Here is a 41195-nt window from a genome sequence, read left to right on the forward strand (position 1 = left end):
CTCGGCCTGGGTCTCGGCCTGGGTCTCGGCCTGGGCTTCGGCCTGGGCTTCGGCCTGGGCTTCGGCCTGGGCTTCGGCCTGGGCTTCGGCCTGCTGCTCCGCCGGAGGGGGCGGATCGGGAGGATCAGGGGGAGGGGGAGGAGGGGGAGGAGGCGGGGCGTCCACGGCGGTGCCAGCCGGCATAGGTCAGCCCTCCGGGGCTGTCGGCAGGCGCCGACTTACTTCAACAGCGACGGGCACCGTGGCGTTCTCGGCACAGATTCCGCTGATTGCGGCCCGGACGCCTGCCTTACTTGCGCTGCCGCTGGTCGCCTCGATAGCGGTCAGAAGTCCGGAGGCCTTTGGATCGCCGAGGACTACATCGGCGGGCTCTCGCGCCTGGCGGTCTTCGACCCGCTTCAGGGCAGTGGAGGTTGTAAGCCCTGCAAGGTCCAAGCCGCGCTGCGCCCACTGCTGAAGCAGTTGGGCCTCGACTGGCTGGGATGCCTGTGCTCGCAGCCTCAGCTTGCGCGCGACGTCGCGGTAGAGGTGTGGGCCTGCCTGCCAACGGGTGGCAGCCGGAACGGGGCTGGCGGCCCCAAACTTTAGTTGATGGCGTAATTGTGCGTGCACCTCGAGCTCGAGGCTGGCTGGGTCCATGTAGCGGTGCAGGGGAGCGCGGCGAGCCGAGATGCTGCGTTCAGCGAGGTAGCTGAGTGTGCAGTCTAGTTCCCGGTTGGGCATGTCGGTCAGGATGGCTCGCACGTGTGGGCGTGCGACCGGCGGTACGAAGCCCATGAGGTACGCCACCAGGACGGCCTCCACCCAGAGCACGAGTTCTGGCTGGCCGGCGTTGTGCAGGGCCTGGTTCATCTGTCGGAGGGTGCAGGCGCTGTCGCGGCAGTCTGGCGCGCATGTGGTGCTGCGAGTGCCGGTGAACGGGGCCTGGTTGTGCGCGGGACCGGCGTCGTCTCGCGCTGCGCCGCTAGAAACTTTAATCAAGACGGGGCGGTCCATGCCGTCCACCGCCACGGCCGCAGTCCCCGGGGGGAGTGCGACGACGGCCCGGGATTGCTCCTCGAGCAGGTTCATGGTGCCGCCGACCGACTCCCGGTCGTCCTGGGACGGCAGCCGGTGCACGACCTTCAGCGCGGTATTCTTGATGACGTCCACGACGATTTTCGACGGGATCTGCTCAACAACGACGAGACCCTCCCCGTAGGCGCGGATCTCGGCCAGGAGGCTGGCGAACAGTTCGACCGCGGCAGCGGCCGGGCCGGAATCGACGCGCTTGAGCAGGCGGTGCGCCTCCTCGATGACCGTGACGTGCTCGAGGGTGTCGCAGCCGGTCAAGCCGTAGCGCACACGCAGGTGTTCAACGAGCCGGATCATCAGGGCACCCATCAGGAATGCCTTGTCCTGATCGTCGGTGATCCCCTCGAGCTCGAACACCACGTTGCGTCGCAGGAAATCTTCGACGTCCAGGGGATGCCCGCCTTGGAAGAAGCGTCCAGGTGTGCCGGTGCACAGGCTGCCGATCCGGACCTCGATGAAGCCCTTCACGTTCGCTGTGACTTCTTTGCCGTAGCCGATGTCGTCGACGACGCGGCGGGCCATGACCTGTAGTTCGTCGAGCCGCGGATACCTCGGACTGGCGGTGTCCTGCTCGCCGGCGACACGTCCTCGCCTGGCGGTGGTCCTCATCTCACCGGTGACCAGGTCCCAGCCGGCGGAGCGGTAGGTCTGGGTCAGTGCCTGGGCCAAAACCTGCGGAAAGGGCTCAGCCGCCTCGAACGCGGCGAGGAAGAGCGCCCGTACGAGGTCGAGGTGGCTTTGCAGCGGGAAGTCCTTGGCGGGCTCCAGGGGGTTGAGGGACGCCGGCGGCACGTCCGGGTCACCGGGGCGGATGCGCAGCACGCTTGTCGTACCTCGGAGGCGCCCCGCCATGCGGGCGTACTCCGCCTTGGCCGGCTCCACGACCAGCCACGGCACCGGCGGATCGGCCCGCGACAGCTCCTCCAACAGCCCGCGCGTGGTCTGCGACTTCCCGGATCCAGTGGCCCCGCTGATGAACGTGTGGCGGTTCAGGGTCGCCCTGCTCACGGCCAGGAAGCCAGCGGGTTCGTGCCTGCGGTCCAGAACCGTCCCGAGTGTCATCCCGTCTTGCGCCGGATCTTCGGGAGTGACGTCGAACGGGTTCGGTTGCAAGAGCCGGATGCCTGGCAGTTCCCTCGTCGGCGGTGCCGTCAGCGCCGCCACCAGGTCGCTGCTGGCGGGAAACGGGGAGACAGCCCGACCGCGGTTGCCCTGTTGAGCCCACGCCCCGTCGAGCGCGCCCGGGGCGACGCCCGGGACGAGGGCGTAGGGCAGCCGGTCAATGTCGCTGGCGCTACACAGCACGGCCGCCGCCGCCCGCGCCTGTCCAGCCGTGAGCGCCCCGACGAGCACGTGGACATTCCACAGGCCGCTCAGCTGCGCCCTGGTCAGCTCACGAAAGCGAGCTTCGCCTCGTTGCAGCGACACGCGGTCGGCCTCGGAATTCACTCGCAGCCGCAGGCCGGGGAGGTCGTTGGCCAGGAGGAGCAGTTCCCGGTCGACGTCGCTGTCGGGTAAAGGCTGCGCGACGACAACCCAGGCGAAGGGGTAGTTCAAATGCGAGGCGTACTCGGCGAACGAGCCGGTGCGGCTGCGCGCACGCTCGGCGTCGTTCTCGCTCCACAGAACGTCTGGTTCACCTGGGCACCGCAGCCAGCACGGGAACTGCTCCAGGAGGTCAGCCAGGGCGCCGGGGAGTAGGGGCAGGCCGAGGCATCCGGGCGGGTAGGGCACTGCGTCGCGGCCGGGCTGAAGGGAGGACGCGCGGACACCGGGCAGCCCCGGTCGGGCTCCGATCAGAAAGCGGAAGTCCTCCCGTCCGGGTTCCCTCACCCAGGCGCTCATCAGGGCTGCCTCTGGGCTCTGGTCCTGCAACTGGCTGTGGGCGGCCACCAGCGCCGCCGACAGTTGCCCGGACGCCTCAAACTCGCCCTCCGCCGACTCGTCCCGCGGCCGAGGCGCTGAGACGACCTGGTGCATCACCATGCCCTCGACAAGTGGCGTCACGGCGCACGCTTCCTGCTGCCCACGTCGGAGGACTTAGGCGGCAACGGATTGCCGGTCGGAGGCCACCCGGCTCAGTAGGGCGATGGCCGGGTTGCAGTCGCCGATCACGGTGCGGCGTCCGCCGCTGCCGCCCTCGATCAGGATGAACGCGGTGGCAGGGAGCGACTGGATCGTTGTGGGTTCCACCGAGAACTCGTACGAGCGGGCGTGCACTGTCCCGTCGGTGGTGGAGTCCGCCTTCGACCAGTTGGTCATCTCTTGCGTCGACCTCGAGATGGACTCGGAGTAGGAGTTCGAGAAGCTGCTGCCTCCGCTGCCTCCGCCCCTCGTGTTGCCCTCGGTGATGGTCGTCGAGAATCCGGTGCTTGTTCCGCCTCCGTAGGTGCTGGTGATGCCGACCTGCTTGGTAACCTGCGACAGCTTCATGGAGTACCCCCGCCCAATGAACTCGGCTGCCGCCGCTGCCTCCTCCGCATTCCCCAGTCGCATAATCAGGGTCGCGCTCTGCGACGAGCCAATGAGGCGCCGCGTCTCGTCGCGGAGGTGTTCGAACAGGTACACCAGCCGCACTCCGCGGCGCAACGCCTGCCGAGCCATGCTCTCGAGGCTGGTTGAGCCCAGGTGGTCGGCACCGGCGACGACCAGGACCTGGCCGGCTACTGTCGACGCGCCGGAACCCAGGCGCTGCAGCACGGCGTGGAACAGCACGCGGTCCACGAAGTCCTTGCGGCGGTGATTCCCATCGGAGGTGGCGACGACGGTCAGGCCCGGCTTGGCGGTAAGCAGCGGGAGTCGGATGTTGGCGCCGGAGTCGACCCGCGAACGCAGAAGATCCAGCGCTGTCCGGAGGAAACGCAACTCGTCCTGAGCCCGCTCGGTGCCTCCCGCCAGGTCGACGTGCCGCGTGAGCCTGGTGACCTCCTCAAGGCTGAGGCATCCGTCGTCTTCGTAGGCGCGTTGCAGAACCCTGACGCCTGCGGCAAGCCGTCGCGGGGACAGCCCGCCGTCGAGGCACTGGCCGACCGCGAGTAAGACGTCGGCGTCGAGCGCCCGCAGGTTCGGGTCGGTGGCTGGCCTGAGCGTCTCCAGCGCATCGGCCAGCACCTCGGCTGCTTCCTCCGCGTCCAGGCCGTCCAGCAGGTCGAGTCGGTCGCTGTCGCGGGGCAGTTGCATCCCCGTGACGGACGTGACGCCCCGGGCCAGCTCCATCAGCCCCGCGGCGACGTCGTGCTCGGTGAAGTCGAGCACGAGGACGGAGCCGTGTTCGGCAAGGACTGTGCTGGCGAACGTGGCCAGCAGGTGCGGCCAGCCGTGCGGGACGCCCCCGAAGACGTCGATCCGGTCGACCTTCTGCTCCAGCCGCAGGGGGAACCACAGGTCGCAGGTGTTGACGCGCTGGCACTCAGGACCCTCCTCCGCGCTGATCGCGTCCTTCCACCTCTGCTCCTCGGCCCGGTGGTCACGCTGGCGCCTCTCGCGCTCCTCCTGGTACGCCTGCAGCGCGGCACTGATGTTCCGCTTGGCGAGCAGCATGGGACCGAAGGCGGCGGCGGCGACGGCCAGCCACAAGACGAAGCCGAAGCCTTTCCCGAAGGGCGCCAGGACGAAGAACAAGACCACCGTCCAGATGACCCGCTTGGTCATGGACCGCTGCGCCTTATCGACCGTGGCCTGCCAACGCCGCGTGTCCGGGGGAGACGGCTCGACGTACACCGGCGGACGCTCTCTGAGCTTGGACAAGGCCGGCGGGCCAGGGTCCACGTACTGCCAGCCCCACCGCTCCGCGGGAACGAAGAGGGCACGCTCGACACTGCTGGGCGGCACACCCCGGACCGAGTCATCAACGATCATGTTGTCGCTCATATGGGACACCCCTTTATGGCGTAGCAATTGCTCGGTCCGGCGACGCTCCCGCTGAGTGGTGGATGTGGTTCTCAGCGTGTTGGTCAGCGGGGGATGAGTCAGTGGGGGGTTGACTATGACCTCACCCGGGTTGGCTGCGCCACCTTCTCGCGCGAGTCGGGACGGTCGAGCGGGCCACGGAGCCTTCGGGAGAGGTAGCGGCGGTCGGAGGACCCGGCATCCGTCGTGAGCCTCGACGACACCAGGGCCTGTCCTGCAAGGTCCGGCCAGGCACGGGCAACTGGGGGACCTCGGCGGGAGGATCGCCACTTTCCCGGCGAACAGCCGAAGGGTTCCGCTCGGGCGGGTCGTCGATACGGCCAGTCGCGTCGTCAGGTAAAACCTTCCCCGGGCACCGGCCGCAGCGGGGGTCGGAGCAAGGGAAGCGTTGCGATCGCGACGCGCGAAGGCGGGGACGTGTGAACACCACAGATCTTGCTCAGGTTCGACGGACGCTGTGGAGGGCCGCGGACGAGTTGAGAGCGAACTCAACCCTCTCCCCGAGCGAGGCACGCGGCCCGATTCTGGGGCTGATCTTCCTGGCCTACGCCGAGCACCGCTTCGAAAGTGTGCGGCCGGAGTTGGAGCCCAAAGCGACGGCCCGCCGGCCGATCACCCCTGACGATTATCGGGCCCGTTCGGTGCTTTTCGTCTCCGAGGAGGCGCGGCTTTCCTACCTGGTGCGCCTACCCGAGGAAGAGGACCTCGGCGAGGCTCTCGACACGGCCATGCGCCTGATGGAGACCCACAACCCCGAGCTCAAGGGTGTGTTGCCTCGGGGCTACCAGCGGCTGCAGAAGTCAACCCTGACGGAGATGCTCCGGCTCTTCGCGCCGCTTCCCAGGACCCTGTCTGGCGACGCGTTCGGGCTCATCTACGAGGACTTCTTGTCTAACTTCGCCATGTCCGAAGGACGGCTTGGCGGCGAGTTCTTCACCCCCTACTCCATCGTCCGGCTCATCGTGGAGATCATCGAGCCGTTTCACGGCAAGGTCTACGACCCTGCGTGCGGCTCGGGGGGCATGTTCGTTCAGTGCGCGAAGTTCGTCGAGCGTCACGCGGGCTCAGCGATCCGGGAGCTGTCGGTCTACGGCCAGGAACAGAAGGAGGTCACCGTCCCCCTGGCCAAGATGAACCTCGCCCTTCACGGCCTTTCCGGCGACATCCGTCTCGGCAACAGCTACTACGAAGATCTCCAACACGCCGTCGGAAACTTCGACTTCGTGCCCGCGACTCCCTGTTTGCGGTAGGCCGCGAGGTGGCGCCTGAGGTTGCGCTCGCCGATAGGCGTGCCAGCACATCTCAGCTCCGCAACCTTGGCAAAGACCCGATCCCCTAGGGCGTTCGACGGGTCGTACTCCGGCCTTGGGTCAGCTTCCCTGTTACCGTCGTCCGGAGGCGTCCCCGTCAGCACCTCAATCACGTGGCGGTGCAGGAACTCGGTCCGCGCCCGCGTCTCGTCGTCCAGTGTCTCCAGGACGGCGACATCGGCGAGGCTTGGAAGCGGCGCGGGGGAGTCGGGCAAAAAGGAGTCGTCACCGAGCAGGTCCGCGACGAGAACCCTCCTGATTCTGCCTGTTGACAGATGCTTCAGAGCCAGCGTCGGCCCGTCCTGAGCGATGACCTGCCAACTGGAACCATCGAACTGAATGAAGTCAAACAGACGGACAGACCTCACGCTGATATCTCCGTCTCCATCGACAGCGGGCTGTCGATGTCCACTCGAAGGGCGCCCGTAAATAGCAGGTTCAACACGTTCGCCTGTACGACTTCGGACGAAACCCCACTGGTTCTGGCCGCGTGTAGGACGCCTGCACGGAGGGAAGTGCCGGCCGAGAAGGCATCGAGGATGTGAGGGCCACATGCGTCCGACGGCCTGTAGCGGTCCTGTCGGTACCCGCTCAGCCAGCGCAAATTCTCCAGGCGAGGCGTAGGGAGGCCAGTGAACACCTTGTACTGCCAGCCGACCCGCTCACACAGACGGCGTGTCAAGTCGGACTGCTTCGCGCTCCCGTCGAGTCTGTCGGGACGTCGCACGTCGACGAGCCGCCCGTCCCCGTCGCTGAGGCGACAGAAGAAGTCGGGCACGTGGGACTTGTGACCCTCGGTTCCGCGCGGCCACAGCACCGCCAGTGGCTGGGAGGCGATTGCGACCACCCTGCCGTCGAAGTCCGCCGACAGCAAAAACTCGCGCTCCAAGAGACTTTCGAAGCGGACGTGGTGGCGCGTCGTGCTGGACCACCAGACGCCCTCGTAGTTGCGTTTGCCACGCCAGGAGAAAAACTCTCTGATGGGGAGCGCGTTCTCCAGTGGAACGGAAGCCAGGGCCTCGCAGGCAGCGGTATCCAGCAGTGTGTCTCGTCCACACGAGCCAGCACTCGGGTCTCGTCGGTGAGGTTCGCAGGCAACGATCGAAGTGCCGTCCCCGACATGTCGCCTCCAGAGAAGCGTGCCGCGACCTGCGGCCACTTCTAATGCGACTCAACCTGTAATCCCGAGCGAGGTCAAGTAGATCGCGACTCATGCCGGAAAGACTGAGACAAAACATCGACCAGGTGGCGACCCCTCTCGTGCTCCTGCACGTTCCGCCGATAATCGACATTATGTCAAGTAGATGGGGCAGTATTGCAGCAGATGCATGACCTTGGGCCTCCTGAGCGGCGGACCCCTGCCGTGGATGAGGAACTTCCTTTAGGCGTTGACCTGCCAAGACGTTGTACCGCTGGCCCTGGTCCGCCGCTGCTTACCGCCTCGAGAACACTTGACCGACAGCCGGCTGACGGTACGCGCGTCCCGCTGACCTGCGGTGTTGCCGTACGTTTGCATCTGATGCACGATTCGGGCATCCAGTGCAAGCCCGCGGAGGTGCGCATGACAGTCGACAAGGCCGGTCGGGTCTTCGAGTTCACCTCGGTCCGTTATCTGCACCCCGAGGACCAAGCCTTCGCCGAGATGCTGTCTGGTTGGCGCAACCAGCAGCTGAGCAGGAACCTCAAGCACGAGACGATCGAGCAGCGTGAGCGCGTCGTACAGCGGTTCCACGAGCACACCAACGAGTACCCGTGGCGGTGGCACCCCGCTCACGTCGACGAGTTCTTCGGTGATCTCCGGTCCGAGAAGCACGCGAAGGTGGCCACTGTCCGCAGCTATCAGGCGGCCCTACGGGCTTTCTGCGCCTACATCAGCAGTCCGGACTACGGCTGGAATCCGCTGTGCGAACGGCTCTTCGGCACCCACCCCGCACAGATCTGCTTCGACTGGAATACAGCGGCACACGTCCAGGAGGCCGATTCCCAGCCGGCGAAGCGGGCCTTCACTCGACGAGAGCTCCAGGACTTCTTCGACCGTGCCGACGACGAGGTCGCTCGCATCACCTCGGCCCGCCGGAAGGGCTGGCTACCCGCATACCGTGACGCCGTCCTGTTCAAGGTGGCCTACGTCTGGGGACTGCGGCGCAACGAGGTCCGCCATGTCCAGACGGTCGACTTCTCGCGCAACCCGCACGCGCGGGAGTTCGGCAGGTACGGAGTTCTCGCGGTCCGCTACGGGAAGGCCATGCGCGGCTCTCCCCCGAAGCGCCGCAGTGTCCTCACGGTCTTCGACTGGTCGGCCGAGGTAGTCGAAGACTGGCTCGACCGCGGACATCGCCACATGACCCAAGGACTGGACCTCTTCACGACGGAGCGAGGGACTCTGGTGTCGGGAGCGACTCTGCTGCGTCGCTTCCGCAGCTACTGCGACGACCTCAACCTCTCCCCCGGCCTGGACTTCCACTCTCTCCGGCGCTCCTACGTCACCCACCTGATCGAAGCCGGCATGGACGCACTCTTCGTGCAGCACCAGGTCGGACACGAGCACGCGTCGACTACGGCGCTTTACGCGAGCGTCTCGAGCGACTATCGGACCAGGACGCTGCGCCATGCGCTTGACTCCACGCTCAGCACAGCCTTGAACGGGAACGAGCGGGAGTCTTCATGAAGCGCGACGTCGACTATGCCTGGCGGCTTCCAGAGCTGATGGCTAGCCATGGGATGCACAACAGCACCGACCTGATCGTTCATCTACGCGAGCGGGACATCGACCTATCCGCGTCGCAGGTCTATCGACTGGTCACCCAGCGCCCCGAACGAATCTCCCTGAAGATCTTCGCTGCCGTATGCGACATCTTCGCGTGCGGCCCCGAGGATCTGCTGACAGTCACAGCGGCCGATGCCCGGCCAAAGAAGGCCGCGACTGGATCCAACGTGGTGGACCTCAACAAGTCGGCCAGGCCTAGGAGGGCGCGAGTGGTGCGCGATGACGATTGAGGTCCACCGTCGCTCAAGCATCCGCGGCCGCCCGCGCGTCACCGGAACGTTCACGTGCGACCGCTGCGGCCGCCAAGCCGGCAAGGCGCGCACGAGGTGGCCAGACGGCAGGATTTGCGGAACCTGCTTTCACCGCGCGATGCGGACACACGGTCGCTGCGCCGACTGCGGTCAGGAGCGCATGCTCCCGGGCCGTCGGGCGAACGACCAACTCCCTCTCTGCGTCAACTGTGCAGGTATCCCCGACGTCTTTCGCTGCTCAGTGTGTGACATCGAGGCGGAGCCGTACCGGCGCGGCACCTGCGCCCGCTGTGCCCTACACGGCGACCTCACCGCAATGCTGGTGAAACCGGCCACCGACCGGGCGACCATGCTGCGGCTCGTCGAGGCCCTGTGCGCCTCGGACCGCCCGGAGAGCATCTTCGCGTGGCTACGACCGGAGCCTGCTCGAGAGCTCTTGACCCGCCTCGCCACCGGAGCGATCCCGATGACGCATGAGGGGCTGGACGCGGAGGGAGAGAGCAGGCGCGTCGAGCACCTGCGGAGCCTGCTGGAGCACCATGGCCTCCTCCCTAAGCGGGATCACCACTTGGCCCTCTTCGACCGCTGGCTGGCAGCCAAGCTAAGTACCGTCCAAGAGCCGGAGATCCGCCAGCCCGTCGAGCGCTTCGCCACCTGGCACCACCTGCGCAGGATCCGTGCGATCGCGCGGGCAAGTCGGCCCACGCGCGGCCCCGTGCACTGGTCCAAGCAGGAGATCTCCGAAACGATCAAGTTCCTGAGCTGGCTGAAGGACACGCATGGCCGGCACCTCCCGGAGTGCGTCCAGGCCGACGTGGATGAGTGGCTGGCCGCCGGGCCGACCACCAGGCACGCCATCCGAACCTTCTTCGTGTGGGCGAAGAAGGCACGGCTGTGCAGCGGCATCAGCATCGACTTCCGGCAGCCGATGTCCGAGCGACAGCTGACCCAGGCGGACCGGCTGTCCTGGCTGCGAGAGTGCCTGGTCAACGAGTCCGAGACACTCCCCTACCGCGTGGCCGGGGCACTCCTCCTCCTCTACGCCCAGCCGGTCGTGAGGATTGCCGGTCTTAGAACGTCTGACGTCGTCGTCACACCTGACGGACTGCGCCTCACTCTCGGGATCGAGCCCGTCGACGTGCCCGAGCCCTTCGCCACACTCCTCCGCCAGCACCTCACGAACCGTCCCAATCTGCGGACCGGCAACCACGGCGACAGCCCGTGGCTGTTCCCCAGCACTCGGGCCGGCCGACATCTCCATCCCAACAGCCTGATGGACCGACTCCGCGACCTGGGCATCAGCCTCCTCGGCGCCCGGAACGCCGCCCTCCGCGGACTCGTCGCCGAGGTGCCTGCCCCCCTCGTGGCCGAGATGCTCGGCTACAGCTACCAGGTCATGGACAAGCACGCAGCAGCGACCGCAACGCCGTACGCCAGGTACGTCGCACTTCCTTCTCGGCGAAGCGCTCCGAGACAGATCGAGAAGACTCGACGCCAGGTCGGCTCCGAGGGATGACCCGGTTCCGTAGGTCCGTACCCAGGAGCTGCAACAAACGCCGACGGTCGACCGCTCGGATCACGGCCTTGCGCACCGAGCCCCGCTAGCATGAAGCCACAAGCTCACGGCGGGGACGTCAGCGCCCGCCTCAGGCAACGGAGGAATCAGTGCCGCCCATAGGTGACGCGGACGCATTGCTTTCTCGCCTTCTTTACACACTGAAGGAAGCGCGTCGGGAGATAAGTTTCGTAGTGGGATCCGGTCTCACTCGTGGCACTGTACCTGGCGTAGACCGCCTCGTTAGTGCGATGCGCGCGAGCCTTGAAGACAATCACGATCAAGAGCGCTTCGACTCCAAGGTTGGTGCCGCCACGACTTGGGCGGAGAAGTACCAGGAGGCGGCAGAGTTCGTATACCTGAATCGAGATCAAGATCTACTGAACTCCATAATTCGCCGGGCCACTCTGACCGCCTGCCGTACCGTCACGCCCGCTGAGGCGCGTCAGCTGCTATTTGACGAGCCGGAGCTGAAGCGGCTTGAAACACAGGGGCAGTGGAACCTAGATCCAGGCGTTTCGGCGCTCGGCCAGCTGTTGGCAGCTATTCCAAGCGACATTCGTGGACCGCTGATCACTACGAACTTCGATCCGCTGATCGAGGTCTCTGTGCGAGAGGCTGGGGGACAACCCGCCGCTCATTGGCTGGACGACGATGGCAAGATCGCAGCGTCGGATCAAGTAGGCGCCATCGATGTGGTTCATGTGCATGGTCTGTGGCGTCGCGGTGACACACTGCACACCCAAAGCCAGTTACGAACGCCGAGGCCGCAACTCGCTGGATCGTTGCGGGAGGCGCTCCGAGGCAAGTTGGTAGTGGTCCTCGGGTATGGCGGCTGGATGGATAGTTTCACGCGATCCCTACTTGAAAGAGTAGAGCAGCGTGATGTCCTAGGGATGGATATAACATGGGCTTCGTACTCCACGCTCACGGCCGACGACTTCCAGTCAGGAATCCTCAAAGAGCTCGCGGCTCTCAATCGTGCCAACTTCTACGGCGGAGTCGACGTCAATAAGCTTCTGCCCCAGGTTGTGGATCGCTACACGCCCAAGGGAGCCCCGAGCCCGACCGCCGGAAGCCTGCCACGCTGGACGGAAGTTAACGCGGGATTTTTGCAGCTCGCCACAGCAACCGCAAATGAGCAGACGCGGTGCGCATTCTTTGATGGCCGCCCACCCGATTGGACTATCGCAGCGGATCGAGGCGTACCCCGACTCTCAGCGGTGGGGCGGACGCGGGCCCATCTGAAGAGTCTCCAGAAATCATCGCAGAAGCGCATTGTCCTGCTGGCCGGCCCGCTCGGAGAGGGGAAGTCAATAGCTCTGCGCCAGGTTGTCGTCGACCTGATCCAGGAGTCGCCGGATGCCACGATCCTTTGGCGAGAGCCCGGGGGGACGTTGACCCGTAGCCACCTCGAGCAACTTCCAACGGACAAGCGCGTCATCCTATGTTCCGACGAGGCTGATCTATTGGTTGAATCCTTGGCTGCTTTGCGGGCCGACCTGGAGCAGCGAAAAAACATCACGCTTCTGTTGGCGGCCCATGAACGAGATTGGCGTAACCGAGGCGGTTTCAGCCGTTTACATCAGCTACTTGACGTGGTGCCGGTCAACGGTTTGGCGTCAGAAGACGCCGCGGCGCTTGTTGCGGCCTGGGAGGCGGCGGGAACAATCGGCTTAGGCAAGCTCGCGACGTCACCCAGCCACGAACGTGAAGGACTGCTCCTCGCAGCCGCCAACAGTCCGATTGCGTCGAGCGGGTCCCTCATGGGCGCCTCACTTCAGCTTCGATACGGCGACGCTCTTTCCGCCCGCGTCGCCGACATGATGAGCAGGATGGACAACTACAAGGAGGTCGGCTCCGGGCTCCTGAGCGACGCCTTTTTGATGATTTGCCTTCTGCACGCGACCCAGCAGCATAGCGGTCAGGTGACCGAGCCGTTATCGGCGCGGATTTTATGCGAGGCCCTGAGTCTCGAGAGTGGAGCTCTCGACTATTTGGTGCTCGGCCCACTTGGGCAGGAAGCGGCAGCAGTTGCTCATGGCGGCTACCTGTACTGCCGAACAAGCGCCTTGGCTGAAACTGCCTTGGACGTCGCCCGTGATCATAGATCAGACCAGTTACACTCGATAATTGCAAAGGTGGTTGCGGCCGCTGTAATCAACAGTGACACACTGGGCACCTTCGAGGCGGACCACGGGGCTGTTGCCTACGTGTCGCGCAGATTGGGGCGCAGTGACGAGTCGATTCTCGCCGCTCAATCCGCCTTCGACTCGGGGCCCCGACTTAGTTTCGCCACGAGCCTGCTTGCGACTTACCGCAGGTATGAAAGATTTGATGAAGCGGATGAGGTGGGGCGCACTGTCCTCTCTCAACTCGACAACTTTACGGATCGAACTAATCTGCCTGGTTTTTTCACCGACTGGGCCACCCTTTCCGGGCAGCGCGGCGATGCGGCTAGGAACGTGCTGCTGGATGCATTCGCGCTCGATGCTCTCCGCGAGTCAGCCTGGACGAACAACGCCGACAAGGCGCGAGGGGAGGCCATAAAGGCACTACTTGGCCTCGGTGTGGGATTGAGCAAGCTTGCCGAAAGCTCCGGCGATGTGCGCTACGTGCTGGGCCTGCAGGCCGTCGTAGATTGGGTGGGGCGGCTGGCGCCGACGTCAAATAAGGATCAACGCTTCCTAGCCACCCACGCCGCCTTTGTGCGCCAGAAGTTGGGAGCGACGGACCGCCTGACTCTGGAGGCGTGCCGGGACCGCTTGCAAGAACTCCTCGACGACCTGGCGCCTGCCACCTGGAAATCTGTCCATGCTTCTGTGGATTTGAAACGGCCTAGGCTCAAGGCCGCATACGACCTGACGCGATCGACCACCTAGCCCTGTCGCCTAATAGGCGAAGTCGTTGTGACGGTGGTGACTTATCGCGTTGCGACGAGCGGTTAAGAGGCGCACTCCCCCCACTCCAGGGATCCACCGAGTGCTGCGAACCTTTTCGCGTATCCGAGTGTAGTAGTTGAGCGGTCGAGCAGAAGCTTAGTTCCAAACGGAATATGCGCCCCTACCAGTAGTACGCCGAGTGGCCGAGTGGGGGTCGCGGGCACCTTCGCCCTCCCTGCCCGAGCCACGACCCTGCGAGAGTTGATCTTGACTGTCGTGCTGGGTGGACTGATCACCCTGCGCCGGCAGTTCCACTTCACGGCGGCACGACGACGGTGGACCAGGGTGTCGGATCGCGTCGTCGACTCGAGATAGCTCCGGATCCGGGACGACGGCACCGAGATGCACGCGATCCGCGTCAGCCATCCCACGCCTGACGACCGGCGGGTGTCGGTGCACGGGCGTGAACCCTGACCGCGCGTGCCACTCCCCTGGACGACCGACCCTGCCGCATCGTCGTTCCGTCACTGTGACGGATGTGTGGCGTGTGGAGAGGGCCCAGCCTCTCTGCCACCTCAACGTATAGCTCACCCCGGGGCTTGCGGCAAGACCCGGTCGGTGCCGCAGAATCGCCCGGCCGACGCCGGACCCGGGTCGACGTCAGGCGGAGGAACCTGCCCGTTCTGGCCATCCGGTCCGTTCCGCCGGCCCCGGCGCCCACGCCGCGCCCCACGGTCGCGAGCGACCTCGACTCGGAGCTGATGCCGTGAACCCCCTGACCACCACCGCGTTCGACCTCCCCGAGCACCTCTCCCCCAAGTCCGACCCGGCACTGATCACCGGCGACGACCAGCACTTCGCGGCCATCGCGGAGAGCCTCGCGCAGTCGATCGCCGACCTGTCCGACCGCCTCGACGCCGAGCGCAGGGCGCCCGGCGGCCAGGGCCAGGCAGCGCTGGACCGGGACCTGGAGGTCCACCGGCTGACCGCCCGCCTGCGCACCCTGCGCCGCTTCGGGCTGGACCTGTGCCTCGGGCGCATCGTCAGCGCGGAGGACCCCGCGCCGGTGTACGTCGGGCGGCTCGGCCTCACCGACGGCACGGGTCGCCGGCTGCTGGTCGACTGGCGCTCCCCCGCGGCCGAGCCGTTCTTCGGCGCGACCCACGCCAACCCGATGGGTCTGGTGAGCCGCCGCAGGTACCGCTGGACCCGGGGCCGGATCACCGACTACTGGGACGAGGTCTTCACCGCCGAAGGGTTGGTGGGGAACGCCGCGCTCGACGACCAGTCCGCCTTTATCGCCAGCCTGGGCAGCATCCGGTCGGCGCGGATGCGCGACGTGCTCGGCACCATCCAGGCCGACCAGGACGCCATCATCCGCGCAGGGTCCGCCGGCGCCCTCGTCGTCGACGGTGGCCCGGGCACGGGGAAGACCGTCGTCGCCCTGCACCGGACCGCCTACCTGCTCTACGCCGACCCGCGTCTCGGGCACCATCGGGGCGGTGTGCTCTTCGTGGGTCCGCACCAGCCCTACCTGGCCTACGTCGCCGACGTCCTGCCCAGCCTCGGCGAGGAGGGCGTGCAGACCTGCACCCTGCGGGACCTCGTCGCCGAGGGGGCCACCGCCGGCGTGGAGGCCGACCCGCACGTGGCGGAGCTCAAGTCCTCCGCCGAACTGGTGTCGGCGGTGGAGGCGGCCGTCCGCTTCTACGAGGAGCCGCCCCGCCGCGGCACGACGGTCACCACCCCGTGGGCCGACGTCCGGCTCAGCGCGGACGACTGGGCCGAGGCCTTCGACGCCCGGGAGCCCGGCACACCGCACAACGAGGCGCGCGAGCAGGTCTGGCAGGCGCTGCTGGAGATCGTGCGCGACGGGCACGACGACGACGTCCCGGCCGACGAGCTCCGGGCGTCGCTGGACGAGGACGGGGACCTGCGCGCGACCCTGGACCGCGCGTGGCCGCTGCTGGAGGCGACCGACGTCGTCGGCGACCTGTGGTCGGTGCCCGCCTACCTGCGCACGTGCGCGCCCTGGCTCAGCCCGGCGGACGTCCGCGCGCTGCAGCGGCGCGACCCCCGGGCCTGGACGGTGTCCGACCTGCCGCTGCTCGACGCCGCCCGGCAGCGGCTCGGCGACCCGGAGGCGTCCCGCCGGGAGCGGCGCAACGCCAAGGCCGTCGCCGCCCAGCGCGAGCGGATGGCCACCGTCATCGACGACCTGATCGCGGCCGACGACTCCGAGCTGTTGCTGATGACGACCCTGCGCCATCAGGACCTGCGGGACGCCCTGGTCGACGAGAGCGCACTGTCCACCGCCGACCCCGACCTGCTCGCCGGCCCGTTCGCGCACGTCGTCGTGGACGAGGCGCAGGAGCTGACCGACGCGGAGTGGCAGATGCTGCTGCTCCGCTGCCCGTCCCGGAGCTTCACCATCGTCGGGGACCGGGCCCAGGCCAGGCACGGGTTTGCCGAGTCCTGGCAGGAACGGCTCGAGCGGATCGGGCTCGACCGGGTCACCCTGGCCTCCCTGACCATCAACTACCGGACGCCGGAGGAGGTCATGGCCGAGGCCGAGCCGGTCATCCGGGCCGCGCTGCCGGACGCCAACGTGCCGACCTCCATCCGCAGCACCGGCCTCCCCGTCGTGCACGGGTCGGTCGCGGAGCTGGACGCCGTGCTCGAGACCTGGCTCGCCACCCACGCCGAGGGGATCGCCTGCGTCATCGGCGACCCCACGTTCCGGGGCACCTCGCGGGTCCGGTCGCTGACCCCGGAGCTGGCGAAGGGTCTCGAGTTCGACCTGGTCGTCCTCGTCGACCCGCAGTCGTTCGGCGGGGGCATCGAAGGCGCGGTCGACCGCTACGTCGCGATGACCCGGGCGACCCAGCAGCTCGTCGTCCTCACGAGCTGCTGACGTCGTGTCGATCCGGTCCCCGGTGCGGCGGCGGCGTGGGACCGCTTACCGAGAAGGCGGGAGATGGACTTGAGGGAGCCCGTTTCCTGGGCGCCGGGGATGTGGGTGCTGGCCGACGTCCGCCCGGCGGCGTGGGTGGAGACGGCGCTGGCACGCACCGCCCGGAGCGGGACGGTCGCGGCGATGGTGCCGCCCGTCGTCCCGGCCTACGCCCGGGTGCTGCCCCCCACCTACGGACCCGAGGAGGCGGAGACGCGACACCGGTGGCCGGAGATCGCTGCCCACACCGGGGTCGCGCTGACCGCGGGGACCCGGTTCGACGACCTCGTGGCCGGGTCGGACCGCTGGGGCCGGCCCTCCGACGGTGGGCTGGACGCGCAGGGGACCGCGGTCCTCGCCGGTGTCCTCGCGGGCTTCACCGGGACGCCGGAGGAGGCCTACTTCTGTCTCTGGGAGGGGTTCGGCCTCGAGGAAACCCAGGCCTGGCAGGACCGGCCGATGCGTGTCCGGACCCCCGACCGGGCGTACCACCTGCTCACCGGGCCCGTCAGCGCCGCGCCTGTGCTGCCGACGCCGGTGGAGTGGTGGTGCGCGAGCCTGTGGTGGCCGGCGGACCGGGCCTGGCTGGTCGCGACTGAGATCGACGGCTACCTGACCTACGTCGGTGGCAGCCGCGCGGCGGTCGACGCCGTCCTCGCAGCCCCGGAGATCGACGCCGTTGCGGTGGCCCCGTCGAGTCCGCTGGACCCCAGCTACGGCTGACCCCGCGCACTGCCCGCGCGCGAGGTCCAGGCGCCGGGTCGCTGCCGCGGGCGCGCGGCGGGTGGTACAGGTGAGGGCATGCATCTGCGCCACCTCGGGCTGCCGGTGCGGGACCGTGACCGGAGCCTCCGCTTCTACGCGACGTACTTCGGGTTCGACCCGGCGGCCGCCAGGTCCTATCCGGACGGCACGACCATCGTGCGGGACCGCGACGGGTTCGACCTGGCGCTGCACCCCGTGGTCGAACCCGTCGCCGTGCCCGCGTTCCTGCACGTCGGTTTCCGCATGGCCGACGGCGACGCCGTTCGCCGGCTGCGGGAGCGACTGGAGTCCGACGGGGTACCGGTCGTCGAGTACGACGAGGAGCCGGCGCTGGTCTCGTTCAAGTGCCTGGACCCGGACGGCTGGCGGGTCGAGGTCTACTGGGAACTCGGCTGACTCCTCGGCGCCCGGCTCAGTCGCCGAACGAGACGTCCTTGGTCTCGGCGACCCCCGCGGTCCGGCCCGGGGCCGCCTGGAACCCGCCAGTACAGGTTGGTGTGCGCGATGACCTGGTCCGGCGGCGGCGCGCCCCACGCGGTCTGGTCCTCCGTCGTGTGGGCGTCCCCGACCAGCGTCACGTCGTAGCCACGCGCGAAGGCGCCGTGGATCGTGCAGCGGATGCAGGCGTCGGTCTGCGCGCCGGTCACCACCAGCCGCCCGACGCCGGCCCCGGCCAGCACGTCCTCCAGGTCGGTGGCCTCGAAGGAGTCGCCGAACGTCTTGTGCACCAGCGGCTCGGACTCCGCGCGCGTGAGCTCGGGGACGTACTCCCAGGCCTCGCTCCCCCGCAGCATCTCCTCGTCGGAGTGCTGGACCCAGACGACGGGCACGCCGGCGTCCCGCGCCCGGTCGACCAGCGTGCTGATGTTGGCGACCACGTCGCCGCGGCGGTGGGCCTGACCGACGACGCCCTTCTGCACGTCGATGACCATCAGGGCGGTGTGCGGGCGGCCGGGCAGCGTGGTCACGGGGATCTCCTCGGGCTCGTCGGGCGGGATCCGTGTCAGGTGGGTCACGGTAAGCCCGGGTACCGACAGTCCTCGCCGTCCGTACGTCTCGACCGATGACTCCGCCGGGTCCCGCCGGTCCTGTCCTCGACTCCCCTACCACCTCTGGAGGCCCCGTGCCCAGCACCGTCCAGCCGATGGTCCTCACCCGCGACCTGCCGCGGCTGCTCGAGTTCTACCGCGCCGTGCTGGGCGCCACGGAGACCGAGCGGGTGCCGGCGGACGGCCCGGTGTTCTACGTCGGCCTGCGGATCGGCGACAGCGACCTCGGCCTGGTCGCCGAGGCCGAGGCGCCCGAGCAGCCGCCGCGGGTGCTGCTCAGCGTGACGGTGGACGACGTCGATGTGCTGCTCCCCCGGGTCACCGCATGTGGCGGCACCGCGAACCCGGCCAACGACATGCCCTGGGGCCAGCGGGTGGCGCACGTGCAGGACCCGGACGGCAACCCGCTGAACCTGGTGCAGCCGCTCTGACCCGTGCGGGCCGGAGCGGCTGCAGCGACAGCAGGTTCAGCTGATCTCGGCGCGCTCGATCCGCACCCACCCGACCACGATCGGCAGCACGACCCACAGCGCGGTCGACGTCGCGAGCCGGAGCCAGCCCTGACCGTCGAGCTCCCCGAGGAACATCGGCAGCGTCGTGGTGGACAGGTCCAGCCAGTCCCGCACCCAGTGCAGGGCACCGACGGTGGTGACCAGCAGGTTGAAGACCGTCGGCAGGGCGAGGTAGAGCACGATCGCCAGCGGCGAGCTGAGGAACAGCATGCCGAAGGCCACCCCGCCCAGCAGGAACACCACCTCGACGAGCAGCACCTGACCGACCTGGGCACCGGTCAGCGACCAGTCGGCCGCCGCGTCCCCGAGCGCGGGGGTGAGCGCCGTCCCGACTGCGGAGACCACTACGGCGGCGATCATCCCGAGGACGGCGAGCAGCGTGGACGCCAGCAGCTTGGCCGTGAGCACCCGGGACCGCCGGGGCACCAGCGCGAAGGTGGTCAGCGCGGTGCGCTGCGACCACTCGCTGGTGACCAGCAGGACGCCGAGCACCGGGAGCAGCACGCCGATCGGCAGCTGCGTCGCGGCGAGGTACCCGGCGAACCGCCGGTCGCCCTCGTCGCCGGCGAACAGCAGCAGCGCGACGACCGCCAGCAGCACGAGCCCGATCGTGACCAGCAGCCAGCGGCCGGCCCGGGTGTCCCAGCTCTTGCGCAGCTCGACGCGGACCAGCGTGGCGAGGCCGGGCGCGGCCGGTTCGTCGACCACCGGCGGTCGCTGGCCGACGGTCGCGGCCAGGGCGGTCATGCCGCCACCTCCGCCGTGCCGGCCGAGGTGAGGGTGCGGAACAGCTCCTCCAGCCCCTCTCCCCCACCGGGCCGCAGCTCGGTCACGACGGCGCCGGCCGCGGCGACGGCCCGGCCGACGGCGTCCACCGGCGCGTCGGCGACCAGCCCGTCGCCGGCGCCCGGGCGCACCGTGATCCTGGCGGTGGCCAGTGCGCGTTCCAGCGCCGACCGGTCCGGGCCGCGCACCAGGGTCCCCCGGCCGGCCAGCAGCTCCTGCTGGCCGCCCTGGGCCACGATCCGGCCGCCGGCGATGACGACGAGCTGGTCGGCGACCGCCTCGACCTCGCGCAACAGGTGCGAGGAGAGCAGCACCGTGCCACCGCGGTCGGCGAAGCCCCGCAGTAGGCCGCGCATCCAGAAGATGCCGTCGGGGTCCAGGCCGTTCGCCGGCTCGTCAAGCACCAGCACCTGCGGGTCGCCGAGAAGCGCGGCGGCCAGGCCCAGCCGCTGCCGCATGCCCAGGGAGTACTGCCCGACCCGCTTGCCGGCCGGGCGACCGGCAAGCCCGACCGTGCTGAGCAGCTCGTCCACCCGCTCCTCGGGCACGCCCAGGATCGACGAGGCCAGGGCCAGCACCTCACGGCCGGTGCGGCCGCTGTGCTGGGCGCCGGCGTCCAGCAGCACGCCGACCCGGCGGCCAGCGTTCGGCAGGTCCCGGTAGCGCCGGCCGGCCACGGTGGCCATGCCACTGGTGGGTGTGGTGAAACCGCACAGCGCGCGCAGCGTCGTGGACTTCCCGGCGCCGTTCGGGCCGAGGAAGCCTGTCACGGTGCCGGGCTGGCAGGTGAAGGAGACGTCGTCGACGGCGGTGTGGGTGCCGTAGCGCTTGGTCAGGTGCTCGATGGAGATCATGACGACGAGGCTGTCCCCGCCACCCGGCCCGTCACATCGGCCGCGTGGCTGTTCCTGGTCGCCGGTCGGCCGGGCCGGGACACCGACCGAGGACGCACCGGATGTAGACATCGGTAGGTACCGGGCCGGGCAGCGCCCGCTCTAGCCTCCAGCTGTGAGTGCACCCGCCCGCCCCGCGCCGCACGGCGTCGACCACCCGTCGCTGGTGCCCGCCCAGTTGCTCGCTGCCGCCGACCTGGCACCGGTCGCCGGCGAGACGGCGGGGCGCGTGCGGCGGTCGGTGCGCGACTGGGTGGTGGACGTCGTCGCGTTCGTCCTCGCCGTCTGCACGGGGCTGGTCGCCGTCGGGCTGGGTGCGGAGTCCTCGACGCCGCCGGACGGACTGCTGGCCGCCGACCTGTCGCTGGGCCTGCTCGGCTGTGTCGCGCTGTGGTGGCGCCGCCGCTGGCCGGTTGCCATCGCGCTGGGCCTGGCCGTGCTCGGCACGTTCTCCGACATGGCCGGCGGCGCCGTCCTGTTCGCCCTGTTCACCGTCGCCGTCCACCGCCGCTGGCCGACGGTGGTGGTGGTCTCCGCGGCCAACGTGGTGTCGTTCGCGCTCTACATCACGGTGCGCCCGGTGGAGGGGATCCCCACCTGGCTGTTCGCCGTCATCGGCCTGGTGCTGACCGCCGCCGTGGTCGCCTGGGGGATGTTCGTGCGGGCCCGCCGGCAGCTGGTGCAGTCGCTGCGCGACCGCGCGGAGCGCGCCGAGGCCGAGCAGCGGCTGCGCGTGGCCCAGGCCCAGCACCTGGAGCGGACCCGGATCGCCCGGGAGATGCACGACGTCCTGGCCCACCGGCTGTCGCTGCTGAGCATGCACGCCGGGGCCCTGGAGTTCCGGCCTGACGCCCCGCCGGCCGAGGTGGCCCGCGCCGCCGGGATCGTGCGGGCCAGCGCCCGGCAGGCACTCGAGGACCTGCGCGAGGTGATCGGCGTGCTGCGCGACGACCCCGAAGGACCCAGCAGCACCCGGCCGCAGCCCACGCTGGCCGACCTGCCCGGCCTGTTCGACGAGTGCCGCGCCGCCGGGCTGCGGATCCGCGACGAGCAGGAGATCCCCGACCCGGCCACCGTGCCTGCCGGGCTCGGGCGCAACGCCTACCGCGTCGTCCAGGAGGCGCTGACCAACGTGCGCAAGCACGCGCCCGGGACGGTCGCCACCGTGCGCATCGCCGGCGCGCCCGGCGACGGGCTGACGATCGTGGTGGGCAACCCGCCGCCCGCCGGGGAGGAGCACGCCGCTCCGCTGCCCAGCGCGGGCACCGGCCTGATCGGCCTGGGTGAACGGGTCGGCCTGGCCGGCGGTCGGCTGGAGCACGGCTGGACCGGCGACGGCGACTTCCGGTTGACCGCCTGGCTGCCCTGGCCGGCCGCCCCGGCCGGCGCCGGGGAGGTGCGGTGAGGGAGCCGGTGCGGGTGCTCGTCGTCGACGACGACCCCCTGGTGCGGTCCGCGCTGGCGATGGTGCTCGGCGGCGCGGAGGACATCGAGCTGGTCGGGGAGGCCGCCGACGGCGACGAGGTGCCCGGCGCCGTCCAGCGGTGCGAGCCGGACGTCGTCCTCATGGACATCCGCATGCCCCGTGTCGACGGGCTGACCGCCACCGAGCGGCTGCAGACCGATCCCGACTCCCCCGACGTCATCGTGCTGACCACCTTCGACGCCGACGAGCAGGTGCTGCGGGCGCTGCGCGCCGGCGCGAGCGGCTTCCTGGTCAAGGACACCCCGCCCGCGGCGATCGTGGAGGCGGTCCGCCGGGTCGCCGCCGGCGAGCCGATGCTCTCCCCCAGCGTCACCCGGCAGCTGATCGCGCACGTGGCGGCCGTCGACGTCCCGGCCGGTGGCGCCGACGAGCGGCGGGCCCGAGCAGAGGCGCGCCTGGGAACGCTCAGCGAGCGGGAGCTGGAGGTGGCCCTGGCCGTCGGCCGCGGGCTGAGCAACGCCCAGATCGGTGCGGAGCTGTACCTCAGCGTGGCCACGGTGAAGGCGCACGTCTCCCGCCTGCTCACCAAGCTGGAGCTGACCAACCGGGTGCAGATCGCGCTCCTCACCCACGACGCCGAGCTGGTCTGACGTGGCCCGCCTGCAGGGGCCCGCCGCGAGCTCGCGAGCGGTGGGGCAGGCGGGTCCTTCTTCAGCCACCACCCCAGCCGCCGGTCCAGGGCAGCAGGTAGGTCATCACCGGGGGGGCGAGCGTGGTGAGCGCGACCCGCAGCGCGACGTGCAGGTCGGCCAGCAGCGCGCCGAGCGTCACCGTGGCCAGCAGGTTGAGCGGGAAGAAGGCGAGCCAGATGGTGGTCGCCTGCTTCCAGCGCGGCGGGGCCGCGGCGCGCACCTCGGTGGCGGCGTGCACGGGCGCGCCGAACCAGCCCTCGATGCCGGTCCGGCGTTCGGTGCGGGTGACCTCCGCCAGGCCCTGGGCCGATCACAGCCACCACTGCCGCTCGGCGCTGGCCTCCCAGGCGGCGAGGGTGGCCGATGAGTCGAACCGGCAGAGCATGTGCCGTTCGTCGGCTCCGTGCCTCGGCCGCACCCATCCCCCACCCAGGAAGCCGGGGAATCCCTCGGCCATGGTCAGCCCCGCCCGGATCCAGGCGGTCATCTGCACCGCGTGCGCCGGGTCGGGTCGGCGGGTGAAGCAGACGGTGACCGGGAGCCGCGCCGTCGGGTCCTCGATCGGCGCGTGCGTCGTCGTCGGGCCCCCAGCATCACCGCACGTCATGACGGGCGTGTGACGAGGGTCCGGGCGCGCCGTGCGGCCCGCGCACAGCTGCGCTCGTGATGATGGGCGGGTGACGGCGGTCGGGCGGTTCTGGGACCAGGTGTCCGCCACCACTCCCCCGCTCCCCGGCTGGCTGCTGGCGCTGAGCGCGCTGGCCGCCGTCCTGCTGGTCGGCTCCCCCGCGCTGTGGCGGCACGCCCGGCACGCGGTGACCATCGCGCACGAGGGAGCGCACGGCCTGGCGGCGCTGGTCACCGGGCGCCGCCTCGCCGGCATCCGGCTGCACTCGGACACCTCCGGGCTGACCGTCTCCGCCGGCCGGCCCACCGGGGCCGGCATGGTGCTCACCGCCGCGGCGGGCTACACCGGCCCCGGCGTGTTCGGGCTGGGGGCCGCCGCGCTGCTCGCCGCCGGGTACGCCGTCGGGCTGCTGTGGGCGCTGCTCGGGCTGCTCGCCCTGCTGCTGGTGCAGATCCGCAACTGGTACGGGCTGTGGTCGGTCCTGGCCACCGGCACGCTGGTGTTCGCCGCGACCTGGTGGCTGCCGGCCGAGGGGCAGGCCGCCTTCGCGCACGGCGCGACCTGGTTCCTGCTGCTGGCCGCGCCGAAGACGGTGCTCGAGCTGCAGGCCAAGCGCCGCCGCGGCTCGGCCCCGGACTCCGACGCCGACCAGCTCGCCCGGCTCACCCGGCTGCCGGGGCTGATCTGGGTGGGCGTCTTCCTGCTGGTCGACCTTGGCGCCCTCGCCCTGGGCAGCTGGTGGCTGCTCGCGGACACCCCGCTCCCCGGATGAGGGCAGGGGTGCTTCAGTCGCTGGTCGGGCGGCTGCGGCGCCGGGGCGCGGAGTGCGGCGGCTGGTGCACCGGCTCCACCTCCGGTGGCGGCGGGATGCGCCGCTCGACGGGGTCCGCGGAGACGAGCAGCGTCTCCCCGTGGTGGGCGATCTCCACCGGCTCCTCGCCGTACACCAGCCGGTAGGCGGCCGTCTCCGCGGTCACCGTCACCGCCAGGCACCGGCCCTGGACCACGACCCGGAAGGCGAGCCGCTGGATCCGGGGCGGCAGGCGCGGGGCGAAGGTCAGCCGCCCGTCGTGGTCCCGCATCCCGCCGAACCCGGCGACGGCGACCGTCCAACCGCCGGCCAGCGAGGCGATGTGCAGCCCGTGCCCGCTGTTGCCGTGCAGGTTCTGCAGGTCGGTGAGCGCCGCCTCACCCCAGTAGTCGTGGGCCAGCTGCAGGTGCCCGGTCTCGGCGGCCACCACCGCCTGCTGGGCCGCCGACAGCGAGGAGTCCCGCACCGTGCGGGCCTCGTAGTAGGCGAAGTCGGCGATCTTCTGCTCGAGGGTGAACGCATCCCCGCGCAGGTGCAGCGCCATCACCAGGTCTGCCTGCTTGATCACCTGCTTGCGGTAGATGTCGAAGTAGGGGAAGTGCAGCAGCAGCGGGTACTGGGAGGGGTCGGTGCCCTCGAAGTCCCACTGCTCGTGGTGGGTGAAGCCCTCCGACTGCTCGTGCACGCCGAGCGCCTCGTTGAACGGGATCCGCATGTGCTCGGCCCCGCGGGCCCAGAACTCCACCTCGTCGTCGTCGACCTGGAGCCGGACGGCGGTCTCCGGGTTGCGCTTCACCGCCGCGACCGCCTCGCGCAGGTTCCGCTGCGCCATCAGGTTCGTGTAGACGTTGTTGTCCACCACGGCGGTGTACTCGTCGGGCCCGGTCACCCCGTCGATCCGGAACCCGTGCTCGTCGTCGAAGTGTCCGAGCGACGCCCACAGCCGGGCGGTCTCCACGAGCAGCTCGGTGCCGTACTCCCGGTCGAACTCCTCGTCGAGGGTCGCCCACCAGTAGCGGGCCACGGCGTCGGCGATGTCGGCGTTGATGTGGAAGGCTGCCGTCCCGGCCGGCCAGTAACCGGAGGTCTCCTCGCCGTGGATGGTGCGCCACGCGAACGCCGCACCGTCCTGCCCCAGCAGGTGGGCCCGCTCGCGGGCCATGTCCAGGGTGGAGTGCCGCCACAGGAGGGCGTCGCGGACGGCGGCCGGCGCGGTGTAGGTGAGCACCGGCAGGACGTACGTCTCGGTGTCCCAGAAGGTGTGCCCGTCGTACCCGTCACCGGTCAGGCCCTTGGCCGCGATGGGCTGGCGCTCGGCCCGCAGGCCGGCCTGCAGGACGTGGAACATGCCGACCCGCACGGCCTGCTGGAGCTCGTCGTCGCCGTCGATCTCGACGTCGGCCTCGTCCCAGTGCCGGTCCAGCAGCTCGCGCTGCTCGCGCAGCAGCCGGTCCCAGCCGGCCAGCTTGGCCGTCGCGAGCGCTCCCTCGACCTGGTCCCGGACCGCCGGGGCCGACCGCCGGCTGGACCATCCGTAGGCGAGGTACTTGACCAGCCGCAGCCGGGAGCCGGCCGGCAGCCGGGCGGCGAGGGTGTACCGGGCCAGGTCCGGGGAGGTCTCCAGGTCCTCGGTGGCGGAGTCGGGGATGTCGACCTCGTGGTCCATGCCGGCGGCCAGCCGCAGCCGGCTGCGCCGGGTCTGGTGCACCAGGACGGCGTGCCGGCCGCGGCCCACGTGCAGTTCGGCCCGCAGCGGGCGGTCCATCGCCGCACCCGCCCGCGGGTCGAGGGACTGCGTGGTCGAGACGTCCTCGTTGGCCAGCAGGTCCGACTGCAGCGCGACGTAGAGGTCGCCCTGGTCGTCGGTGCACTCGACCTCGTACTCGATCGCCGCGATCGACCGGCGGGTGAGCGACACCAGCCGCGTGCTGGTGACCTTGACCTGGCGGCCGGCGGGCGAGCGCCACTCGGTGCAGCGGCGCAGCACCCCGGCCCGCAGGTCGAGGGTGCGGTGGTGGTAGACCACGTCGCCGTACTGCAGGTCCAGCGGTGAGTCACCGACCAGCAGCCGGATCAGCTTGCCGTCGGTGACGTTGACGATCGTCTGGCCCTGCTCCGGGAAGCCGTAGCCGGCCTCCGCATAGGGCAGCGGCCGCTCCTCGTAGTAGCCGTTGAGGTAGGTGCCCGGGACGACGATCGGCTCCCCCTCGTCGAACGTCCCGCGCATGCCGATGTGCCCGTTGGCCAGGGCGAACACCGACTCGTTCACCGCCAGGGAGGCCATGTCCACGCCCACCTCGGTCAGCGACCAGGGTTCGATCGCGAAGTGGGCCCGCCCCTCCGTCATGCCCGCTCCCCCATCAACTCGGCCAGGTCGGCGACGACGACGTCCGCCCCGCGTTCCCGCAGGGCCTCGGCCTGCCCGGCCCGGTCCACGCCGACCACGAACCCGAAGTCGCCGGCCCGGCCGGCGGCCACCCCGGCCAGCGCGTCCTCGAAGACGACGGCCTGTGCCGGGGGGACGCCGAGCAGCCGGGCGCCGGCCAGGAACCCGTCGGGCGCGGGCTTCCCGCGCAGCCCCTCCCGCTTGGCCACCACCCCGTCGACCCGGACGTCGATGAGGTCCGCGAACCCGCCGGCGGCGATGACCTGCTCACCGTTCGCCGAGGCGGTCACCACGGCGGTGGCCAGCCCCGCCTCCTTCACCGCGCGCAGATAGCGCATCGACCCCTCGTAGACCACGACGCCGTGTTCCTCCAGCTCACGCAGCAGCAGCTCGTTCTTCCGGGTGGCGACCCCGGAGACGGTCGCCGCGTCGGCGGGGTCGGCGCCGCCGCCCTCGGGGAGGATGATTCCCCGGCTGGCGAGGAAGTCGCGGACGCCGTCCTCACGGGGCTTCCCGTCGACGTAGAGGTTGTAGTCCGCGGCGGTGAACTCCGGTGCGGCCGGGTCCCGGCTGCGCAGGAACTCGTCGAAGGTGCGCTTCCAGGCGGCCTGGTGGACCTTCGCGGTCTGGGTCAGCACACCGTCGAGGTCGAACAGGCAGGCCCGGATGTCGTCGGGGAGTCCCAGCACGCCGCAAACGCTACGGCGGGTAGCCGCAGCTGACCTCTTGAAGGTTCCTCTTCTTCATCGATCCTGCGGCGAGGTTGTTAGGGATAACGGTTATTGGGGAACCGTCGGGCGAGGCGCGGCCGAGGTGCCTAGGGTCGGTGCCGGCAGCATCCGCCGTCGTCCCGGCCGGACCGGGGCGACCCCACCGCAGGAGGCCCTGGCATGACCGACCGCCCGACCCCGCCCGACCCGTACGACTTCCTGCCGCAGGTCCCGGCCTTCGAGGTCACCAGCACCGACGTCGCCGACGGGCAGCCACTGGGCACGGCGCAGGTGAGCGGGGTGATGGGCGCCGGCGGGGAGGACGTGTCGCCGCAGTTGTCGTGGTCGGGGTTCCCCCCGGGAACCAAGGGCTTCGCCGTCACCGTCTTCGACCCCGACGCGCCGACCGGCAGCGGGTTCTGGCACTGGGCCGTCGCCGGCATCCCGGCGTCGGTGACCGAACTGCCCCGGGATGCGGGGAACCGGTCGGGCAGCGGCCTGCCGGACGGCGCCGTCCAGCTGCGCAACGACGCCGGGTTCGCCGGGTACGTCGGCGCCGCCCCACCCCCCGGGCACGGGCCGCACCGCTACTACGTGGTCGTGCACGCGGTGGACACCGAGGACCTCGGCGTCCCGGCCGGCGGCAGCTGCGCGTCCCTCGGCTTCGCCCTGTTCGGCCACACCCTGGCGCGCGCCGTCCTCACCCCGGTCTACGAGGAGGCGTGACCCGCCGGGCCGCCGGGCCGGGCCGGCCGTCGGCTCAGCGGACCGGGAGCTCCGCCACGCAGCTGGTGCCCACCCGGGCGAAGCCGGCCCGCTCGTAGACCCGGGCCACGTCGTCGTCCCCAGCGGAGAGGAACACCAGGTCCGCGGTCTGCCGGGCGTGCTCGGCCAGCGCCGAGGTCAGCGCCGCGCCCAGGCCGCGGCCGCGGTACCGGGGCAGCGTGGCCACCCCGACGACCTCGCTGACCTCCCGGCCGTCGACCAGGAGCGGCTGGTGCGACCCGATCGCGACCGGGTCCCCGTCGTCGACGGCGACCATCATGACCGTCTGGCCGCCGGCCACCCGCTCCCGCAGGACCTCCGTGGGCGGCACCTCCGCGGGGCCCGGGGTGCCGAGCGCCACCTCCGGCGTCCCTCCCCCGGCTCCGGCCGGTGCCACGGCCACGTGCGGCGCGGCGAAGGCCAGCTCGGCCAGCCGCTGGTACAGCCCGAGCCGCGGGTCGTCGGCGCCCACGAGGTACAGCCGCACCTCCGGCGGCAGCAGCACCTCCACCGGGTCGACGGCCACCAGCAACGGCAGCTCCTCGACCTGCAGGCCGGCCTCGCGGGCCACCCCGGCCAGCCCGCGGCAGCGGTCGCCGAGCCACTCCACCGACACCGGCAGCCCGGAGCGCTCCTGCAGCTCCACCGCGGCGCGCACGTGGGCGACGGTCACCTCGCCCTCCCGGCCCGAGCGCGGCCGGGCCGGGTAGGGCCACTCGGGCGGGCCGACCGGCACGTCGAGCGCGCCGACGGTCCGCACCTGCACGAGGGCGTCGGCGCGCGGCGCGAGGGTGGAGTAACGCTCGATCCGGTCGAGCAGCCCGGGCGACGACACGGCCAGACCCTAGACGCACCGGGCGACGATCGGACCACGTGCACGCCACGATGGGGTGAGGCGGGGGTGGCGCCCTCCCCCACGACCACCCGGTCGGGGGCCGCCGGACGGCCAGGGGCCAGGATGTCCCGGTGACGGCCGGAATGCGACCGCAGGTCTCCCCCTTCACCGCCTTCGACCGGGAGTCCTGGCGGGCGCTAGCCGCCGGCAGCGAGCTGCCGCTCGACAGCGCCGACCTCCGCTCGCTGGCCAGCCTCGGCGACCGGATCGACCTCGACGAGGTGGCCACGGTCTACCTGCCGCTGGCCCGCCTGCTGCAGCTGCACGTGACCGCCAGCCGGCGGCTGTGGGCCGCGCAGACGGAGTTCCTGCACGCCCGGACGGCCAAGGTGCCCTTCGTCATCGCGGTGGCCGGCAGCGTCGCCGTCGGCAAGAGCACCACCGCCCGGCTGCTGCGCGCCCTGCTCGCGGCCGCGCCGGACACGCCGCGGGTCGACCTGGTCACCACGGACGGCTTCCTGCTGCCGAACGCCGAGCTGGAGCGACGCGGCCTGCTCGGCCGCAAGGGGTTCCCGGAGAGCTACGACCGGCGGGCGCTGCTGCGCTTCCTCGCCGACGTGAAGTCCGGCCGGCCCGAGGTCAGCGCCCCGGTGTACTCGCACCTGTCCTACGACGTGCTGCCCGACCGCCGGCAGGTCGTCGACTCCCCCGACGTCCTGGTGCTGGAGGGGCTCAACGTGCTGCAGGCCGGTGGGGGCATCGACGGCCGGGTGCCGGAGGTGTTCCTGTCGGACTTCATCGACTTCTCCGTCTACGTCGACGCGACCGAACAAGACATCGCGCAGTGGTACGTCGAGCGCTTCCTCGCGCTGCGCCGCACCGCCTTCCAGGACAGCAGCGCCTACTTCCACCGGTTCGCCGGCCTCACCGACGCGGAGGCGACGGCGACGGCGCGCGGCATCTGGACGGCGGTCAACGAGCCCAACCTGCGGCTGAACATCGCGCCCACCCGGTCGCGCGCCCGGCTGGTACTGCAGAAGTCCGCCGACCACTCGGTGCGCCGGGTGCTGCTACGCAAGCTCTGAGCGGGCGGCGCACGGGCGTTAGTTGACGAGACGGGGGTCACGACGTCGTTGTCTCTGGACGCTCCGGGACGCCGGTGTCCAGGCGCAGACTCGCTCCGGTCGCACCCCGCGACCGCCGTCCAACCGCGACTCCCCTCGACTCCCCTGGAGTGGACCCGATGTGCTCCCATCTCACCGCCTGCCCGGACGCCTCCTCCGACGAGCGGGTGCTCGCCGTGCCGGTGAGCCGGCACCCCGAGCAGGGCTGGACCCTGCTGTGCAACGGCGTGGTCGTCTTCGACGACGACGGTGAGCTGCTGCCCGACGGCCGGGTCGTACTCACCCGCCCGTGGGCCCAGCCCCGCGTCCCCGCCTGAGCGAGGTCGAAGGACCCCGACGGACCGATCCGGCCCCGGCGATCACGGTGCCGGGGCGGAGGGGCCCCTTCCGCTACTGGGCGCCGACCACGTCGAGCGTCGTCCCCATGTCGTCGGGGGCGCTGTCGGCGCGGTCCGGGGTGTTGCCGGCCTTGGGCAGCGGCTCCTCGAACGCCTCCGGCGCCGGGCACGCGCAGACCAGGTTGCGGTCGCCGTACGCGCCGTCGATCCGGCGCACCGGGGCCAGGTAGCCCCGGCCGACCAGGCTCGGCACCGGGTACACCGCGACCTCCCGCGGATACGGCCGCTCCCACTCCCCCGCGACCATGGCCAGGGTGTGCGGGGCGTTCCGCAGCGGGTTGTCCTCGCGGTCGTACTCGCCGCTGGCGACCTTCTCGACCTCCTCGCGGATGTGCACCATCGCCGCGACGAACCGGTCGAGCTCGGCCTTGTCCTCGCTCTCGGTGGGCTCGACCATCAGCGTGCCGGCGACCGGGAAGCTCATCGTGGGCGCGTGGAAGCCGAAGTCGATGAGCCGCTTGGCGATGTCGTCGTTGGTGACGCCGGTGGCCTTGGTCAGCGGGCGGATGTCGAGGATGCACTCGTGCGCGACCAGCCCGTCGGCGCCGGTGTAGAGCACGGGGTAGTGCGGGCGCAGCCGCTCGGCCACGTAGTTGGCCGCCAGGATCGCGTGCTCGGTGGCCCGCAGCAGCCCGTCGGGGCCCATCAGCCGCAGGTAGGCCCAGGAGATCGGTAGGATGCCGGCCGATCCGAACGGGGCCGCGGAGACGGCCGGGCCGGTGCCGCCGGTGTCGACCAGCGGGTGCCCGGGCAGGAAGGGCACCAGGTGCTCGCGGACGCCGATCGGGCCGACCCCGGGACCGCCACCGCCGTGCGGGATGCAGAAGGTCTTGTGCAGGTTCAGGTGGCTGACGTCGGAGCCGAATCGACCCGGCTTGGCCAGCCCGACCAGGGCGTTGAGGTTGGCACCGTCGACGTACACCTGACCGCCGGCGTCGTGCACGGCCGCGCAGATCTCCTGCACCTCGGTCTCGAAGACGCCGTGCGTCGACGGGTAGGTGATCATGATCGCGGCCAGCCGCTCGGCGTGCTGCTCGACCTTGGCGCGCAGGTCGGCCAGGTCGACGTTGCCCGCGTCGTCGCACGCGACGACGACCACCCGCATCCCGGCCATGACCGCGCTGGCGGCGTTGGTGCCGTGCGCGGAGGACGGGATCAGGCACACGTCGCGCTGCGTCTCGCCGCGGCTGCGGTGGTAGCCGCGGATGGCCAGCAGGCCCGCGAACTCGCCCTGCGAGCCGGCGTTGGGCTGCACGCTCACCGCCGCGTACCCGGTGACCTCCGCGAGCCCGGCGCACAGCTCGTCGATCAGCTGCCGGTAGCCGCGCGCCTGCTCGACCGGGGCGAAGGGGTGCAGCTCGGCGAACTCCGGCCAGGTGATGGCGGCCATCTCGGTGGCGGCGTTGAGCTTCATCGTGCACGAGCCGAGCGGGATCATCGTGCGGTCCAGCGCCAGGTCCTTGTCCGACAGCTTCCGCAGGTAGCGCATCATCGCGGTCTCCGAGCGGTGCTCGGCGAAGACCGGGTGGGTGAGGAACGGGGTGCGCCGGCGCAGCTCGGCGGGCAGCGCGTCGTCCCCGGCGTCGTCCAGCGCGGCGTCGTCGGCGGCGACGCCGAACGCCTCGGCGACCAGCCGCAGCAGCGCCGGCGTCGTGGTCTCGTCGACGGCGACGGCGACGGTGTCGGAGTCGACCAGCCGCAGGTTGATCCGGTGCCGGGCGGCGGCGGCCACCACGTCGGCCGCGCGGCCGGGCACCGCGACGGTCAGCGTGTCGAAGAAGTGCTCGTGCACCAGCTGCAGGCCGCCGGCCCGCAGCCACCCGGCCAGCGCCAGCGCGGTGCGGTGCACCCGGGCCGCGATCGCGGTGAGCCCCTCGGCCCCGTGGTAGACGGCGTAGGTGCCGGCCATGACCGCGAGCAGCACCTGGGCGGTGCAGATGTTGCTGGTGGCCTTCTCCCGGCGGATGTGCTGCTCACGGGTCTGCAGCGCCAGCCGGTAGGCGACGTCGCCGTCGGCGTCGACGGAGACCCCGACGAGCCGGCCGGGCAGCTGGCGGGCCAGGCCCTCGCGGACCGAGAGGTACCCGGCGTGCGGGCCGCCGTAGCCCATCGGGACGCCGAAGCGCTGGGTGGTGCCGCAGGCGACGTCCGCGCCCCACTCCCCCGGCGCCTCGAGCAGGGTGAGCGCCAGCAGGTCGGCGGCGACGACGACCGACGCGCCGGCCTCGTGCGCGGCGGCGGCCAGGGCCCGGTGGTCCCGGACGGCGCCGCTGGCGCCCGGGTAGCTGAGCAGCACGCCGAACGCGCCGCCCTCGGGCAGGTCGGTGGGCCAGCCGGCGGACAGGTCGGTGACGTGCAGCGGGATGCCCAGCGGTTCGGCGCGGGTCTGCAGCACGGCCAGCGTCTGGGGCAGCGTGTCGGCGTCGACGACGAAGACCGCGCCGGTCTTCGCCCGCCCCGCGCGGCGCACCAGGGTCATCGCCTCCGCGGCCGCGGTCGCCTCGTCGAGCATCGAGGCACCGGCCACCGCCAGCCCGGTCAGGTCGGCCACCACCGTCTGGAAGTTGATCAGTGCCTCGAGCCGGCCCTGGCTGATCTCCGGCTGGTAGGGCGTGTAGGCGGTGTACCAGGCCGGGTTCTCCAGGACGTTGCGCTGGATGACCGCGGGCGTGATCGTGCCGCTGTACCCCAGGCCGATCATCGAGGTGAAGACCTCGTTGGCCGCGGCGCGCTCGCGCAGCTCGGCGAGGACGGTCGCCTCGTCCGCGGCCGCCGGCAGGTCCAGCGGGGTGCGGTCGCGCACGCTCTCGGGAACGCAGGCGTCGGCCAGCGAGGCCAGCGAGGCGTGGCCGACGACCTCGAGCATCGCCTCGGTCTCACCGGGGCGGGGGCCGATGTGGCGGGCGGCGAAGGAGCGGCTCGGTGAGAGCTCCCGCAGCGTGGGCAGGGTGCCGCTCAGCGGCGGCAGCGCGGTTCCGGCAGGTGCAGGCGTCTGGTCCACCACTGCAACGACGCTACCAGCGCCCTCGCGCCGGCCGATCGGCCCGAGCGGGACGGGCCTGGCCGGTGGTTATGCGGAGGCGGCGCGCCGGCGACGGCGGGCGGTCAGCTCGTCGTCGAGGTGCTGCCCGCTGCCGTCCAGCCGCTCGGCCGGCAGTTCGGCCAGCTCGCCGGACAGCTCGCGCAGCGCACCGGAGACGGCGATCCCGAACACGCCCTGTCCCCCGGCGAGCAGGTCGACGACCTCTTCGGCGGAGGTGCACTCGTAGACGGTGGCGCCGTCGGACAGCAGGGTGACGTTCGCCAGCTCGCGCACCCCGCGCTGGCGGAGGTGGTCGACGGCCTTTCGGATGTTCTGCAACGAGACGCCGGTGTCCAGGAGCCGCTTGACGACCTTGAGCACCAGGATGTCGCGGAAGGAGTACAGCCGCTGGGTGCCCGAACCGGTGGCGCTGCGCACCGACGGGGCGACCAGCCCGGTGCGGGCCCAGTAGTCCAGCTGGCGGTAGGTGATGCCGGCGGCCGCGCAGGCGGTGGGGCCGCGGTAGCCGACCAGGTCGTTGTCGACGTCGTCGTACGTGGGGACGCCGACGGCGGCGTCGCTGAACAGCTGACCCTGCGAGCCCTCGCCGAACGCCCGGGAACCGTTGTCCGCGTCGCTCACGTCAGGGCCTCCTCGAGTCCACACACCCAGCAGCTGGGCCGTGCCCTGCTGCCGCCGGGCCGGTCACATCGCGTGCACCGAGCTTCCACGGACGTGATTCGCTGACGGTAGGCCGGGCCCGTAGGCCGGTCAACCGAAGAGGGCGGCGTGTCGCCGACCCCACTCGAAGGGGGTGTGCATCGTCCTTCTCGGCAGTGCACCGCTCAGGTGGGACCCCCGCCGGAGCCGGACCCGGCGCCGAAGTCCTCCGGACTGATGTTGTCCAGGAACTCGCGGAACTTCTCGACCTCGTCCTCCTGCTCGTCGGGGATCTCGATCCCCACCTCGTCGAGCAAGGCCTCGGCGCCGTAGATGGGCGCTCCGGTGCGGACGGCGAGGGCCACCGCGTCCGAGGGCCTGGCGCTGACCGTGCGCTCGTCACCGAAGACCAGCTCGGCGATGTAGATGCCGTCGCGCATCTCGGTGATGTGCACCGCCCGGAGGGTGGCCCCGAGGGCGTGCACGACGTCCTTGAGCAGGTCGTGGGTCATCGGCCGCGCGGGCCGTACCCCCTGCTGCTCGAAGGCGATCGCCGCCGCCTCGACCGCGCCGATCCAGATCGGCAGGTAGCGCTCACCCTGCGCCTCCTTGAGCAGCAGGATGGGCTGGTTGCCGGGCAGCTCCACCCGGACGCCGACGACTCTGAGTTCCTGCACGTCTGGCTCCCCCTCCGCTGTCTGGCCCCGGCCGGGCCCTGCCCGGGACCGGCCGGCGGACGGCGCACCCGTGGGTGCCCGGTTCCCGCAACGGTACGCCAGCAGGCCCCCCGCCTCAGCTGTCCAGGACCTCGCGGAGCCGGGCCTCGAGCAGGGCGCTGTGCAGCTGCGCGGACAGGCCGGCGAGCTCCTGCACCTGCTCCGACGCGCGGCTGCGCGCCTCCTCCGAGCGGGCCCGCAGGACCGGCACGACGAGCTGCTCGAGCAGCGCCGCCTCCCGCTCGGCGCCGTTGCGCCACACCCTCAGGTGGCGCGGCTCGATCCCGTGCCGCGCCAGCCCGGCGGCGGCCCGGGCGACCGGCAGGTCACCGGCCCGGAACCGCCCCTGGGCGTCCGGGGTCACCAGCCCGTACTGCACGCAGTCGGCGAGCTGGGCCTCGTCCAGGCCCGCGGCGCGGGCGAGCACCTCGGCCGGGACCGGGCCGGGGCCGAGCCCGCCGTCGCTCCCGTCGGCGGACTCCTGGCCGGGCAGCGGCTCGCCGCGGTCGAGCGCGTCCAGGTGCTCTTTGATCACCCGCAGCGGCAGGTACTGGTCCCGCTGGGCGGCCAGCACGTACCGCAGCCGGGCGACGTCGGCGCCGGAGAACTTCCGGTACCCCGACGGCGTCCGCTGCGGGTGCACCAGCTCCTCCGCCTCGAGGTAGCGGATCTTGCTGATGGTCACGTCCGGGAACTCGCCGCGCAGCGCGGCCAGCACCTCGCCGATGGTGAGGCGCGGGGCTGCGTCGTCGTTCTCCCGCCGCTGGGCGGCTGCGCTCATCGGCCCGTGCTCATCGTCCGGCGCCCGTCCGTTCCGTTCCGGGGGTGGCCGACCGGATCACTGCCCGACGGGCTCGCCGGTGCGCGGGCCGGTCAGGTACACCAGACGGAACTTGCCGATCTGGACCTCGTCGCCGCCGGCCAGCGAGGCGACGTCCACCGGCTCCCGGTTGACGTAGGTGCCGTTGAGGCTGCCCACGTCGTGCACGGTGAAGCCGCCACCCTCGCGGTGGAACTCCACGTGCCGGCGGCTGACGGTGACGTCGTCGAGGAAGATGTCGCTGTCGGGGTGCCGGCCCGCGGTGGTGACCTCCTGGTCGAGCAGGAAGCGGCTGCCGGCGTTGGGCCCGCGCTTGACGACGAGCAGCGCCGACCCGGCAGGCAGGGACTCGACCGCGCCGGCGTGGGCGTCGGCGCTGGTGTCGACGACCTCGGCCTGCTCACCGGAGTCCTCCCCGCCGACCTTGGGGATGATGCTGGTCGACTCACCCACGCTCTGCGGGCTCAGAGCCGCCCCGCACTGGGCGCAGAAGCGGCTGCCCTCGGGGTTCTGGTGGCCACAGCGAGTGCAGAGCACGTGGGTCTCCTCCGGTGCAGGTGGCACCGCCGCGGGCGTGGACGTCCGCGGCGGCCGGCGGTCGACGGACCGGTCGGTCCGTCGAGGTCGGCCGCCGCGGGCTCGCGGTCGGGCCGGGGGTCATGGAAGCAGCGGCTGACCCAGGGGTCAACCGGACGTACAGGGTGAGGGTCGGGCGCCGCGGGGCGCGGCTCCGGCCATCGACGTGATGATAGTGATCGAGACCAGCCGTGCCGAGTCGCCGGGTCGGCCGCACCGCCGGCACCGCCCGGGACGGGGTGCTCAGGACGCGTCGACGAGGGCCTGGTAGGCGGCGGCGTCGAGCAGGTCCGCGGTCGGGTCCCCGTCGGCGCCGGGCACGGCGACCTCGACCAGCCAGCCCTCGCCGTACGGGTCGCTGTTGACCGTCTCGGGGCTGGTCTCCAGGGCGCTGTTCACCGCGGTCACCACCCCGGTCACCGGCGAGTAGAAGTCGGAGACGGACTTGGTCGACTCGACCTCCCCGATCGCGCTGCCCGGGGCCACCTCCTCCCCCACCTCGGGGAGCTGGACGAAGACGATGTCGCCGAGGGCGTCCTGCGCGTGGTCGGTGATGCCCACCCGGACCACCGTCGAGGCACCGTCCGTGCCCTGGACCAGCGCCCACTCGTGCTGGTCGGTGTAACGACGGTCGTCGGGCGTGGCCATGCGGCATCTCCTGGGCTCTCGGTGGTGCAGGCTCGTGTGGCTGGGTTCGTGCGGTCGGCCTCGGTGCAGGGGCCGGGGCGCTCCGAGATCCGGTTTCAGTCCTCGTCCTCGGGCTCAGCGTATTGAGGGGCCTCCAGCACCCGCAACGCGTCCACGACGACCCGGTCGGACTGCACGACGTCCACGCTGCCCGAGCGCCGGGTGACCTTGTCGACGACGCCGTTGGGGATGTTCATCGCCGTCTCCATGTCCCGGGGCGAGCCGATGACGAGGACGTCGTACGGCGCGTCGACGGGCTGCCCGTCGACGGACAGCGCCCCCGGGTCGCCGGTGACCGCGCTGTCCACGCCGATCCGGACCCCGTCGACCTGCATGGTCTCCGCCCCGGCGCCGCGCAGCTCCTGCACCGCGTAGAGCAGGATCGCCGCGCTGATCCGGTCGGCCGGGTCCCGGACGGTGATCTGCAGTCCCGGCCCCTCGGCGGCCACCCGGCCGGTCAGGATGCCGAGGGCCTGCGCCCGGTCCGCGGCCTCCTCCAGCGCCGCCGGGGACGTGCTGCCCTCGGTGCCCAGCTGCTCGAGGGCGGCCCGCTGCTCGGCGATCTGCTGCCGCAGCCGGTCCTCCCGGGCCGTCACGTCGTCGAGGATGCGGACGAGGTCGTCCTGGCGCAGCCCGGCGAGCGCGGCGTCGGTGTCGGTGCTGCGCACCTGCACCGCGATGGCGAAGCCGAGCACGAGCGTGAGGACGCCGATGAGGACGGCGGCCAGGGGGTCCCGCCGCCGCCGGCGCCACCCCCGCCAGGACGCCCGCGGGCCACCGGGCGGGGGTGGCGCCGGCCCAGCGGGGCCCGGCTCGTCCGCGGTCATGCCCGGAACAGGTGCCGGCGGATCGCCGCGGCGTTGCCGAAGATGCGGATGCCGAGCACGACGACGACGGCGGTGGACAGCTGGGCGCCGACGCCGAGCTGGTCACCGAGGAAGACGATGAGCGCGGCGACCACCACGTTGGACACGAAGGAGACGACGAAGACCTTCGCGTCGAAGATGCCGTCGAAGCGCGCGCGGATGCCGCCGAAGACCGCGTCGAGCGCGGCGACCACCGCGATCGGCAGGTAGGGCTGCAGCCACAGCGGGACGCTGGGGTCCAGGACGAGGCCGAGGACCACGCCGACCGCGAGTCCGAGGATCGGGATCACGGGTCAGCCTCCGTCGGTGGTGGGGCCGGGGGTCTCCGCGGCCGGCGGGTCGGCGGCGGCGTCCAGCGGCTGGGCGTTGCGCAGCTCCGGGCTGGCCGCGCCGGGCAGCTGGAGTTCGTCGGCCCGGGCGAAGTCGAACACCACACCGTAGAGACGGGTGAGGTCGGCGACGAAGGAGGCCTCCGGCGTGCTCAGGAAGCGGTTGGCCAGCGTGTCCGGGTCGCCGATCGCGCGGATCTCGTAGGGGCTGCTCACCGGCTGGAAGTCCACGAGGATCGCGCCGCCGGCCTGCCGGACCGCCGTCGTCGGCCCGAGCCGCTGCCCGTTGATGCTGACCGCCTCGGCGCCGGAGCTCCACAGCGCGTTGACGACCTGCTGCACGTCGCTGTCCTGCACCACGCCGGCCTGGGCGACCTCCTCCGACCCGCCGATCGGGTCGCTGTCGGCCGCCGCCGGCGCGTTGCCCAGGGTCACCTCCATCCCCGGCCCGGAGACCGGGACGAGCGCCGCCTGCCGCTCGGCGGTCGCCAGCTGCTCCAGCGCCCGCTGCCCGATCGCGCTGGCCGCCAGGGCCTCGTCGCGGGTGCGGTTGACCTCCGCGGTGAGCTGCTCGAGCTGCGCGCTCAGGTCGTCGACGCGGTCGGTCCCCTCGCGGATGTCCTGGCGCAGCGCGTCGCGGACCTCCTGGCGGCCCTCCGCGCCGGAGGCGGCCTCCTCGTAGGTGACCGAGGCGAGCAGACCGGCGAGGGCCAGGGTGAGCGCGACCAGCCCCTGGCCGCGGCGGCGCCGGATCCAGGAGGGCCGGCCGGGTGGCGGTGCTCCGGGCTCGGGTGCACTCACGGCGGCCCGGGCCGCCCGGGCGGCGGCGGCCTGCGCGTAGGCCGGGTCGACCGTCTCGGCGAGGACCTGGTCGAGCAGGGAGGCGCCCAGCGAGCGTGGCCGCCCGGGCGCGGCCCGGGTCACGGCCGGGCCTCGGCCAGGCTCCTCCGGACCAGCCCGGCCGCCTGGACGACGTAGAAGACGCCGGCCAGCAGGTAGAGCGCGGCGCCCCAGATCGTGAGGGCATAGGCGACGGGCCGGACCAGCGAGGCCACCGGGCCGTCGCCGTCGGCGAGCAGCAGCAGCGGGAAGGCGTAGAGGAGCAGGAAGGTGGCCGCCTTGCCGAGGTAGTGCACCTGCAGCGGCGGCCAGCCGGCGAGGCGGAGCACCAGCAGGGTCAGCCCGAGGACCAGCTCGCGGCCGACCAGGACGGCGACCAGCCAGAACGGGACGACGTCGCGCAGCACGAACGCGATGAGCGTGGCGACGATGTACAGCCGGTCCGCGGCCGGGTCGAGGAGGGCCCCGAGCTTGCTGGACTGGCCCAGCGCCCGGGCCAGCTTGCCGTCGGCCCAGTCGGTGAACCCGGAGACGGCGAGCACCACGATCGCCCACCCGTCGGCGTGCGGGCCGAGCAGCAGCCACAGGAACAGCGGGACGCCGAGCAGCCGCAGCACCGACAGCGCGTTGGGCAGGGTGAACACCCGGTCGCCGAGCTCGTCCCGCCCGAGCGCCCGGGCCGTGCCGCGGGCCGCCGTCGGCTCCCCCGCCGGGGTCCCCGCCGTGCGGTCGTCCGCCGTCGTCATCGCTGCTCCACCTCGCCGTCCACCAGCCCTCAGGCTAGTGCCCGCCGGCCGGGGACCCGGCCATCACGGCCGGGCCCTGTGGCGTGGCGGCCGCGGTCGGCGGCCGGTCACCGGTCCGGGCCCCCCAGTCGGAGCCGCATCTGCTCGCCCACCTGTCGCCGCGGATGTCCCCGAGGACGCTCACGGCCCCGGCGGTCGGGGGTCCATCGGTCCGGGTGCACCATCGGGCGGGCGACCGAGGCGGTCACCCACCGCATCCTGGGATCCACCGTCCGCGCTCTGCCCTCCGGAGGACACCGCCCCGTGACATCGGCCCGCCCGTTCTTCGACGCCCACTTCCACGTCATCGACAGCCGGTTTCCGCTGGAGGCCAACGAGGGCTTCGTGCCCGAGGAGTTCACCGTGGCGCAGTACCGGGAACGGACCGCCGGGCTGGGCGTCGTCGGCGGCGCCGTGGTGTCCGGTTCGTTCCAGCGCTTCGACCAGGGCTACCTGCTCGACGCGCTGGACCAGCTCGGGCCCGGCTTCGTCGGGGTCACCCAGATCCCGCACGACCTGCCGGACGCCGACGTAGCGGCCCTCGGCGAGCGCGGGGTGCGCGCCGTCCGGTTCAACCTGCGCCGCGGCGGGTCGGCCGCCGTGGAGCACCTCGACCGGCTGGCCCGCCGGGTGCACGACCTGGCCGGCATGCACGTCGAGCTCTACGTCGACGCCCGGGACCTGCCCGACCTGGCCGCCGTCCTGGCCGCGCTGCCGGCGGTGAGCATCGACCACCTCGGGCTGCACGCCGACGGGCTGCCCGCCCTGCTGGCGCTGGTCGAGCGCGGGGTGCGGGTGAAGGCCACCGGCTTCGGGCGGGTGGAGCTCGACGTCGCCGCCACGATCCGGGCGGTGCTGGCGGTGGACCCGACCGCGCTGATGGTCGGCTCCGACCTGCCCTCCACCCGCGCCCGGCGGCCCTTCGCCGACAGCGACCTGGACCTCGTGGCGACGGTGGCCGGCGAGCACCTCGACGCGGTGCTGCACGGCAACGCGGCGGCCTTCTACCGGGTGTGACCGACGGGGTGGCGCCCTCCGGGACGGTGCGCGGGTCGGCCGCCTGCGTGATCGGTCGGGGCGGCGGTCCCGATGTGCCGCGGGGTTGTTGGGGATAACGGACGAGTGCACGGCGCGTGTGACCCGCGGTCGGGCCACCCACGCTCGTCGTCCTCGGCGTCGGGCACGGCCTGGCGTTCGCCGGTTCCTCGCCGTCACCTACGTCGGCGGGACCGCGCACCCGGCCTGCGCTCCCCTGCCGGCACCGGGAACCCGCGGAGGACTCCTGCCCCCCCCCCCCCCCCCCCCCCCCCCCCCCCCCCCCCCCCCCCCCCCCCCCCCCCCGCCCCCCCCCCCCCCCCCCCCCCCCCCCCCCCCCCCCCCCCCCCCCCCCCCCCCCCCCCCCCCCCCCCCCCC

At 71.5% G+C, this 41195-nt stretch carries 39 protein-coding genes; 16 read left to right on the forward strand and 23 right to left on the reverse strand.

Annotated features, from left to right (window positions below; genetic code table 11):
- The 3 genes from HK417_RS12630 to HK417_RS12640 form a co-directional block, all read right to left on the reverse strand.
- A partial coding sequence (locus tag HK417_RS12630) for a hypothetical protein (RefSeq protein ID WP_222266936.1) occupies nucleotides 1-183 on the reverse strand: 183 nt, incomplete at its 3' end.
- Nucleotides 184-186: 3 nt separating this feature from the next.
- Complete coding sequence (locus tag HK417_RS12635) at nucleotides 187-3054, reverse strand: ATP-binding protein (RefSeq protein WP_222266937.1); 2868 nt, start codon at nucleotides 3052-3054, stop codon at nucleotides 187-189.
- Between the two features lie 60 nt (nucleotides 3055-3114).
- Nucleotides 3115-4944 carry a hypothetical protein gene (locus HK417_RS12640; RefSeq protein WP_222266938.1) on the reverse strand — a complete coding sequence of 610 codons (1830 nt, stop codon included), beginning with the start codon at nucleotides 4942-4944 and terminating at the stop codon, nucleotides 3115-3117.
- A gap of 458 nt (nucleotides 4945-5402) precedes the next feature.
- Between HK417_RS12640 and HK417_RS12645 the strand changes: the two genes are divergently transcribed.
- Entirely contained in the window at nucleotides 5403-6233 is an 831-nt protein-coding gene (locus HK417_RS12645; protein WP_222266939.1) for a type I restriction-modification system subunit M, read from the forward strand.
- Here the strand turns inward: HK417_RS12645 and HK417_RS12650 are convergent.
- The gene (locus HK417_RS12650; protein ID WP_222266940.1) at nucleotides 6167-6661 is read right to left on the reverse strand and encodes a hypothetical protein; all 495 of its coding nucleotides are present in this window, start codon (nucleotides 6659-6661) and stop codon (nucleotides 6167-6169) included. The genes HK417_RS12645 and HK417_RS12650 overlap by 67 nt on opposite strands.
- A complete protein-coding gene (locus tag HK417_RS26945) occupies nucleotides 6658-7452 on the reverse strand; it encodes a TnsA-like heteromeric transposase endonuclease subunit (protein WP_222266942.1) in 795 nt (264 codons plus the stop codon). The genes HK417_RS12650 and HK417_RS26945 overlap by 4 nt, the downstream gene beginning before the upstream one ends.
- 402 nt (nucleotides 7453-7854) lie before the next feature.
- Here HK417_RS26945 and HK417_RS12660 point away from each other — a divergent pair, with 402 nt between their 5' ends.
- The 7 genes from HK417_RS12660 (at nucleotide 7855) to HK417_RS12690 (ending at nucleotide 17862) form a co-directional block, all read left to right on the forward strand.
- Nucleotides 7855-8961, forward strand: coding sequence for a tyrosine-type recombinase/integrase (locus HK417_RS12660; RefSeq protein ID WP_222266944.1), 1107 nt, complete (start codon nucleotides 7855-7857; stop codon nucleotides 8959-8961).
- Entirely contained in the window at nucleotides 8958-9290 is a 333-nt protein-coding gene (locus HK417_RS12665; protein ID WP_222266947.1) for a helix-turn-helix domain-containing protein, read from the forward strand. Before HK417_RS12660 ends, HK417_RS12665 begins: the two co-directional genes overlap by 4 nt.
- Before the next feature lie 262 nt (nucleotides 9291-9552).
- Complete coding sequence (locus HK417_RS12670) at nucleotides 9553-10827, forward strand: hypothetical protein (protein ID WP_222266948.1); 1275 nt, start codon at nucleotides 9553-9555, stop codon at nucleotides 10825-10827.
- Nucleotides 10828-11117: 290 nt separating this feature from the next.
- Nucleotides 11118-13748, forward strand: a complete 2631-nt coding sequence (locus tag HK417_RS12675) for a P-loop NTPase (protein WP_222266950.1) — start codon at nucleotides 11118-11120, stop codon at nucleotides 13746-13748.
- 766 nt (nucleotides 13749-14514) lie between these two features.
- Nucleotides 14515-16662, forward strand: coding sequence for an RNA polymerase recycling motor ATPase HelR (gene helR / locus HK417_RS12680; RefSeq protein ID WP_222266952.1), 2148 nt, complete (start codon nucleotides 14515-14517; stop codon nucleotides 16660-16662).
- Between the two features lie 69 nt (nucleotides 16663-16731).
- On the forward strand, nucleotides 16732-17424 hold the full coding sequence (locus HK417_RS12685) for a hypothetical protein (protein WP_222266954.1): 693 nt from the start codon (nucleotides 16732-16734) through the stop codon (nucleotides 17422-17424).
- Nucleotides 17425-17502: 78 nt separating this feature from the next.
- The gene (locus HK417_RS12690) at nucleotides 17503-17862 is read left to right on the forward strand and encodes a VOC family protein (RefSeq protein ID WP_222266956.1); all 360 of its coding nucleotides are present in this window, start codon (nucleotides 17503-17505) and stop codon (nucleotides 17860-17862) included.
- Here the strand turns inward: HK417_RS12690 and HK417_RS12695 are convergent.
- Complete coding sequence (locus tag HK417_RS12695) at nucleotides 17844-18482, reverse strand: cysteine hydrolase family protein (RefSeq protein ID WP_222266958.1); 639 nt, start codon at nucleotides 18480-18482, stop codon at nucleotides 17844-17846. The genes HK417_RS12690 and HK417_RS12695 overlap by 19 nt on opposite strands.
- A 107-nt stretch (nucleotides 18483-18589) precedes the next feature.
- Between HK417_RS12695 and HK417_RS12700 the strand changes: the two genes are divergently transcribed.
- The gene (locus HK417_RS12700; RefSeq protein ID WP_308123547.1) at nucleotides 18590-18946 is read left to right on the forward strand and encodes a VOC family protein; all 357 of its coding nucleotides are present in this window, start codon (nucleotides 18590-18592) and stop codon (nucleotides 18944-18946) included.
- Between the two features lie 36 nt (nucleotides 18947-18982).
- Here HK417_RS12700 and HK417_RS12705 read toward each other — a convergent pair whose 3' ends face one another.
- Nucleotides 18983-19774: a hypothetical protein gene (locus HK417_RS12705; protein ID WP_222266962.1), complete on the reverse strand. Its 792-nt coding sequence runs from the start codon at nucleotides 19772-19774 to the stop codon at nucleotides 18983-18985.
- Nucleotides 19771-20667, reverse strand: a complete 897-nt coding sequence (locus tag HK417_RS12710; RefSeq protein ID WP_222266964.1) for an ABC transporter ATP-binding protein — start codon at nucleotides 20665-20667, stop codon at nucleotides 19771-19773. Before HK417_RS12710 ends, HK417_RS12705 begins: the two co-directional genes overlap by 4 nt.
- A 154-nt stretch (nucleotides 20668-20821) precedes the next feature.
- Here HK417_RS12710 and HK417_RS12715 point away from each other — a divergent pair, with 154 nt between their 5' ends.
- Both HK417_RS12715 and HK417_RS12720 read left to right on the forward strand, forming a co-directional pair.
- The gene (locus tag HK417_RS12715) at nucleotides 20822-22111 is read left to right on the forward strand and encodes a sensor histidine kinase (RefSeq protein ID WP_222266966.1); all 1290 of its coding nucleotides are present in this window, start codon (nucleotides 20822-20824) and stop codon (nucleotides 22109-22111) included.
- Nucleotides 22108-22782: a response regulator gene (locus HK417_RS12720; RefSeq protein WP_222266968.1), complete on the forward strand. Its 675-nt coding sequence runs from the start codon at nucleotides 22108-22110 to the stop codon at nucleotides 22780-22782. Before HK417_RS12715 ends, HK417_RS12720 begins: the two co-directional genes overlap by 4 nt.
- Nucleotides 22783-22843: 61 nt before the next feature.
- Here the strand turns inward: HK417_RS12720 and HK417_RS12725 are convergent, their stop codons facing one another.
- Both HK417_RS12725 and HK417_RS12730 read right to left on the reverse strand, forming a co-directional pair.
- Nucleotides 22844-23062 carry a hypothetical protein gene (locus HK417_RS12725; protein WP_222266970.1) on the reverse strand — a complete coding sequence of 73 codons (219 nt, stop codon included), beginning with the start codon at nucleotides 23060-23062 and terminating at the stop codon, nucleotides 22844-22846.
- Nucleotides 23063-23134: 72 nt separating this feature from the next.
- Nucleotides 23135-23431 (reverse strand): hypothetical protein, encoded by a 297-nt coding sequence (locus tag HK417_RS12730; protein WP_222266972.1) that lies wholly within the window; start codon nucleotides 23429-23431, stop codon nucleotides 23135-23137.
- A gap of 70 nt (nucleotides 23432-23501) precedes the next feature.
- On the opposite strand from HK417_RS12730, the gene HK417_RS12735 reads away from it, so the two are divergent.
- Nucleotides 23502-24224 carry a M50 family metallopeptidase gene (locus tag HK417_RS12735; protein WP_222266974.1) on the forward strand — a complete coding sequence of 241 codons (723 nt, stop codon included), beginning with the start codon at nucleotides 23502-23504 and terminating at the stop codon, nucleotides 24222-24224.
- Between the two features lie 13 nt (nucleotides 24225-24237).
- Here HK417_RS12735 and HK417_RS12740 read toward each other — a convergent pair whose 3' ends face one another.
- Both HK417_RS12740 and HK417_RS12745 read right to left on the reverse strand, forming a co-directional pair.
- The gene (locus HK417_RS12740) at nucleotides 24238-26610 is read right to left on the reverse strand and encodes a glycoside hydrolase family 65 protein (protein ID WP_222266975.1); all 2373 of its coding nucleotides are present in this window, start codon (nucleotides 26608-26610) and stop codon (nucleotides 24238-24240) included.
- Nucleotides 26607-27338 carry a beta-phosphoglucomutase family hydrolase gene (locus HK417_RS12745; protein ID WP_222266977.1) on the reverse strand — a complete coding sequence of 244 codons (732 nt, stop codon included), beginning with the start codon at nucleotides 27336-27338 and terminating at the stop codon, nucleotides 26607-26609. Before HK417_RS12745 ends, HK417_RS12740 begins: the two co-directional genes overlap by 4 nt.
- A 201-nt stretch (nucleotides 27339-27539) precedes the next feature.
- On the opposite strand from HK417_RS12745, the gene HK417_RS12750 reads away from it, so the two are divergent.
- The gene (locus HK417_RS12750; protein ID WP_222266979.1) at nucleotides 27540-28085 is read left to right on the forward strand and encodes a YbhB/YbcL family Raf kinase inhibitor-like protein; all 546 of its coding nucleotides are present in this window, start codon (nucleotides 27540-27542) and stop codon (nucleotides 28083-28085) included.
- Between the two features lie 34 nt (nucleotides 28086-28119).
- Here the strand turns inward: HK417_RS12750 and HK417_RS12755 are convergent, their stop codons facing one another.
- The gene (locus HK417_RS12755) at nucleotides 28120-28959 is read right to left on the reverse strand and encodes a GNAT family N-acetyltransferase (protein WP_222266981.1); all 840 of its coding nucleotides are present in this window, start codon (nucleotides 28957-28959) and stop codon (nucleotides 28120-28122) included.
- 131 nt (nucleotides 28960-29090) lie between these two features.
- Between HK417_RS12755 and coaA the strand changes: the two genes are divergently transcribed.
- A complete protein-coding gene (gene coaA, locus HK417_RS12760) occupies nucleotides 29091-30044 on the forward strand; it encodes a type I pantothenate kinase (RefSeq protein WP_308123548.1) in 954 nt (317 codons plus the stop codon).
- 158 nt (nucleotides 30045-30202) lie between these two features.
- Nucleotides 30203-30400, forward strand: coding sequence for a DUF5999 family protein (locus HK417_RS12765; protein ID WP_222266983.1), 198 nt, complete (start codon nucleotides 30203-30205; stop codon nucleotides 30398-30400).
- 73 nt (nucleotides 30401-30473) lie between these two features.
- On the opposite strand, the gene gcvP is transcribed toward HK417_RS12765, so the two are convergent.
- The 10 genes from gcvP to HK417_RS12815 all read right to left on the reverse strand — a co-directional run bounded on the left by gcvP (nucleotide 30474) and on the right by HK417_RS12815 (nucleotide 39743).
- Nucleotides 30474-33485: an aminomethyl-transferring glycine dehydrogenase gene (gene gcvP / locus HK417_RS12770; protein ID WP_308123549.1), complete on the reverse strand. Its 3012-nt coding sequence runs from the start codon at nucleotides 33483-33485 to the stop codon at nucleotides 30474-30476.
- A 66-nt stretch (nucleotides 33486-33551) separates the two neighbouring features.
- Nucleotides 33552-34145: a MerR family transcriptional regulator gene (locus HK417_RS12775; RefSeq protein ID WP_439957923.1), complete on the reverse strand. Its 594-nt coding sequence runs from the start codon at nucleotides 34143-34145 to the stop codon at nucleotides 33552-33554.
- Nucleotides 34146-34348: 203 nt separating this feature from the next.
- The gene (locus HK417_RS12780; RefSeq protein WP_222266985.1) at nucleotides 34349-34840 is read right to left on the reverse strand and encodes a bifunctional nuclease family protein; all 492 of its coding nucleotides are present in this window, start codon (nucleotides 34838-34840) and stop codon (nucleotides 34349-34351) included.
- A 115-nt stretch (nucleotides 34841-34955) separates the two neighbouring features.
- Complete coding sequence (ftsR, locus tag HK417_RS12785) at nucleotides 34956-35660, reverse strand: transcriptional regulator FtsR (protein WP_222266987.1); 705 nt, start codon at nucleotides 35658-35660, stop codon at nucleotides 34956-34958.
- Nucleotides 35661-35717: 57 nt separating this feature from the next.
- Nucleotides 35718-36236 (reverse strand): oxoglutarate dehydrogenase inhibitor Odhl, encoded by a 519-nt coding sequence (odhI, locus tag HK417_RS12790; protein WP_222266989.1) that lies wholly within the window; start codon nucleotides 36234-36236, stop codon nucleotides 35718-35720.
- Nucleotides 36237-36518: 282 nt separating this feature from the next.
- Entirely contained in the window at nucleotides 36519-36923 is a 405-nt protein-coding gene (gene gcvH / locus HK417_RS12795; RefSeq protein WP_222266991.1) for a glycine cleavage system protein GcvH, read from the reverse strand.
- A 95-nt stretch (nucleotides 36924-37018) separates the two neighbouring features.
- Complete coding sequence (locus tag HK417_RS12800) at nucleotides 37019-37789, reverse strand: DUF881 domain-containing protein (protein ID WP_222266993.1); 771 nt, start codon at nucleotides 37787-37789, stop codon at nucleotides 37019-37021.
- Nucleotides 37786-38118: a small basic family protein gene (locus HK417_RS12805; protein ID WP_222266995.1), complete on the reverse strand. Its 333-nt coding sequence runs from the start codon at nucleotides 38116-38118 to the stop codon at nucleotides 37786-37788. Before HK417_RS12805 ends, HK417_RS12800 begins: the two co-directional genes overlap by 4 nt.
- A gap of 3 nt (nucleotides 38119-38121) precedes the next feature.
- Nucleotides 38122-39081 (reverse strand): DUF881 domain-containing protein, encoded by a 960-nt coding sequence (locus HK417_RS12810; RefSeq protein ID WP_222266997.1) that lies wholly within the window; start codon nucleotides 39079-39081, stop codon nucleotides 38122-38124.
- Nucleotides 39078-39743, reverse strand: coding sequence for a CDP-alcohol phosphatidyltransferase family protein (locus HK417_RS12815; RefSeq protein ID WP_222266999.1), 666 nt, complete (start codon nucleotides 39741-39743; stop codon nucleotides 39078-39080). The genes HK417_RS12810 and HK417_RS12815 overlap by 4 nt, the downstream gene beginning before the upstream one ends.
- Before the next feature lie 303 nt (nucleotides 39744-40046).
- Here HK417_RS12815 and HK417_RS12820 point away from each other — a divergent pair, with 303 nt between their 5' ends.
- A complete protein-coding gene (locus tag HK417_RS12820) occupies nucleotides 40047-40799 on the forward strand; it encodes an amidohydrolase family protein (RefSeq protein WP_222267001.1) in 753 nt (250 codons plus the stop codon).
- Nucleotides 40800-41195: the final 396 nt, after the last annotated feature.

This window comes from Modestobacter marinus (genome assembly GCF_019799945.1).
GTDB classification, from domain to species: domain Bacteria; phylum Actinomycetota; class Actinomycetes; order Mycobacteriales; family Geodermatophilaceae; genus Modestobacter; species Modestobacter marinus_B.

Excerpts from the sequence above, each read along its gene's own strand:
- HK417_RS12710 (WP_222266964.1), bottom strand. The coding sequence starts at position 20,667 with ATGATCTCCATCGAGCACCTGACCAAGCGCTACGGCACCCACACCGCC.
- HK417_RS12765 (WP_222266983.1), top strand. The coding sequence starts at position 30,203 with ATGTGCTCCCATCTCACCGCCTGCCCGGACGCCTCCTCCGACGAGCGG.
- HK417_RS12640 (WP_222266938.1), bottom strand. The coding sequence starts at position 4,944 with ATGAGCGACAACATGATCGTTGATGACTCGGTCCGGGGTGTGCCGCCC.
- HK417_RS12800 (WP_222266993.1), bottom strand. The coding sequence starts at position 37,789 with ATGACCGCGGACGAGCCGGGCCCCGCTGGGCCGGCGCCACCCCCGCCC.
- HK417_RS12815 (WP_222266999.1), bottom strand. The coding sequence starts at position 39,743 with ATGACGACGGCGGACGACCGCACGGCGGGGACCCCGGCGGGGGAGCCG.
- HK417_RS12730 (WP_222266972.1), bottom strand. The coding sequence starts at position 23,431 with ATGACGTGCGGTGATGCTGGGGGCCCGACGACGACGCACGCGCCGATC.
- gcvH (WP_222266991.1), bottom strand. The coding sequence starts at position 36,923 with ATGGCCACGCCCGACGACCGTCGTTACACCGACCAGCACGAGTGGGCG.
- HK417_RS12675 (WP_222266950.1), top strand. The coding sequence starts at position 11,118 with ATGCGCGCGAGCCTTGAAGACAATCACGATCAAGAGCGCTTCGACTCC.
- HK417_RS12740 (WP_222266975.1), bottom strand. The coding sequence starts at position 26,610 with ATGACGGAGGGGCGGGCCCACTTCGCGATCGAACCCTGGTCGCTGACC.
- ftsR (WP_222266987.1), bottom strand. The coding sequence starts at position 35,660 with ATGAGCGCAGCCGCCCAGCGGCGGGAGAACGACGACGCAGCCCCGCGC.
- HK417_RS12705 (WP_222266962.1), bottom strand. The coding sequence starts at position 19,774 with ATGACCGCCCTGGCCGCGACCGTCGGCCAGCGACCGCCGGTGGTCGAC.
- HK417_RS12690 (WP_222266956.1), top strand. The coding sequence starts at position 17,503 with ATGCATCTGCGCCACCTCGGGCTGCCGGTGCGGGACCGTGACCGGAGC.
- HK417_RS12750 (WP_222266979.1), top strand. The coding sequence starts at position 27,540 with ATGACCGACCGCCCGACCCCGCCCGACCCGTACGACTTCCTGCCGCAG.
- HK417_RS12660 (WP_222266944.1), top strand. The coding sequence starts at position 7,855 with ATGACAGTCGACAAGGCCGGTCGGGTCTTCGAGTTCACCTCGGTCCGT.
- HK417_RS12665 (WP_222266947.1), top strand. The coding sequence starts at position 8,958 with ATGAAGCGCGACGTCGACTATGCCTGGCGGCTTCCAGAGCTGATGGCT.
- HK417_RS12635 (WP_222266937.1), bottom strand. The coding sequence starts at position 3,054 with ATGCACCAGGTCGTCTCAGCGCCTCGGCCGCGGGACGAGTCGGCGGAG.